The organism is Paraburkholderia sp. FW306-2-2C-D06C (genome assembly GCF_058781505.1).
In genome coordinates this window covers 1-56396 of the sequence record NZ_JBYSWU010000007.1, presented here as the reverse complement: position 1 = coordinate 56396, position 56396 = coordinate 1, and the positions used below count along the sequence as shown (strand labels likewise).

Here is a 56396-nt window from a genome sequence, read left to right as displayed (position 1 = left end):
CGCCGTTCCTCAAGCAGATGCGTACGCTGGCGATCAAGAGCACGCTGATCGGCCCGGACATGATCCACTCCGACGAACTGCTGAAGATCGCCGGGCCGGCGGCTGAAGGTGCGCTGGCGTCGTCGGGCGGCAGTCCGCTGGACAAGATGCCGGGCGGCAAGTCGTATGTGGAGCGCTACAAGAAGCGCTTCGGCAACGAAGTCGAACTGTATTCGCCGTACGCGTACGACGGCACGATGGCCGTGCTCAACGCAATGAAGAAGGCCGACTCGGTCGATCCGCACAAGTATCTGCCGGTGCTGAAGGTAACGCAGATGAAGGGCGTGACGACCAACGAACTCGCGTACGACGATCGTGGCGATCTGAAGTACGGCGGTGTGACGGTTTACAAGGTGAGCAACGGCAAATGGACGGCGCTGCAAACCGTCGGCACGAAATAACGTGTAGCTGACCCGGTACAGGTGGGCCTGGTCCCAGGCCGCGGCGCGGGCGAAGATCGCCACTCCTCTTTCTTCTGTTGCGCGCCGATTTCGCGAGTCTCATGGTTGCACATGAGACTCGTTTTTTTAAGAATTGTCGTCATGGATGCGGTAGCGTCCATGTATGTGTCGTCCCTTACGATCCACGAATAGACAGCTCTGGCCGCTGCCTCGAGGTCTTCCTCCAAGTGACCGCCTTCGTGACGAAACGACACTCTGTACCGCGGGGTTTGGGGCCAACTTAGGAATACCACGCTCTTCCGACTGGCGAGGCCGGTCGGGGCATGCGGCTATTCTTCCACAAAGACCCTATAAGATTTATGTCCGACTAGTCCCTCGGCTTTTGTGAACTGCCGCAACGACACCCCTGCGAGTAACAAACGCACTATTCCCCCAGCGGCAACAGTGCCAAAAGCAGGCGCCGCAACTCCAGACATTCGGTCGGCGTCAGCCTCGCAGTGAGAATGCGCTCGACCTCCTCGACACGTGGACGCAACGTCGCAAGCTGCTTCTTGCCGGCGGGAGTAAGGAACAGCACATAGCTACGTTTGTCGACGGGATCGTCCGAGCGTTCGATCAAATCATTGCGAACCATGCGCGCGACGAGATCGGCGATTGTCGAACGGTCCACGTCGAGTTCATCGCCGAGTTGTCGTTGATTGACGCCGGGCGTTTTCTGCAAGATTTCGAGCGCCGCGTACTGGACGCTCGTGATCTCGGCGGAGACTTCGCTGAGCCATACCGCTATGTGGCGCTGCTGGGCGCGGCGTACCAGGCTACCCGTGAATTTGGAAAGCGTTTCGGGGTTGTCGTGTTTGGTCGGCAATTTCTAAGCGTGTAGCGAAGATGTGTTCGTTCGGAAAATGGGCCGCAAAAACGCATTCAATTCGGCGTAGGCATCCAGCGGAAGTACATGCGCGACGTACTGGTCCGGACGGACCACGACGAGCGCGCCCCGTTCCCGCTCGATGCCACGCTCGTCGAAGATATCAGTCGCTGCGTCGCTCGTAAACGCTTTCTCGTAGTCAATTAGGCCGTAGCGTCCCTTGCGCGGCAGCAACAACGCATGCAGATCTTCGAGTCGTACTTCGCGATGAGGCTGCTGCAACACTGCGCGAAGATCGAAGACGCTATCCGCATCGGCATTTTCTGGCGTGATGAGACGCAAGACCGAATCGGGCGACTTGGCGAGATGTTCGCACAGTGCATTTAGCGCACTTCCGCTTGCGTCCGAAAAAGCGTACAGGCGCCAGCGACCATCGGCGCGTGCCGCGTGGCCGAGTTGCATCGGCTTCGCATCGGCGAGACGAACGACGGGCGACGAATGAAAGCGCGTGCCGATGGTGAAGCCGCTCGCGAGCGATTGAGATGTCGATTCGCCCGTCAACGCGCCCGGCCGATATCGCGTCGCGACGCCCGCCGTATATCGGCCCGCACGAACGAAATAGTCCTGCAGTTCCGTTGGATCGACACCGCCTGCTTCGGGGCAATTGGGATCTTTCGGCGGCGCGGCCATCATCGCGGACCATTCCTTGTCGAAGTCGATCAGCTCTTGCGCGATGGGCTGGCGTTCATCGGAATACGTGCGCAAGAGGTCGACGTCGCTAAGCCCTTGCAGCACTGCGCCGAGCTTCCAGCCGAGATTGAAGCCGTCCTGCATCGAAACGTTCATGCCCTGACCCGCTTTCGCGCTATGCGTATGACAGGCATCGCCGGCGATGAACACGCGTGGCTCGCGAGATGTTCCGTCGGCGGCGATTGCGTCGTCGAAGCGATCGGTCAAACGCTGTCCCACTTCATAAACCGAGAACCACGCGACCTCTTTCGCGTCGAGCGAATAGGGATGCAGAATTCGTTGCGCGGTCTGAATGATGCGCTCGACCGTGATCTGCTTGATGGTGTCGCGGTTCTCAGGCGTGACTTCGCCAAGATCGACGTAAAAGCGCACGAGATAGCCGCCTTCGCGCGGAATGATGAGCAGATTGCCCTTGCTCGCAGACTGAATCGCAGCCTTCAGCCGGATGTCCGGAAAGTTGGTGACGGCGAGCGCATCCATCACGCCCCACGCATGATTGGCGGCATCGCCGCGCAGCGTTTGTCCGATGGCCGTGCGCACGCGACTGCGCGCGCCATCGCAGCCCACGACATAGCGCGCACGCACGACGACCTTTTCATCGAGTCGCGCTGCGTCCGTGCGGCGTAGCGTGACTCGCACCGGATACTCGCCCTCGCTATCGCGTTGCACGTTCACGACTTCGAGATCGTAATCCGGCTCAAGCCGTTGCGCGGAACGACGCATCACATCGAGCAGATAGTCCTGCACGCGCGCCTGATTAACGATGACGTGCGGGAACTCCGACATGCCTGTTTCGGTATCTTGAACACGTCCGGTACGCTTGATCGCGCCACGATCGTTTGCATCGGGTCGCCAGAAGACCGTCTCGTTGACCCAATAGGCTTCGCGCAACAAGCGGTGGCTCAGGCCGAATGCATTGAACATCTCGACCGTGCGGCACGCGACGCCATCCGCTTGCCCCATCAGCAACGGTCCCGAGCGACGCTCGACGATACGCGTCGTGATCGACGGAAATTGCGACAACTGAGCCGCAAGCACGAGCCCGGCCGGACCGCTTCCGACGATGAGCACATCGACCGTATCGGGCATTTCGACGCGAGGCGCGCCATCGGCAGCTGGCTCGATCATCGGATCCCCGACCCGGAAACCGTTGAGATGAAATTGCATGATGTCTTCCTCCAATCAGTCTTGACCACCTTGGTGACGAATATACTCCGTACACCAACTATTTAAAAGCACTTCATGTCGTCACGGATGTTTACCCTGATCTCAGGATGCGCTTTGCGAATCGCCGTCTATCGGGATCATTTGCCCCGAAATGGAACGCCCGGCATCGGATGCCAGAAAAACAGCGAGCGCCGCGATGTCCGCCGGATCGACAAAATGCTTGATGGACTGATTGGCGAGCGCAGCCGCCTCTTCCTGCGCGACGGTGCGGCCGCTGGCTGATGCGCGTCCCGCCAGCACCTGCTGAATACGCGGACCTTCCACGGCACCCGGCAGGATCGCATTGACTCGTATGCCGAATTCGCCCAGCTCACGTGACAAGGTCTTTGCGAATCCGATGAGCCCCCATTTGGTCGTTGCGTAGGGACTGCGGTTCGGGTAACCGAAGCGGCCGGCGAGCGACGACATGATGAGAATCACGCCCGCGCCCGATTGCTTCAGGAAAGGGATGGCCTGTTGCGTGACCATGAATGTGCCTGTGAGGTTCAGACGAAGTACAGCTTCCCACGCGTCCGGATCCATCTCCGCGACACTCGCGGTCGGTCCAGCAATGCCCGCGTTGTTGATCAGGACGTCCAATCCGCCTAGAGCGGACGCGGCGTCCGCGACCATGCGCGAAGCCGCCGCGCGATCGGCGATGTCGCACACTGATGTCCTGACGCCCGGCAATTGCGCCTGCATCTGTTGAAGCGCCGCTTCGTCGATGTCGCAGACAAAGACGCTCGCGCCCGCCGATACGAATGCTTCCGCGATGGCGCGCCCTATCCCGCCTGCACCCGCCGTCACCAGCACGCGCCAGCCTTTTGATGTGGTCATGAAACCCTCTTTTCTGACTTGGGTCATGCTCGCCGCTCAGTCGCAGGCGGCACGTATAAACTCGGGCAAGGGGACGGCCTTCAGCCGTCCATCGTCCTGTTTGATACACAACGCGCGTGTCGCGCGCCCCTCGCAAATCAGCGTATCGTTGCGGATGACTCGATGGCTTTGGATAAAGACTTTGCCTCGCCATTCCTCAATGCGGGTATGCACCTCCAGACTTTCGCCGTAGGTCGCCGAGGTGTGAAAGCGAGTGTGGACCTCTAGCAGCGGCGCACCGATGCAATGGGGTAGCGTTTGCATATCTCGCCATGGTGGCAGGCCGCACTGTATAAAATAATCGTGCGAAGCGGCGTCCATCCAGCGCGAGAAGTTCGGAAAAAAGACGATTCCGGCCGGGTCGCAATCGCCGAATTGCACGTCGACACGATAGACAGTTTCTTTACTCACGGGCCTATGCTCCAGTTTCCAGTCCGACCATTGTGCGTGTATTGCACCCGCAACACTGTCACTGCGGCGACAGTTTGCATTGACCGCCGGGCGAGCGGCTCTGGGAGCAGGGAATGACCAGACAAAAGCGGATGGTCACTGTTTCGCTTACGCTCGATGAACTACTCGCACGGTCGCCGTGGTTCGAAAGGCTGGACGAACCCGTGAAGTCTCGCGTGCGCGCTGACGCGTCGGAGCGCGCCGTCGCCGCAGGTCAGACCCTCGGGCACCACGGCGAACGACAACATATGTGGTTCGGCATGCTCGAGGGCCTCATCAAGTGGTCGATCACCGCGCGCGACGGACAGACGGTGACTTTAGGCGGGCAGTCGGTAGGCAGTTGGTTCGGAGAAGGCACGCTGATTCGCAACGCGCCGCGCGAGTCCGATCTCATCGCGTTGCGCGACAGCCGCGTCGCGCAGATTCCACGCACAACGTTCAATTGGCTTCGCGAGCATCAGCCGTCGTTCAACGAATTTCTGCTGTTTCAGGTCAACGAGCGTCTGCACTGGTTCATGGGCGCCGTCGCCGCGCACGGATTGCTCGATACCGACAGTCTTGTCGCACGGGCGCTGGTGGGCATGGTGCAACCATTGTCCAATCCGAGCGGCGTGGAGCATCTGCCGATGTCTCAGGAAGAACTCGCCAACCTGGCCGTCGTGTCGCGTCAAACGTGCAATAAGGCGATGACCCGCTTCAAGAATGCCGGCCTCGTGCGCACCGAGTACGGCGGCATCGTCGTGCTGGATTTACCTGGGCTTCACGCCTTGGCACGCTAGCGCCGCGTATCTTTCTTCGCGAATCGTTGCCGACGGCGTTCGCGCATTGCTTGGTGTTTACGCTGACTCCAACTGTCGCGCGATCGACAGTCGTGGAAGCGGTCGCTCGAAATAATGCGTGTCATACAAGACCAGGAGACACGCATGATTCCCGCTCGTCCGCTGCCCGCCGCAGCTGCGCTCGTCGAGAGCCCGACCAACCACATAGTCGAAGACGCCGTCTTTCGTAAGATCAGTTGGCGCGTCATGCCGCTCGTTTTGATCGCGTATGTCTTCGCATTCCTCGATCGAATCAATATCGGATACGCGCAGTTGCAGATGAAGCAAGACCTTGCTTTCTCTGACGCTGTGTATGGACTCGGTGCGGGCATCTTCTTCGTCACCTATCTGTTGTTCGAGGTGCCTAGCAATCTGCTGCTCGAAAAGATAGGCGCGCGACTAACCTTCCTGAGGATCATGGTGCTGTGGGGCTTAACGTCCGCGGCGACCGCCTTCGTCACGGCACCGTGGCAGTTCTATGCCATCCGGTTGCTGCTGGGCATATTCGAAGCAGGCTTCTTCCCTGGCATCATTCTGTATCTGACGTACTGGTACCCGAGCCAGCGGCGCGGCCGTGTGACGGGCCTGTTCCTGTTCGGCATGCCGATCACGGGCGTTCTGGGCGGCCCACTGTCGGGAACGATCATGAGCGGCATGGAGGGCCTTGGCGGCATGCATGGATGGCAGTGGCTCTTCCTCGTAGAAGGCTTGCCGACCGTTCTGCTGGGGTTCCTGCTGTATCGCATGCTTCCGAACGGGCCGGCCCGCGCGTCCTGGCTGAACGACGCCGAGAAAGTGCTGGTGCAGTCGGTCCTGAATGCCGACCACCGAGGCGAGGCGAAGGCTGGGCGTCATGGCAGGCTCGTCACGGCGCTGGCGGACCCGAAGACCTACGTGCTTGCCTTCGTCTACTTCTGCTGCGCTTGCGCCGTCTACACGCTCACGTTCTGGCTGCCGACCATGATCAAAGGCCTCGGCATCGCCCCGATCGCGACGATCGGCTGGTACACGGCAGTGCCCTATTTCTTCGGTGCACTTGGCGTTCTCGTCATCAGCCGCAGTTCGGACCGTTTCAAGGAGCGTCGCTGGCATGTCGGGGGAACCCTGGTCCTCGGCGCGGTGGCTCTGGCCTCGACTTCCTTTCTTGGCACCGCGGTCGTCCCGGTGATGGCCCTGCTGTGTGTTGCCTCGTTCTTCATCTTTGGCGGCGGCTCGCTGTTCTGGTCGATTCCCCCGACCTACCTTGGCCGCGACGCAGCCGCAGCCGGTATCGCGGTGATCAGCTCACTGGGCATCCTTGGCGGCTTCGTCAGCCCGACGCTGATCGGCTGGATCAAGGGCGCGACAGGCAGCATCCAGATGGGTCTGCTGGGCTTGATCGCACTTGTCATTGGCGGCGGCCTGACGATCCTGCTGGGCCTCCCAAAGAGCGCGATCCGCGTGGGCCCGGGCGATGGCGCGAGCACGCACTGATCGAGCAGCCATAGTCAATCCTGTCCTTTAGACCCATTTCTTCTCTGGAGAAGACCAGCATGAGCAAGCCCAAAGTCATCGTGACGGTTGCCCCGACGGGCGGCATGGCCAACAAGAAAATGAACCCGAACCTGCCGACACAGCCGCAGGAGATCGCCGACGACACCTACCGCTGCTACAACGCCGGTGCCAGTGTCGTGGCAGTGCATGCACGGCGTCCCGACGACGAGGCCACCTGTGATCCTGCAATCTATAGCCACATCAACCGGCTGATTCGCGACAAGTGCGACATCATTCTGAACAACTCCACCGGCGGCGGCATTAACGGCGACATGGTTCGCGAACTCGACAACGGCCTGTGGGAAATCCAGTGGGAAGAACGCCTGAAAGGCATGCAGGGTGACGGCGTCGAGATGTGCACGCTCGATGCACAGACCGTGATCGCAAGTTTCAACGGCAAGGAGATTCTGGTGGCGACGCCGCCCTCGCGAATCCGGCAGATTGCCGAGATGATGAGCGAGCGCGGGATCAAGCCGGAATGGGAGGTGTTTGGTCTTGCCGACATCGTTCAGGATGTTCAGCGGGCCATCAACGAGGGCCTCGACGATGCCCCGCACTTTATCAATATCGTCATCGGTGCCAATGCCTTCCAGGGCGCCTTGCCTTACACGCCTCGCCTGTTGCAGACAATGGTCGACCACCTGCCCCGCAACACCGTCTTCAACGTCAGCGCCATCGGCGCGGCGCAGCTGCCCGCCGCGATGAACTCGCTGTTACTGGGGGGCCACGTGCGCGTCGGGCTCGAAGACAACCTGTACTACAAGCAGGGCGAGTTGGCCACCAACGTGCAACTGGTCGAGCGGCTCGTTCGCCTGGTACGGGAGATGGGTTACGAGCCGGCCACGCCGGCTGAGGCACGGGAGATCATCGGACTGCGGCCGTTGCGCGAATCAATCAACGCTGCCTGCCTGGAGAGTTAGACCATGACAAAGCGAGCCGTCAACATCGCCATCGTCGGCACCGGCGTCATCGGCGCAGGCTGGGCGACACACTTCCTGGCTCATGGTTTCGCGGTCACGGCGACGGACCCCGCCGACGGGGCCGAGTCGCGCCTGCGCAACTGGATCGACAACTGTTGGCCTGTAGTTGAGAGACTCGGGCTGGCGAATGGCGCCTCGCGAGAAAACCTGACTTTCACGACTGATGTGGGCGTGGCGGTACGCAATGCGGACTTCATTCAGGAAAGCGGCCCCGAGCGGCTGGATGTCAAACACTCGTTAATCGCGAGCATCGAATCTGCGGCAAGGGCAGACGCGATCATCGCGTCGTCGTCGTCGGGGCTGGCAATCAGCGAGATTCAGGCAGGCGCGAAGCATCCGGAACGAATTGTCCTTGGTCATCCATTCAATCCGTCCCACATCATCCCGTTGGTAGAGGTCGGTGGCGGCAGCCTCACATGGCCCGAAAACATAGTGAGAACGATGGCGTTCTATTCGTCAACGGGCAAGAAGGTCATCAGGATCAACAAAGAAGTCAAAGGTCATATCGCCAACCGTCTGCAGGTGGCGATATGGCAAGAAGCCATTAGTCTGGTACAGCGCGGGGTCGCCTCTGTGGAGGACATCGACGCGGCGATCTCCTACGGCCCGGGCCTGCGCTGGGCGCTGCTCGGTCCGTTTCTCAACCTTCACGCTTCTGGAGGCTCCGGTGGCATCACGCATGTGCTGCAGCATCTGGGCTCGGCCCAGCGCGAGTGGGCCAGAGACCTGGGCACGTATCCCGAGACAGACGACTACATCGAGTCAATTGCGAAAGGCGTCGATACGGAACTGCAGTCGTACGATTTTCCAGAAATGCTTCGCCAGCGCGATCAATTGCTGATTCAACTACTGGAGGCGAAGCGAAATCTTTCTCAGATTCCGTAGGTGAACGATACCTGAAGCCGAGTGGAGTTTCGACTTAGGTCTCGGGCCGAAGTGGCACACGTTGAAACTGCCATTCTTGCGACAGAAAAGATGCCACTCGGCTCCGGTTTGCGATGCGAGGGACGATGAAAGCCTCGTCCCTTGCGTCAAGGCGTTGCTCGGTGCGATATAACTCATTCACCGAAACCTGAACTTGTCCGATTCCGCATTCCCGAGAGACGCAAGCCGATCCACTATCGTCAATCAGGCATCCCCTGGCCGAACGACAGCTTGCTGAGCACAGCGGCCGTTCTCTTAGCTAGTTCGGCGACGGGTGCTCGGCCGTTGCCGACGTTCATGTATCGGCGTGCGTGGGGCGGCTACAAGGTGCTTTCCGGACTTTCGCTCCTCAGTAGCCGCGAACAATCCTCACCTTCGCCACATCGACGATCCATTCTGACGACCATCACCCAACAACTGTTGTTGATGCTTTTACTTAACCTTGCGCCGGCGTTTAGTGGCGCTTTTACACCGCCGCTAACAGCAGGGTTATGTGCGATAGCCTGGATCGGCCCGATCGAGTTTGCGCAGCAGCGCGGGCCAGGCGAGGCCCCCACCGGCGCCCCTGCGTCGCGGATAGACTCGGATTCCGGCGATACGCCTCTGAAAGCAACGGGACGTTTGACCTCTGGTTTCACGCGTGGCGTGATTGCGTAGGGGGCGACGTGAGACGGGGCGATTTCCCCCCGCGCGGTCTGTCCTGGCGTACATCGTCGAATCTGCGTCCCGTCATTCTTCGACATTGTGACAAGCCGAGTTGCACAAAGGGGTTCGCCGGCGCGTATGGCGCGAAGTATCGATCCATCACGCCGATGAACGCATTCAGGCTATGTCCGGCGAATGAATGGGAACGTAGGCGTTTCATGTCCCACTAGCCCGCCTCGCGCCCTCATCCAAACCGAACACAATAAACAGGCGGCAAATGCGCTGAAATCAAATGCCAGCTTTCGCCGCCGTCGTCGGACGTCCATAGCGCGCCAGTGGTCGACCCCATCGCCAGGCGCGTGCCGGAGTCATCTACAGCGAGCCCGTGCCGATACACGAGGTCATACGCCCTTGCAGGCGGCAACCCGTTCGAGAAACGCTCGAACGTGCGGCCGCCGTCGCGTGTGCGCGTGACGACGAACTGGCCGTCCACCGGGATCCGGCACTGGTCTTTCACGGCCGGCACGAACCACGCGGTGTCCGGCTCGCGCGGATGCACGGCAACCGCGAAGCCGAAGCTCGATGGCTGCGCTTCGATCCGCTGCCAGTGCGCCGCGCCATCGGTCGAGCGGAAGATCGCGCAGTGATGCTGCGTCCACAGCACATCCGGGTTTGCCGCGCATTGCACGACGCGGTGCGGGTCTTGCACGTTGGCATCGCCGCGCCGCTCCGGCGGCATGTAGTCGGCCTCCATGCCCTCGGCATTCACGCGCCAGGTCGCGCCGCCGTCGGCGGTTTGCCAGACGCCGCCGCACGACACGCCGATCGTCACGTGCCGGCTGTCGCGCGGATCGACCATCACGGAATGGATGCCCGGCGCGTCGTAGCCGCCTCCGAACCATTCGCGGCGCTCCGGGCGATCCCACAGCGCACGGTTGAGCACCCATGTGTCGCCGCCATCGTCGGAACGGAAGAGCCCGCCGGGAATCGTGCCGGCCCACAAGACGCCCGGCTCGTCCGGGCCGCCGGTTTCGAGCGACCAGACTTGCTGAAGCGTCCAGGGAGGAGGCGGCGGGCTGGGCGCGGCGGCGCTCGCATTGTCCGCGCTGGTGTTTGCACTCGCGTTCGTGCTCGTGCTCGCGTTCATGCCGTCACCGGCACGCGTCTCGTCGGCAGGCTGCGGCGGGTAGACGGGGACCGCGCACTCTTCCCAATCCGCGATGCCCGCGCGCCGGCGATGCAGCTTCACGCCGAAGTGGCCGAGATTGAGCGCGGCATACAGCGATCCGTCACGCGGATCAGGCAGCACCATGCTCACCGGCTCGCCGACGAAATACGGCTCACCGAGCGTCCAGCCGCTCTCGTCATCGGCTTGCAGAACGAACAGTCCCTTGCGAGTTGCGACAAGCAATCGATCGCTCATGTCGAGTGTCTCCTGTCGACCAAAGTTGGCGCTTCAGCTGTCGGCTGGAGTTAGTGCTTCAGCACTTACTCCGGCCCCATGCAGAGCACTTACTCCGATCCAATGCAAAGCTCAAATACCGATGGAACCCCCTTATCCGCCCGACAGTGCCTGTACGACGTAAACCCGGCTTTCCTCGCCGAGCGCATCGGACAGATGTTGTCGGTCGCGCACCGGCCGGCCGTCGACAAACACGGCGAGATGCCGCCGCAGCGAGCCCTGATCGTCAAGGATGTAGCCGCGCAGTCGAGGTTGCGCGGCGAAGACGGCCTCTAGCGCTTCGCCGAACGTGCGCGCGTCGATCTCGCGCTCGGGCGTTGCGATATGCCGCTGAATCGAAGCAGCGAAGAAGATGTGCGCCATGGCGGGGTAGCGACGCGGGAATGGCCGTGTTCGTTGATTCTATAGTTTAGGCGATCCGCCGTGTGCTTCGGGGCATCGCCATACACCAGACGATAGGTTGCGATACATTGCGAAGCGGCATGCTTCGCCGCCCTTTACATATCGACAAGACGAGGCCGACCCGATGACCGTCACAATCCGCAAGATCAAAGCGCGCGACGAAAAGCGCTGGCGCCGCTGGTCAGCCGAACGTCCGCAACGTAGCGTCCAGCCGACCTACCGCGGCCGACACATGAACGTCGGCAATGGCCGATGACGCGACTGCCGTAATCCGTGCACGAATGTCCGTTGATTGGGGCGGAGCCGACGTTCGAAGGTCCATGTGAAAGCGTGGGCCAACGCCCGTAGATGGCCGATCGGTGTCCTTTTCGACGCTGGCTAAGCATTACCGACTGCGCGGCAGCGGAATTTGCAAAGGCGCGTATGCTGCGCGGCGTCGCGTCTCCGGGCGCTGCGATCATTTGATCGCTGACGCAGTAGGCAGCATCGTCAAGGCTTCGTGGCCAGCGACATCGATTGACTGGCCGAACCGCCGCGTCTGCGTGTTAATCAGCTGCTGCCGCTGCGTGCTCTATCGCGGTTATATCGATCTTCTTCATTTTCATCATCGCGTCCATCGCACGCCTTGCGGCATCACGATCGGGCTCGTTGACGAGTTCGAGCAGCCGCTTGGGCGTGATCTGCCACGAAAAGCCCCAGCGGTCCTTGCACCAGCCGCAAGGCGCTTCCTCTCCGCCATTGCCGATAATGGCGTTCCAATATCGGTCGGTCTCTTCCTGGCTATCCGTCTGGACCATGAAACTTACCGCCTCATTCGCCTTGAAATTGGGCCCGCCGTTCAATCCTACGAAGCGCCGGCCGAGCACGGTGAACTCGACCGTCAGCTCCGGACCCTGCCCAATGCCCGGTATAGGGGATACATGGCCTGCATCGACACGGCTGTCGGGAAAGGTGGCGGCGTAAAACTCCGCCGCCTCGCGCGCTCTACCTTGATCGAACCACAAGCATGTTACGAACTCAGCCATCGCAATCTCCTTTCAGAAACACGCGCCGTCAACTGGCTTTGAGGGCAGCATCCTAACGCTCACGCCATCGAGACAGTTGGCATTGACTGTCGATAATAGCCTGGCTGTAGAGTTCGAAATGCGCGAAAGCTCGAATCCCAAAACATCGGCGAAACAGGTGGTGGATCGCGACTAGCCGCAATCGGCCCTTAGCGGCCGTTCGCGTAAACCTCAGTCCGGCATCCCGTTATGGTCCCCGAGCGGTCTAGCCGGCCAGCCCACCCAGCGGTCCACGCGGGTAAGTTCGTACGCCTCGTTGAGGGGGTAACGAATACGATTATCGTCGCGCGGACGTTCACCGATCACCATCAGCCTGACTTCGTTCTTCGTATTGTTGATGAAGGTATGGCATATTCCAGTGCCTGCCGGAAACGCGACGGAATCGCCTTCAGCAATGGGATGAAGCACGCCGTCGATCCATACGTCGGGCTTGCCTTCGAGCACGTACACAAACTCCTGCTCGGTACTTTCGGCATGCGGATATGACGTCCTCCGGCCGGGCAGAAGCCTCACATGATGAATGCCAATACGCGTAATGCCGAGTGCGGCGGAAAGCGGCGCGTCTAGCGCCATTGGCTCGGTATCGCCGCGATAGGAACGTGCATCCGGTTCTTCCAGTTCAGTCCAGTGTTTGATGAAATCTGGTCGGCTCATTGGTTGTTCTCCTTTCGGACGAACTTCGATGATAGCGGTTTACAGAAAGGACAAAACGTCTTCGAATCCTGGCGAATGTCCGCAACGGCCGAACACCCGCTTGCTTTTGCGAATCGACGAACGGCTGTTGTACCTTGGAAGCCGCCGCCGAGGTCTCGCCGGGTTGACGGGCCGAAGTGGGTCGATACCGGTAGTTCGCGAATCCCGACCCCAACCGGCCTTCTCAATGGCACTCGTGACATCACCTCCGAATCGTCGATGTCGTCGGTCGCCTCAGTCGGCTCGCGCGTTTGCCGACAAATGGTTCCAACCTATAATTATTCGTGTCGGACATCAATCCGATGGGCCTTGACTGAGGGAGTCGCTGCCAGCACGAAACCGGCGGAGGTGGGTATGCGCTTCGAAGCATTTTCGTTTGGTTCCATCCGCATTGACGGGGTCACCTATCAGCATGACGTGGTGATCGACCACGGGCAGATTCGCAAACGCACGAAGAAACCCTCCAAGCCGTTCCGCGAGGCCTTCGGGCACACACCGCTGTCCGCGCAGGAGGACATACCCTGGAAGTGCCGCCGGCTCGTGATTGGCACCGGCACCGGGGCGTTACCGGTGATGGAAGAGGTGAAGCACGAGGCGCAGCGTCGGCAAGTCGAATTGGTTATCCTGCCGACAGCGGAAGCTATCGCCAAACTCAAGGAGCACCCTGACCAGACCAATGCGATCCTGCATGTCACGTGCTAGACCGCGCATTGGCGCGGGTTTCCGGGTTCGAGTGCGTATTGAATCCTGGTCGGGTGGTGGCGACTGTAGGCGAAATATGCGCTGCCAAAACGGGTTGTCGTTTGTCGCGACAGCGTCAGTTTCGGCTTTCCCGGCTGCGACGGCGGCTATCGGGTCCTAATGACGGACCGCTCCCGAGCAACACCAACGTAGGGCCGGACCCGGCTAGCAACGTTGCTGACCTACGGGCGTTCAAATTTCGGGTTGGCCGGAGCGAAACGGCGCTGAGTGGCAATACGGCTCAATTCCTGAGAAACCTGCTGGCGACCGGCACATTCCTTATCAAACCGTGGACAGACGTGCGTATCGGGCGCTCGACAGCTACACCGCTACGCGGTTGCGTCGGTGGTTACGCAACAAGTACAAGCTTAGGCGTCGCAGAGGCGGGAGCTATCCATCCCAGCATCTCTACGGGCACTTCGGTCTCGTTCGCTTAACGGGTCCCTGGCTGTAACTTGCCGTGTACGAAGGCGTGATGTCCTGTCCGACAGCCGGATGCGGGCGATCTGCATGTCCGGTTCGATGAGCGGGATGTGGAAACGGGGTTAGGGTGACGTTACTCGGGCACCGCCAGACGAAAGAGGCGGCAACAGACAAACCGAACCTACAGATACCGAGCCACATCGCTCGTCACCGGCTCCCATCTTCCTCTATCGGCCGACTGTCCGACGGATTACCGCATGACATGCAGCATTGCAATGCTTCAGCGGTGGATTGTGTCAGACAGGGGCAGAGCGGAATGCCGTCCCTGCTACGAGCGCGGCTCACTACGGCGGCAGGTTTTTGTGAACCCACATCGTAGTCCGTCAGCAATTTCGCCCGAGGGATTGAAAACGCGGGTCGACTAAGCCGTCTTAGAGAACGGACCCAATGCGCCGCGCCCTTTCCGACAGGCACTGCCGGACTATACATAAACACTAGCTACGCAAACGTTCGGCGCTGAAAAGAGGTCGCTCTGAAAGAGCGTCTGTTCGGCGGGACCGACGGAAGTCGGCGAGTCGCGTTTCCACCCACAATCTTCTACCGGTTCGACTAACCCTGGACCGGTAGCCCTGAATTGGAGGAACCTATTCATGGACCATCCCTCATCCGAAGATGTACTGAGCCGGTTTCAGACCTATGAATCGCCGCCAGCCGAATTTGATCCGCAACTTTCGGATGCCAGGCAACTTCGACGGCATGGATTCCCGCGCCGGCCGGACGCGAAGACGGAACCGCAGTTGATGCGGCTCTGGCAGCGGGCTTTTACCCGTGCACCACAGCTGCACATGGTCAAGGCTGAACTTGCGATAGACCCGATCATGAGCCGACGCGATCGTCGACGCGACCCGAAGTCGGACTTCAGCCCGTCCGGCTGGGGTGGCATTGTAGTGTCAACGGCGTCGCAAGGCTTTTCCCCCTACGAGCCAGCTAATACGGTGTTCGCAGAATGGGTCGTGCCGGAGATCTTTCCCGTTCCCGGCGACCCTTCTACTCCTTTGACGGTTGGCTTCTGGGTCGGTCTGGACGGCTCCGACCCGACGTCATACGAGCTATTGCAGGCGGGCACGGCAGCCACGATCACCGGCAACAGCGTGAACTACTGGGCATGGACAGAGTGGTACACAAGCCAGTACAAAGACCCGGCGGTGCAGGTCACCAATTTCGCGATTCAGCCGGGCGACCTGGTGTCCTTCCTCGTTTGTGCACCCGAGCCGGGTCAAGGCTTCGTCTCGATGATGAACTACAGGACCCAGCAAGCCACCAGTGTCGGCATTACTGCGCGGCCCGGCATCACCTCAGTCGGCACCCGAGCGGAGTGGATCGTAGAAGGGATCTCAGCCGATCTTCCAGACTTCTCTCCGGCGGTGTTTACTAACATTAGCGCTGGCACCCAGCACCATAGTTTCAATTTGTCGACCGGCGGTTCGCTTACTAATATCGCGGGCAGCGGCGGCAACTCGCTGACGCAGGCGTATATCGCCTCGCCGACCACCGCGTTGGTGCTCTGGGAAGGTAGCGCCTGAATCACGGGTGCCTTGGCCGGGCGCTTACGATCGTTGATGTAGCCGGATGAATTGAACTGCGTGATATACGGCCGGACTTTCTTCAACACTTCGTAAGCGGCCTGATAGTCACCAGGATTGGCGCTGTTCGGGTCCTTGTGCATGTACTGAAGGACTGCCGGGAAAACATCGGCGGCCGAGTCGAGGAACGACACGCCACAGCATTTGACCTTCGACAGATTAGCCGTGTCGAACAGCAGCGACCAGCTATCGACAGGCGCATCGCCGCCGAGCGCTTTCTTGACCGCCTGCACGTTATAGCCAATGCCGTCGGTGCCCCACGCCCAACCGCCCCGCGCTAGCAAGAGAACTTGCGATGTGCGGACAGGCAGACGCATTGCAGGCATTTGACCGCTTACCGAACGGTCCATCGCATGCAACACTGGCTCGCGAAAAGAGAACGGGGACTAAGGCAGAAGCGATGCGATTTCGTCAGTTCGCACCGCAATGGCTGCGGGTGCTGCAATGACGTCGTGCCGCCGGACGGAGCGACGCGACAACACGGTATCGATGGACAGGGGACGGGATGGCGAAGCGCATGCGAGCGCATGCCATGAAGCATGGCTCGCATCGAACTGCGCGACGGGAGAGTCTTACTGACCGCCCATAACAGGCTCTTGCGGCGACGCATTCTCCACATTGGCGTTACGGCCGGTTTGCGACGAGCCGCTCGCGGAAGGTCCATAGCCGGTGGTGCCGGCTTGAGCCGTGGCATTTTGCGCGGCAACGCGTGCTTCGGCGGCCTGAATGTCCGCAGGGTAGGTGGCGTCGGTTGACGCGGCAGGGTTGTAGCCTGCTTGCTCGAGTTGGCGCAATTGAGCCTTGACTTCCGCACGCGTGACCGGTTGATCCGATTGCGCGAACGAAGCGACTGGGGCTGCGATAACGACCGCCAGCGCCACTGCTTTGATCAGCGATTTCATGATGCGTCCCTCCGAGAACTGTTTTGTCCAGCGCCGCACAACACGTGTTCGGCGACCGATGAACAAATTCTAGGAAGCGGCAAATCCAGGAGAAACCCCCGCTCACGTAATTCAGTCTTGCAGGAAATAGCAAGTCGGAATTGTAAGGACGCGCGCTCTAAAGCATGAGGAACGAGCTCAAACGCCGCTGCGTACGCTGATCCGATACTGGGTCACCTGCCGATACGCATTGCCGGCCCGCACGACGACCTGTTCCTGTTCCGCCATGTTGACCTGATTCGGAAACCCGCCTGCTTCAAGGCAAAGGCCGGCGTGAGGTTGATAGGCAATACCGCCGCGCCCTGGATCGTCACGCAGCCAATTGCCCGTATAGAACTGTAAGCCGCGCTGATCGGTCGAGACGGTGAGTTCGCGCCCGCTGCCGGGGTCGTATGCGCAGGCGACCGGGCGCACCAGCGAAGCGCCGGACAATGCAACGCCGGTTGCATCCGCCGTGTCGCGCAGCACGTAACAATGATCGAAGCCGCCCGCCCGCGCGAGCTGCGCGTGCGGCCAGTCCAGCCGCGCGCCGATCGGCGCGCTTTGCCGGAAGTCGAACGCGTTGCCCGCTACGTCGGCGAGCTTGCAAGGAATCAGTGCCGCATCGACTTCAAAAAACGTGTCGGCATCGATCGACAACACGTGGCCGCGAATGTCGGAACCCGGCCGACCTGACAGGTTGAAGTAAGGATGGCTTGTCAAATTGAGCGGCGTCGGTGCATCGGTGACGGCTTCATAGGCGATCGTCAACGCGCCGTCGTCGTCGAGCGTATAGCGCACCTGAACCGTTACGTTGCCCGGAAAACCGGCATCGCCCTCCGGCGATTCGAGCTGCATCACGAGCGAGCCGTTGTCTTCGCTGACGTCCCATAGCGCGCGATGAAAACCCTGCGTGCCGCCATGCAACAGGTTGTTCCCTTCGTTGCGATCCAGCGTGTATTCGATACCGTCGAGCGCGAAGCGCGCATCGGCAATACGGTTCGCCCACCGGCCGATCAGTCCGCCCATGTAGGTGGTCGCGGCGACATATTCGGTTGGCGTGTCGTGCCCGAGCAGGATATCGGCGAGCCGTCCGGCGCGGTCCGGGGCATGCCACGAGACCAGCGTCGCGCCCAGGTCGCTGATGGCGACCTTCATGCCGTGGGTGTTGCGCAGCGTGAAGAGCCGGACAGGATCGCCACCGGGCAATACGCCCCACGGCTCGGAAGAAATTGGTGCGATGCTGATCATATCGTCGGTCGAGATAAAAGAGAAAAGCCGGTTCAGCCGGGTGCCGCCGCCGAATTCGCGCGCTCCTGATACTCGCGCGGCGTACAGCCCAGTTCCCGGCGAAATACCGCGTACATGTATTGCAGCGACGTGAAGCCGCAACGGATTGCGACCTCCGCGCTCGACGCGTCGCGCTTGGCCAGCAGCGCCTTCGCGACATCGAGTTTGTGGCGCAGGATCTCCTGATGCACGGTGCACCGCAGTTCGCGCCGGAAATACTCTTCGAGCGACGAGCGCGATACGCCGACGTAATCGGCCACCTGTTCGGTGCGAATCCCCTGGCATGCGTACTGGCGGATGAAGTGCCGCGCACGCATCACATACGGGCTCGCGAGCGGCTGGTGTTGGGTCGATTCGAGCACGTTGATGCCGACCGGCGGCACGAGAATGCGGCGCCCCGGAAAGCGCGCGCCGCGCAGCATCCGATGCAGCAGGTGAGCGGCGGTGCGGCCCATTTCTTCGGTGCCCTGAATCACTGAAGAAAGCGGAATGCGGGTCAGCGTGCGCGTGAGCGGATCGTTGTCGATGCCGATGATCGCCACTTCCTCGGGCACCGGAATGCCGGCGATCAGGCACGCTTGCAGCAGATGCCGCGCGCGTGCGTCGGTCACTGCGACGATGCCGACCGGCTTCGGCAGTTGGCGCAGCCACGCGGTGAGTTGCTCGGTCGCCTGATTCCATGACGGCGCGCTGGTCGACAGGCCGCGATAGATTTCGCTGTCGATTTGCTGTGCGCTGTGGCCGTCCGCACGGCGCAGATGAGCGAATGCCAATTCGCGTTGCTGGGCCCAGCGGTTCTCCTGTGCCTGCGGCAGGCTATACAAAGCGAAGTGTTCGAGGCCCACGCCGATCAGATGCGTATAAGCGAGCGAGACGAGCTTCGCATTGTCGGTCGCGATATAGGGTAAGTCCGGAGGATAGTGAGCCGGATCTTCGAACGATGAACCGACCGCGACGACCGGCAGCGGACAGTCGCGCAGCGCTTCGCCCACGGCGGGATCGTCGAAATCCGCGATGATGCCGTCGCCGTCGAAACGTTCGATGCCCGCCAGCCGGCAACGAAAATCTTCCTCGAGGAACAGGTCCCAGGCCACGCGCGTCGACAGCAGGTAATTGCCGATGCCCGTGATGATCTCGCGGTCATACACCTTGTTCGCGTTGAACAGCAGCGCGATCCGATGGGTCGTCTGTGGCGTTTGAGGGCGGGTCATGGCAGTGGCGGCGTGCGGGTCGTCAGGAACCGCTGCGCCATCGTCTCCTGTTGGGTGGGCGTGAACGCCGCACGGTTTTTAAGCGTCTGGCTATTCTAGGCCCTGAAGATCGCGTCGGTGTGGACCAAACGCATGGGCGGTAAGAAACATCAAGCCCGCTGCGCAATTTCGCAATTGCCGGTACATGTCTCTAGCGTCAGCATGGCGTCACCTTGTCGACCCGCGCATGGAGTTGCACGGGTTGCAATGCAGCATAAACAGGAGACGCTGATGCCCTACTTCGAACACATCCCCCCAGTTCGCTACGAAGGTCCGCAATCGGATAACCCGTTTGCGTATCGCCATTACGACAAGAACAAGCGTGTACTCGGCAAGACGCTCGAAGAACATCTGCGTATCGCCGTCTGCTATTGGCACACGTTCGTCTGGCCCGGTGTCGACATCTTCGGACAGGGAACGTTTCAGCGTCCATGGCAGCAAGCCGGCGACGCGATGGAGCGGGCCCAGCAAAAAGCCGATTCGGCCTTCGAATTCTTCACGAAGCTCGGCACGCCTTACTACACCTTTCACGATACCGATGTAGCGCCAGAAGGAGCGAGCCTGCAGGAATACAGCGAGAACTTCGCGCGTATGACCGACTATCTGGCGCGCAAGCAGCAGGACACCGGTATCAAACTGCTGTGGGGCACGGCCAATCTGTTTTCGCATCCGCGTTATGCGGCGGGCGCGGCCACCAGCCCAAATCCTGAGATTTTTGCGTTTGCGGCGACCCAGGTTCGCCACGCGCTCGATGCGACGCAACGGCTCGGCGGCGAAAACTATGTGCTGTGGGGGGGCCGCGAAGGTTACGATACGCTGCTCAATACCGACCTCGTGCGCGAACGCGACCAGCTCGCCCGTTTTCTGCATATGGTGGTCGAGCATACGCACAAGATCGGCTTCAAAGGCGCCTTGCTGATCGAACCGAAACCGCAGGAGCCGACCAAGCATCAATACGACTACGACGTGGCGACCGTGCACGGTTTTCTGCTGCAATACGGCTTGCAGAACGACATCCGCGTGAATATCGAAGCCAATCACGCGACGCTCGCCGGCCACTCGTTTCATCACGAGATCGCCACTGCGTATGCGCTCGGCATTTTCGGCAGTGTCGACGCGAATCGCGGCGATCCGCAGAACGGCTGGGATACCGATCAGTTTCCGAACAGCGTCGAGGAACTGACGCTGGCTTTTCACGAGATCCTCAAGCATGGCGGCTTTACGACTGGCGGCATGAACTTCGATGCCAAAGTGCGGCGGCAGAGCACCGATGCCGAGGATCTGTTTTACGGCCATATCGGCGCGATCGACAATCTGGCGCTCGCGGTGGAGCGTGCCGCAGCGCTGATCGAAAGCGATCGTCTCGAACAGTTCAAGCGTCAGCGCTATGCGGGCTGGGACACGGAGTTCGGCCGCAAGATCCTGTCGGGCGACCATTCGCTGTCGACGCTGGCCGCGGATGCGCTGTCCCGCGGCCTGAATCCGCAGCATGCAAGCGGCCAGCAGGAGCGGCTGGAAAACGTGGTGAATCAGGCGATTTATGGCGTGCGCTGAAGCACCACGCATGCAGTGAAGGCCGCGCAAAGACGGCGGGTAAGACATTAAAAAAATCGCGCGGCCACGCTGACCGCGCGAACAAAAGGAAGCTTTGGGTTGTCGCTTGTCCGGCCATGTGGCTCGCAGCACAGGCCGTCCAATCCGGTATTCCGGCTATATCAGAAGAGGAGTGAGACATGAAATTCGCAACGCGCCGTACCGTTCTGAGTTCGTTCATATGTGGAGCGATGCTCGCCAGCCTGTCGCTTGTGGCGCCGCTCGCGCATGCAAGCAAGGAGCATCCGGAAATTGGCTTCTGTATCGACGATCTGCGCGTCGAGCGCTGGTCGCGCGATCGTGACTACTTCGTCTCGGCCGCGGAAAAGCTCGGCGCGAAAGTGTCGGTGCAATCGGCCGACGCCAGCGAGGCGCGGCAGATCTCGCAGATCGAAAACCTGATTTCGCGCGGCGTCGATGTGATCGTCATCGTGCCGTTCAATTCGAAGACGCTCGGCAACGTCGTCGCCGAAGCGAAGAAAGCGGGCATCAAGATCGTCTCGTATGACCGGCTGATTCTGGATGCCGATGTCGATGCCTATATCTCGTTCGATAACGAAAAAGTGGGAGAACTGCAGGCGCAGGGTGTTTACAACGCGCAACCGAAGGGCAACTACTTCCTGCTCGGCGGCGCGCCGACCGACAACAACGCAAAGATGCTGCGCGAAGGGCAGTTGAAAGTGTTGAAGCCCGCTATCGATAAGGGCGACATTAAGGTGGTCGGCCAGCAGTGGGTGCCTGAGTGGAGCGCGTCGACGGCGTTGCGTATCGTCGAGGATGCGCTGACGGCGAACAACAACAAGATCGATGCGATCGTCGCGTCGAACGACGGCACCGCGGGCGGCGCGATCCAGGCGCTGGCGGCGCAGCATATGGCGGGCAAAGTGCCGGTGTCGGGCCAGGACGCGGACCTCGCGGCAGTGAAGCGCGTCATCGCCGGCACGCAGACGATGACCGTGTACAAGCCGCTGAAGCTGATCGCGGGCGAAGCCGCGAAGCTCTCGGTCGCGCTTGCGAAGGGCGAAAAGCCGGCCTATAACGCGCAATACGACAACGGCAAGAAGAAGGTCGACACGGTATTGCTGCAACCGACCTTGCTGACCAAGGGCAATGTCGATCTCGTCGTCAAGGATGGTTTCTACACCCAGGCTCAGCTCGCGAGCCAATGAGCGTAACGCGTGCGTGGCGGATCTCGATGCGCGTGACGCGCATCGGTGCCGCCGTGCGCCTTTGCAGCGAGGCATAGCGAATGACGCAACCTTTACTGACGATGCGCAGCATCGTCAAAGCGTTCTCCGGCGTAAAGGCGCTCGACGGCATCGACCTGACGGTCGCGCCCGGCGAGTGCATCGGCTTGTGCGGCGAGAACGGCGCGGGCAAATCGACGCTGATGAAAGTGTTGTCCGGCGTGTACCCGTACGGCACCTGGGACGGCGAAATCATCTGGGAGGGCGAGCCGCTGAAGGCCGCCAGCGTGCGCGATACCGAGCGGGCCGGCATCATCATCATTCACCAGGAGCTGATGCTGGTGCCGGAATTGTCGGTAGCGGAGAACATTTTCCTCGGCAACGAAATCACGCTGCCTGGCGGCCGGATGAATTATGCGGCGATGTATCAGCGCGCCGATGAGTTGCTGCGTGAACTCGCTATCGGCGGCATCAATGTCGCGCAGCCGGTGATGAACTACGGCGGCGGGCATCAGCAACTGATCGAAATCGCCAAGGCACTGAACAAGCGCGCGAAGCTGCTGATTCTCGATGAACCGTCGTCGTCGCTGACGGCATCGGAGACACGCATCCTGCTCGACATCGTGCGCGATCTGAAACGGCGCGGCGTGGCCTGCGTGTATATCTCGCACAAGCTCGACGAAGTGGAAGCCGTGTGCGACACGATCAGCGTGATTCGCGACGGCCGGCATGTCGCGACTGAGCCGATGCGCGCGCTGACGACCGAGCGCATCATCGCGATGATGGTGGGCCGCGAAATCAAGAATCTGTTTCCGCGCGAGCCGCATCCGATCGGTGAGGTCATATTCGAAGCGCGCCACGTCACCTGTTTCGATGTCACCAATCCGCGTCGCAAGCGCGTGAACGACGTGTCGTTTGCGCTGCGGCGCGGCGAGATTCTGGGCGTCGCCGGTCTGGTCGGCGCTGGGCGCACGGAGTTGATGCAGGCGATTTTCGGCGCGTATCCGGGGGCGAGCGAAGCGACAGTGGTGATGGAGGGTAAGCCGTTGAAAATTCGTGCACCCATCGATGCGATTAGCGCGGGCATCGGCATGGTGCCCGAGGACCGCAAGCGGCATGGCATCGTGCCGAATCTGAGCGTCGGCCACAACATCACGCTCGCGGTGTTGCAACGCTTTGCGAGCGGTGGCCGTATCGATTCCGCCGCCGAACTCGATACGATTCATACGGAGATGAAGCGGCTCTCGGTGCGCGCCGCGCATCCGATGCTGTCGATCGCGAGCCTGTCGGGCGGCAATCAGCAGAAAGCCGTGTTGACGCGCATGCTGCTCACCGACCCCAAGGTGCTGATCCTCGACGAACCGACTCGCGGCGTCGACGTCGGCGCGAAATATGAAATTTATAAACTGATCTTCCAGCTTGCACAGCGCGGCGTGTCGATCGTGATGGTGTCGTCCGAATTGCCTGAAGTGCTCGGTATCAGCGATCGCGTGCTGGTGATCGGCGAAGGTGAATTGCGCGGCGATTTCATCAACGAGGGCCTCACGCAGGAGGACATTCTCAGCGCCGCAATCCGTCCCGTGCAGCGATCCCCAAACCCAACCGCACCAACCGAAGCGAGTGCCGCATGACTCCCGATGTCACTTCACAACGCGCCGACAGTGCCGCGCCGCGAGGCGCATTCGGCGGTCCGCAGCGCATTCAGCAATTGTTCGCGCGCTACAAGATTCTCGCGTTGCTGATCGCGGTGGCCGCGATCTGGATGTTCTTTTCGATTCTCACGCACGGTGCGTTCGTCACGCCCCGCAATCTGTCGAATCTGCTGCGGCAGATGTCGATTACCGGCATGCTCGCGTGCGGCATGGTGTTCGTGATCATCGCCGGCGAGATCGATTTGTCGGTCGGGTCGTTGCTGGGTCTGCTCGGCGGCGTGGCGGCGATTCTCGACGTCAACCGTCACTGGCCGATCGGCGTCACGCTGCCCGTGGTGATGCTGCTCGGCGTAGTCATGGGCATGTTCAACGGATGGTGGTCGACCTACCGGCGCGTGCCGTCGTTCATCGTCGGCCTGGGCGGCATGCTGGCTTATCGCGGCATTCTGCTCGGCGTGACCGGCGGTTCGACCATCGCACCGGTCTCCGATAATTTCGTCTTCGTCGGCCAGGGGTATTTGCCGCGGCTTGCGGGCGATACGCTCGCCGTCGTGCTGTTTCTGCTGCTGACCTTTATCACCGTGCGGCAACGGCGCAACCGCGAGCGCTATCAGTTGACGGTCGTGCCTGTCTGGCAGGACGTCGTGAAGGTTGTCGGCGCAGGCGTGATTCTGGCGGCGTTCGTCGCCACGCTGGATCGCTATGGCGGCATACCGGTGCCGGTATTGTTACTGCTCGCATTGCTCGGCGTCTTCACGTGGATCGCGACGCAGACCGTATTCGGCCGCCGCATCTATGCCGTGGGTTCGAATCTCGAAGCGACGCGGTTATCCGGCGTGAACACCAACCGCGTGAAGCTGGCGATCTTCGCGCTGATGGGGTTGATGTGCGCGTTCGGCGGCATCGTCAACACGGCGCGGCTCGCGGCCGGCTCGCCGTCGGCGGGTTCGATGGGCGAGCTGGATGCGATCGCGGCGTGCTTTATCGGCGGAACGTCGATGCGCGGCGGCTCCGGCACGGTCTACGGGGCGTTGATCGGCGCGCTGGTGATGGCGAGCCTCGACAACGGCATGTCGATGCTCGACGTCGACGCGTACTGGCAGATGATCGTGAAGGGCAGCATTCTGGTGCTCGCCGTGTGGATCGATGTCGTGTCGGGCTCGAACCGGCGTTGAACTTGCTGATAGAAGGCAAAAACAGAATCTGCTTCGAATTTACCGGGCTCGACCGTCCGTAGGGGCGCCAGAAACAAGCGAACTTCTGGAAAGTCGTGCCCGTATCACTTCAGGGTGCCTGCCTGATACGCGTAGGCAACCCATGTCATGAGCAAAATGAGCACTAGCGATGCAACTAGCGCCAAGGCTACGTTTTTCAAACGGCCTTTCTCTGTTGATTGACGAAAGATAAAGACCGATAGCGTTCCCCACGCAAGCGGCATTCCCAGATATACAAGTGTCGAGCCTATCCGAAACATCGCAGGACATGACTCTCGGCATATATCGACGCGCATGGCGATCTCTACCGCATGAGGAATCAGGTCTAGCGAAAGACCTACTAGACATCCAATTAGGAATGCGGCGAGCGACCCTATCACTTAATTTCCCAGAATAGAATTGACTTTGATTTTCTGAGGTCGGAATAGACGGGAATCCACGGATCGTTGACGTGAAGGGTAAAGCGCGAAAAGTTTTCCAAGGTTCCCAGCACCCCATTGTTCGTTAACCGCGAACCGTTCCATAGATCAATGTGTCCGCCGCTTGCATTGGCGTCACTCTCGCCTGCGCGGGACCAGTATCGGGAAAACTGGATGATACCCGTTCGGCCTCTAACCTTGCTCTCCCAATCTGCACCGGTAATATGCTCTGCTTTGGGCAGACCGGCGAATGGGCGCAGGTTTAGCCATTCGCCTAGTTCGTCGGCCCGCGTTGCGGTGGCCTTGCCATCAAGCAGGATTCGTCCAATCGTTGGCGCACCGGAAAGTGGCTTCACCAGCTTTTGCGAAAACGATTTCATTTCGATCCCTACCTGGTGGAACGTTACGCTCATGCGAATGGCGCACTGGTTTGTGTATGCCGGGTTATCGTATGGGTTACCAGTCGGATAGTTGTCCCACAGTTCCTGGAAGGTAAGCACCTTCAATTGCACTTCCTTGATGGAACCGGGCGTTGAGTTTGTTCGAACAACGGTTTTTTTATTGGGCATGCTTCAAACTCCTGCTTGTCGTGCGAGGGCTTCATCGCCCCAATGAACGGTGTACTCGCCGGCTGAATCAGAGACGACACGGGGCAATCTGCCGTTCGCTTCAGTACGTCCGTTGAACGTGCGACCGTCCGCCGTTTCGATGAAGTACGGATAGCCGTCAAAGGTCGTACCGGTCGCAACAGCCCAGACCTGTTCGTCGAAACTTCCCGGCTGCTGGAACGATTCACGGGACGAATCCGCAACAGTCGTGTTGCCGACGCCACCCGTATCGTCAATGACCATCCAGCTACGGCCATAGACCGGAGTGATGCGCGGGGGCGACGAGCACTTGCAGAGCACCTTATCGCCGCCTAATGCCTGGTATCGACCCAAGGTGGCATCGAATATGCGGCGGTTGTCGCGACATCCGGCAGCCGCAACGATCTCAGCGGCACTCTTGCACCGGTCGCACCACGCCATATGTCCAAGAAACGTCATTCGTCTGTGGCGTGCGTCAGGACCTTCAATCGTGCAGTTAGCGAGTCCATCTATGACGTGGCTATTTTCTCCACTGTCGAGCGGGTCCCCTTCAACAACGCTATAGAAAATCGCCATTGGGTCAGGCTCCCGCAAGTCGCGCTAAAGCGTCGTCAGATCCGTGAACCGGAACGAAGCTCACGGCATGGTTCTCGCGATCGGGGCTATCGGTAATCACGTCGTCGTTATCGAGCAGACTCCCAACGACAGCAAGTGGCCGGAAAGCTGGCCTGTTGGGCAGTTCAATGCCCGTGACGATTTGTGCCCGCGTACCGTTTTCGTACTCGATGAAATCACCGACGCCGGCGGCGTTACGATGAATCTCTCCTCGCTCAGTCAGTGAACCGATCGTGACGAACAGATAGGTTGTTTCGCTCGGTGCGTTATCTTTCATGCGCCAGTCTCCTTCAGGGTTGAACAAACGTGTAAAAGGAGCTTGGTTTTGGCTGTTGCCGCTGTGAATCAGATGTGTCTGAAAAATGTGTGGGGCGTTGATGTCAGGTCAACCCAAGGCAATCGCCCCGCGTTGGCAGTCCGGTTTATTTTGCCGAGCACCCGAAGCCGCACACACCGGATGATTTGCGTGCGCACTGCTGTATTCGGCTGCGCATGCCGAGTGGACGCATTTATCACTGGGAGTTCGAGCGACGCGGCGAGGCGATTGGCGTGGATGTGCAAGGCATGCTGACACTGGATGAATCGACGCTAGTGATGGAGGCGGCGCGCGAGGGATTCGGGCTGGCTTATATGAGCGAGTGGAACGTGGCTGGCGACCTGGAAGCGGGACGTTGCAGCGCGTGCTGGAGGACTGGACGCCGGCGTTCGCTGGGCTTTGTCTTTACTTTCCGGTGCGACGTCATGTGCCCGCGGGGCTGCGGGTGTTGATTGCAATGATTCGGGGGCGGGGGTGATCTGGTGTGGTGCTGATCAAAACGCCCACTAGGCCAGTTGCACTGCAGCGTGCCGCCACGCGGCGAATGACATTTAATGAAACGACACACGGCTTGCGCACGGCGCTTTGATCACGCCGCTCCACCAGCCCGCCCCCGCCTGGCTTAAACGCGCGAGTTTCAGTCGGACGCACACTCGCGCGTCTTATTATTGTTCCGAAGAAGTGGAAGTGGAAGTGGAAGTGGAAGTGGAAGTGGAAGTGGAAGTGGAAGTGGAAGTGGAAGTGGAAGTGGCGCGGCGCCCGCCTGCGCCCTTGCAGCCTCCCGCCCTCATGCACGCTCAACGAGTCATGTCATGTTAAAGCGCAGAACCTTCCTGCTCGGTGGCGCCGGCGCTGTCGGCGCGCTGCTGGTCGGCTGGTCGGTGCTGCCGCCGCGCCAGCGCCTGACCACGTCCACGCCGTTACCGGCCGAAGGCGCGCAGGCGGCGCTGAACGGCTGGGTCAAGATCGCCGCCGACAACAGCGTGACGATCATGATGAGCAAAGCGGAAATGGGGCAGGGTATCCACACCGGCCTCGCCATGCTGCTCGCCGAAGAACTGGACGCCGACTGGCCGCAGGTGCGGGTGGAGAGTTCGCCGATCGACAAGATCTATAACAGCGTGCAGAACATCGTCGACGATCTGCCGTTTCGTCCGGACGACGACAGCACCGTCAAACACGTCGCGGTCTGGCTGACGAGCAAACTCGTGCGTGAAGGCGGCACGATGATGACGGGCGGCTCGTCGAGTATCAACGACCTGTGGACGCCGATGCGCGAAGCGGGCGCGTCGGCTCGCGTGATGCTGATCGGCGCGGCAGCCGCGCAATGGCAGGTGCCGGCCAGCGAATGCCGTGCGGAAGCGGGCCACGTGCTGCACGGCTCGGGCCGCAAGGCGAGCTTCGGCGAACTGTCGGCGTCGGCGGCGCAGCAACCGTTGCCACGCAAGGTCGCACTGAAAAATCCCTCCGACTTCAAGCTGATCGGCAAACCAGTGCGGCGCATCGAGGCCGCATCGAAAATCGACGGCACGGCGCGCTTCGGCATTGACGCGCTGCCCGACGGCCTTCTGTACGCCAGCGTCGTCATGTGCCCCACGTTAGGCGGCACCGTATCGCATTTCGATGCGTCGGCTGCGATAAAAATGCCGGGCGTCGTCAAGGCGTTCTCGCTGAAGCCATACAACGGCGGTAGTGGCGGCGTCGCGGTGATCGCAGACAATCCGTTCCGCGCGATGAACGCAGTCGATGCTGTCGCGGTGGAGTGGTATCACGGCGACGCGGCCACCTTTTCCACCGCCGACCTGAACCGCCGTCTTGCGCAAGCGTTGGAAGACGGCGACGGCTACGCCTACTACCACCGCGGCGACGTGGATGCCGCTTTGCACGGCGCCGCGCGAACCGTCACCGCCGAGTACTACGCGCCATATCTAGCGCATGGCGCGGTCGAACCGATCAATTGCACTGTTCAACTCGCGGACGGTGCGGCCACCGTCTGGGTCTCGACGCAAATGCCGGCCCTCGCGCGTCACCACGTCGCGAAAGTGCTGGACCTCGACGCCGACAAAGTCGATATGCACACGCAACTGCTCGGCGGCGGCTTCGGGCGCCGTCTGGAGCTCGATTTCATTTCGCAGGCTGCGGCGATTGCGCGTGAGGGCGGCGGTGGCCATCCGGTGCAAACCATCTGGTCGCGCGCGCAGGACTTCACGCACGATTTCTATCGCCCGGCTTGCCTCGCGCGCTTCAAGGCGGGTCTCGACGGCGCGGGCAAGCTGGTCGCGTGGCATAGCACGTCGGCGAGTCAGGCGATCGTGCCGGAATCGCTCGCGCGTTACTACGGCGTGCCGCGTATTCCACTCGACAAGACCACGTGCGAAGGCGCCTTCGATCAACCGTATGAATGGCCCACGGCACGCGTGGCCCACGAGATCGTGGAGTTGCCGGTGCCGGTCGGATTCTGGCGGTCGGTTGGCCATTCGCACCAGGCGTTTTTCACCGAGAGTTTCACCGACGAACTGGCCGCGGCCACAGGCCACGATCCGATTGCGTTCCGCGCGGCGCTGCTCACGCAGCATCCGCGGCATCTGGCCGTGCTGCGGCGCGTGGCGGCCTTGTCCGATTGGGGACGTCCGCTGAAGCACACCGCCGACGGCGCCCCGCGAGCGCGCGGCGTCGCGCTGCACGAGGCGTTCGGCAGCGTCGTCGCGCAAGTGGCGGAGGTGTCGCTCGGGCCGGACAAACGGATTCGCGTGCATCGCGTGATCTGCGTGATCGATTGCGGAATGCCGGTGAATCCGAACCTGATCCGTCAGCAGATGGAGAGCGCGATCGTGTTCGGTCTCTCGGCCGCGTTGCAGGATGAAATCACGATCGTCAACGGCCAGGTGCAGCAGAAGAACTTTCTCGACTTCCCGGTGGTGCGGATGAACGATTGTCCGGTGATCGAAACCGACATCATGCCGAGCCAGCTGCATCCGCAAGGCGTCGGCGAACCGGGCGTGCCGCCGATCGCGCCGGCAGTCGCCAACGCGGTGTTCGCGCTCACCGGCCAGCGGCTGCGAGCGTTGCCTTTGAAGCCCGCTTGAAGCGCACTTGAAGCGCACGAGCATGTACTCGGAAAAACACGGAGAACAGCATGGGATCGCTGAACATCAACGGCCGGGCGGTGGCCGTGCAAGCCGAACCGGATATGCCGCTTCTGTGGGTGCTGCGCTGCGAACTCGGCATGACCGGTACGAAGTTCGGCTGCGGCGTGGGCATTTGCGGCGCGTGCACGATCCATCTGGACGGCAAGGCGTCCCTCGCCTGCCAGACGCCGATGTCGAGCTTGCACACGCAGAAGGTGACAACGATTGAAGGCGTGCAAGGCGCCGAGGCGCAGGCACTGAAGGCGGCGTGGCTCGATCTTGACGTGGTGCAGTGCGGCTATTGCCAAAGCGCGCAACTGATGGCGGCCTGTGCGCTCCTCAAGCAGAAGCCCGATCCCACCGACGCCGACATCGACGCGGCGATGTCGAACATCGTTTGCCGTTGCGGCACGTATCCGCGTGTGCGGGCCGCGATTCACCAGGCAGCGGCGAAACGGCGACCAGCCTAGGGCCGCCGCGCTAGCGCGGGCCGTCGTCAGAAGCGATCGAGGCGCCGATCAAGGCGTTTTGGTTTTGACGACTGCGGTTGGCACTGCCTTGGCGGGCGTTGCAGCAGCCGGCGCTGTCTGCGGATTGGTGTCCCAGCCGCCGCCGAGCGCGAGGAACAGATTGACCTGATCGATCGCCACCTGGCCTTCCGCCGCCGCCACCTGAGACTTCGTCGACGTCAGCGTGCGCGTTGCGTCGAGATCCGAGATGAACGACTCGCGTCCGGCGAGATACAGCCGGTGCGTTTCATCTGCCGACTGCGTGGCCGACTTCAGTGCGGCACGCAATGCATCGGCGCGGTTGTAGTCGGCGGCGTAGGTGGCGAGGCTGGTTTCGGTCTCGCGCAAAGCGGTCAGCACCACGCCGTCGAATTTCGCCAACGCCACATTGCTCGACGCTTGCGCTTCGCGCACGCGACCGCGCGCACCGTTCGTCGGGAAGGTCCAGCCGATCAGCGGACCGAAGCCCCAGCGCGCGGTCGGCGACGTGCCGAGGTCTTCGAGAACCCCCGTCAAACCGGCCGAGGCACCGATGCTCACCGTCGGATACAACGCGCCGGTCGCGACACCGATCCGCGCCGTCGAAGCCGCCAGTTGACGCTCGGCCTCGCGCACGTCCGGACGGCGCTTGAGCAGCGCGGCGCCGTCGCCGATCGGAATCGGTTGACGGATTGCCGGCAGCTTGTTGCAGGCCAGCACCGCCGGCGGCAAATCGGACGGTGCGCGTGCGAGCAGCGCGGCCAGCCGGTATTGCGCGATCTTACGGCGCGCCGTATAGCGCGGAATATCCGCGGCGAGGGTATCGACCTGCGTCTGGCCGCGCGTCACATCGGTCTGATTGCCGCGGCCCGCGTCACGCAGACGGCGCGATACAGCCACGCGCTGCTTTTGCAGCGCCAGCGACTGCTGCGCGATCCTGAGTTCCTCGGCCGCCGAACATTGTTCGACATAGGAGCGCACCACGTCCGCGACCACCGTGATTCGCGCGAGATCGCCGGCCGCCTGCACGGACTCGGTGTCCGCTTGCGCCGCCTCGACACCGCGCCGCAGCTTGCCGAACAGATCGATTTCGTACGAGATGCTGATGCCGATGTCGCCTTCATTGACGACCGGCAGTTTCTTCGTGAGCAGAAACTGCTCGGCCGATTCCTGCGCGCGCTCGATCGCCGCCGAAGACTTGCCGGAGAAACCGCCCTGCGCTTGCGCGACGCCCAACGCTTCGCGCGAGCGCGCCAGATTCGCCGCGGCCACCCGCAAGTCGGTGTTCGATTGCAGCGCTTCGTCGACGAGGCTGTTCAGCACCGGATCGTCATAAAGCTTCCACCACACGGCGGGCACATTCTGCCGCGACGTCAACGCGGAATCGGCGCCTTCGAGCGGCGCATTGGCGAGCGGCGCGTTGACCAGCGCCTGCTTCGGCAGCGAGTAATCGGGGCCGACATTAATGCAGCCGTTGAGCGCAACGGTCAAAGGCAACAGCGGCAATAAGGGCAGGGCGCGCGGCAGCTTCATTGCGAGGCGCCCGAGATGACAGCGGTGGACGCCGGCAGTGCGGCAGAGGCAGCCGGAACAGCGGGCGCAGACGAAGCCGCCGGGGCATCCACGGCGCCGGATGTGCGCGCCGTGTCGGAAATCCGGCGTGGCTTGCCGCCCGGCGACAGATCGCGCACCGACACCGTCGCGGTACGTCCGGCGATCATGCGGAAGTCGGCGGGAATTTCGTCGAGCGCGACGCGCACCGGAATCCGTTGTGCGAGCCGCACCCAGCTGAACGCCGGGTTCACGTTCGGCAGCAGGTTCGAGCCTTGCGTGCGGTCGCGGTCCTCGATCGCGGCGACGATGCTCTGCACATGACCGCGCAGCACGTTCGGCTCGCCCATCACCTTGATATCGACCTGCTGGCCGATGTCGATGCCGCGCAGCTTGGTTTCCTCGAAGTAGCCATCGACGCGGAACGAATGCATATCGACCACCGCCAGCACCGGCCGGCCCGCCGCGACGAACTCGCCGGTGCGCGGCGCGCGGTCGTTCAGATAACCGTCGACCGGACTCACGATGGTGGTGCGTTGCAGATTGAGCCGGGCCGTATCGATCGCGACGTTCGCATCGGCGAGCGCGGCTTCGGCCTGCTCGACGCGTGAACGGCTTTCTTCGGCGGCTTCCGCCGCGACCAGGTTGCCCAGCTTACGGTTGCGCGCATCTTCGCGGCGCGCCTGATCGAGTGTCGCGCGGCGTTGCTGCGCGGTGGCTTGGGCCTGACGCAACGCGAGCGTGTAACGCGCCTGGTCGATGACGAACAACACCTGGCCCTGCTTGACCTGCTGGTTGTCCGCTACGTCGACGGATGAAATCAGCCCCGAGATGTCCGGCGCGACCTGGATCACGTCGGCGCGCACGTGACCGTCGCGGGTCCACGGCGCGAACATGTAATAGCCGACCAGTTTCCACAGCACGAGGGCCGCGATCACGACGACGATCAGGGTCAGCAGAACTTGACCGACGGAGAACCAGGTTTTTTTCACGTTATTAGTCTGTGCGAAACGACGACGACAAGGCCCAGCACCAGCACGTAGATGCCGAGATCGAAGATGGAACGGTGCCAGACGAAGCGGTAAAAGCCGACGCGTGCGAGCGCCGTGCGGATGACCTGGTTGATCAGATAGGCGATCAACATCAGCACGAGCACGGCCGGCACGAACACGCCGAAGATGTCGATTTCACCGATCATCGCGAGGAGTGGGCAAAGGGTGAATGACGGAGCGGAACAGGTTGCTGGACGGGCGCATCAGGTGGCGGCCTCCGGTTCGGGCGGCGTGAGCGTGGTTAGCGTGGCCGGAAACAGCGATAGACGCAAGCCGACCAGCGCGTGCAGCGCGTCGCGCAACAGGCGTGCCGAAGTCTGCGAGGTCGCGCTCGGCGCGCCGGCATTGGCGAGCCCCTGGGCCGTGACGCGCGCCACGGCTGCGTCGATCGACGACATCAGGCTGGCGGGCACCGGTTGGCGCACGCGCTGATCGACGCAGGTTTCGAAGTGTTCGCGCACGCCGTCGAGCACGTGATCGATTGCGGCCGGCGCTTCGCCGCCGAGCTTGCGGGTCAGGCGGCGCAGGTCGAGCGCGTTGAAGGCGATGCGCAGATCGCGGAAGCTTTCGATCGACGGATGGCGATGGTCGTCGGTGGCGGCGAGGCGCGGGATCAATTGCATCAGACGGTCGAGCATGCGCGCGGCGAGATTGCGCGGATCGTCGATCGGCCGCGTGGAGGCGGTCAGCGCCACGTCGGCCCAGCTCGAACGCAACAGCCGCGCCGCCGCGAGTTCGGCGCCGAACGGACGCGTCACGCGGGTCCACAGGAATGCGTACAGCAGACCGGCCAGGCCCGCGAGGTTGCTGTTCATGAACACCAGGAAGTCGGCGTCGTAAGCATCCTGAATGCTGATGAAGGTGGCCGTGTTGACGGCGACCAGCATCGTGGCGAGATTGAATTGCGGGCGCGGAATCAGCGTGCCGACGAAGATGAACGGCGCGGCGAAGATGACCACCAGCATCGGAAAGTCATGCACGTGCGGCAGCACGGCGAACAGATAGAGGCCCGCGAACACCACGCTGGCCGCCGTCGACGTAAAGAACTTGAACACCATCGGTGCGGGTTCGTCGAGCGCGGCGAAGAAGCAGCATGCGATCGCTGCGAGCGTCACCGCGCCGGCGCCGTCCGCCCAGCCTGAACTAATCCACAAGCTGCACGCGAGGATGATCGCGCCGACGGCCGAGCCGGTCGAAAACAGCATGATGCCGCGGTCGAAGTAGCGCTCGGTGCCGCCCAGGCGCCAATGGCGAAAACGCGGCCGCCATGAACCTTCTTCGCGCGTGATGATGATGCGCAGCGTGCGGCAGTCCTGCCAGACATTGACCACCTGCTTCAGGCGCCACAACGCGCTCGACAGCAGCGCGCCGTCCCAGCTCGCCATTGCTGCCGGCGGCGGCTGCATCGCCGCGATCCGCGCTCGCAGCGCGTCGGCCACAGGGTCGGGGTGGTTACCCTTGCTGGCTGCGGGAAGCGGCGCATTGAACCACTTGATGACATCGGCGAGCAAGGCTTCAAGACCCTCGGGCCATGAATGCCGGCCGCTGTTGTAGAGCGCGATCAGCGGATCGGCCAGCGCCGACATGAGCGGCAGCAGCAATTGCATGCGTCCGCGCAGTTCGTGAGCGCGCGCCAGAATGTCCGGCCGCGTATGGTCGTAAGCGAGCTGGCTCAGCAGCAGTTCCAGCCCGTTGATGGTGGCCGCGAGACGCTGACGGGCCGCCGAAATCGCCGAGCCGGCAATGCGTCCCGACAGCGTTTCGGTCGCGTAGAACGCGGCGTCGCGAAACCACGCGTCGGTCCGCTCGATGATGGTGGGCGCGAGCCGGCTCGGAAACACCGCCCCGCCGACAATGCTCGCGCACACGATGCCAAGCGTGATCTCTTCAGTGCGGGTGATCGCCAGGTCGAACACGCCGCCCGGATTGGTCACCGAAGGCAAGGCGATCATCGGCAGGGTATAGCCCGCCAGCAGGAACACGTAGCTGCGCGCGGTGCGGTCGGAGATCGCCAGATACAGCAGCGTGCCCGTCCACAACGCGACCACGACGCTGAACAGATACGGCGATTCGACGAACGGCGGCACCACCAGAATCGCGCCCGCCGCGCCGATCGCGGTGCCGAGCGCGCGATAGAGCGCCTTCGATCGGGTCGCGCCGACAAACGGATTCGACACGATGTAGACCGTGGCCATCGCCCAGTACGGCCGCGGCAGTTCGAGCGCGAGACCGATGTAGAGCGCGAGCATGGCCGCGGCAAAGGTTTTGACCGAGAACAGCCAGTCGCGAATGGAGGGGTAGACCATAAAGCGTTACGCCGTATCCCTGGTATGGTGTGGCGCTGCGGAGTTTGCTCGGCCTTTGTTTAATGTGTGCTGACCGTGCGGCGTAAGGTGTCCAGGTTCGTCATGGGCGCCATTGTATTTCCAAAATATTCGTTAGCAAACTATTGAAATTACAGCCGCGCCGGCCACCACGCCCAGCCACGCTGCGAGCGGCGCAACTCGACCGCCGAAAGCGGTGCGACCTCGATGCGTGGAAACACTGCGGGCGACGCACCGAGCGCATGAACGACCGCGGCGCGGATCACCGTCGCATGCGTGACGCCGACGACATGACGCGCATCGTTTTGCGTTTTGTTTTGCGCGCTTTTTAGTGTGTTGCTCAGCGCGTCGAGCCATGCTCCGATCCGTTTCACGAGCTGACTGAACGACTCGCCGCCATGCGTGGCCGCGTCAGGATCGCGTGTCCATGCGGCGAGCTCTTGCGGCGCCGCGACGGCGAGATCCGCGAGGCGCCGGCCATGCCATTGTGCGTAGCCGATATCGTCCAGATCGCGCGCGACCGTTGCCGCGAGCCCTAACGCCGATGCTGTTTCGCGTGCGCAAAGGGCCGGGCTGACGAAGGCCGTTGTGTCGCGCGCGATCGACAGACGCTCACGCGCGGCGGTGGCTTCGGCGAGGCCGCGTTCGTCGAGTGGATCGTCGGCGGGGAAGCGGGCTGCGCGCATGGCCGCGGTCGACGCGTGGCTGATCAGTAACAGCCGGATGTCCATTCGGTTCCTTTCGATAGAGGCCGCGCCAAAGCCGGCCGCTGCGTGCAGGCTTTGCTTGGCCGAAGGGCAAAGTTTAGCGCGTAGAATACGGGACTGCGAAGCGCGGAAGCCGGTGAGAGCCCGACGCGGTCGCGCCACTGTAATCGGTGATTCACGAGCCGAAAGCCAGACCTGAGCTTCGCATCATTCCTCTTCAATCGACTATCGGGGCGCGTTACCCCCAGGAGATGTCCATCATGACCGATGCTGTTTTCGATCCGGCCACTCAGCCCGCCATTCAACCCACGCCGATACCGCTGCGTGAATTGCTGCCTTGGGCCGTGTTTGGCGGCTTGCTGCTGTTGCTCGCGCTTTATTTCGTCGGTGCGGAACAGGGCGCCACGTCGCTGATTCCTGGCATGTATGTGCATGAGTTCGTGCACGACGGCCGCCATCTGCTTGGCTTTCCCTGCCACTAACGGAGTCGAACATGGTTGGTAAGTTGCTGGTACGCGGGATGCTTGCAGGCATCGCCGCGGGACTGCTCACGTTCGGCTTCGCCAGATTCGTCGGCGAGCCGCAGGTCGAGCAGGCGATTTCGCTGGAGGACAAGGCGGAAGCGGCGAGCGGCGACGCACACGAACACGAACACGGCGAGTTGGTGAGTCGCGACACGCAAGCGGGCTTGGGCTTGCTGACCGGCGTGGTGACGTATGGCGCTGCATTCGGCGGATTGTTCTCGCTCGTGTTTGCTTATGCGTATGGCCGCGCTGGCGCGTTGAGTGCGCGCGCGTTGTCTGCATGGCTTGCGCTTGGCGCGTTCATTGCATTGGTGATCGTGCCGAACATCAAGTACCCGGCGAATCCGCCTTCGGTGGGCGACCCGGAAACGATCGGGACTCGAACGGGCTTGTTCTTCCTGATGATTGCCATTTCGCTGACCGCGATGGTGTTTTCGCTGAAGGTGCGGCGGCGCGCAGTGATGAAACTGGGCGCGTGGAATGGGTCGATTGTGGCGGGCGTGGTGTTTATCGTGATTATCGGCGCGGTGCAATTGTCGATGCCGACGGTCAACGAAGTACCGGTTGGTTTTCCGGCCATGCTGTTGTGGAAGTTTCGCGTCGCGGCGATTGGCATGCAGGTGATCATGTGGACGACGATCGGCTTGCTGTTCGGCGCGATGGTGGAGCGGAGCCGCTTGCTGGACGCGGCGGGCCGCGTGGCGAAGAAGTCGGCGTACCTTTGATGCGGGAGGCGCGGCCCCAGAGGCGGCCGCGCCGGCGCGCAGCGCGCAAGAGTTTATCTACATCAAGCACTTGGCGCGGTTGTGTGGATGTTATCCACAGGCTTGCGAACATTTTCTGTGGACAAGTCCACGGGTGATGGGGCAACGCCGCAGGGCACGCAGACAAAGGCGCCACGAAGGCGCCCTTACGCACGGGGCCTGGTTTCAGATCACGCCGAACTGATTGGACTCAATGGCCAGGCGTGGGGGCAGCTGTGTTGGCAGCTCCCACGTGCAGCGCGAAAGAACGCAACGGTATCAAGCACTTGTCGCGATTGTCAGGATGTTATCCACAGGCTTGCGAACAATTTCTGTGGACAAATGGGGGGATGTAATTCGACGCGCCGAGCACGGCGACGAACAGCTCGGCGTCGCGGATTTCGCCGGTCCTCCCGTCGATGACGGCTATCCTGTCGCCGGAGTAGTCGACGAACAGCTTCTCGCCAGGCGCGTGACGGTCCCCGCCGACACATCGCTGCATTCGTCGCCAAATGTCATCCACACGACAACTTCTGCCCGCACTTGCTCCTACACTGCCGCTACGACAACAACCAGGGAGACGATCGTGCGATACGCCAACAAGGTGGTATCGATCGACGAGGCACTTTCACACGTGCGATCCGGCACGCGACTGATGCTCGGTGAGTTCGTCGGCGCGGGCGAGGCCGCACGGTGCATCGAGGCCTTGCTCTGCAGCGGTGTGAACGAACTGACGTTGATCGCCAACACGCCCGGCCTGCGCGGCGGCTTCCTCAAGGCGAAGCTGTTCGCGTCGGGTCAACTGACCGAGTTCATCGGCACGCACGTCGGCACGACGGAGGAGTCGACGCATGCATACCTGACCGATGCGGTGCGGGTGACGGAGTTCTTCCCCATGGGCACGTGGGCCGAGAAGGTACGTGCCGGCGCGCTGGGGCTCGGCGGGGCGCTGGTGCCGGTAGGTATCGGCATCCTCGACCAGCCGGGGATGTTTCCCGCGCGCGATGCGCTCAAGCAGAAAATCACGATCGACGGCCGCGAGTTTTTCGTCGAGCCGCCACTGCGCGCGGATGTGTCGATCATCAAGGGCTGGCGGGCCGACACGTTCGGCAACGTGGAGTTTCGCGGCACTTCATTGCAGAACCAGCGCGACATCGCGATGGCGGGCCGTTACACGATCGTCGAAGTGAATGAGATCGTCGAGGTCGGGACGATCCCGCCAGAGCGGGTGGGTTGTCCCGGTGTCTTCGTCGACGCGGTGGTACAAGGGCTAACGCTCGAAGCGCAGCATGCGCTTTACAGACAGCATTGGACCAGGCTCGGACGGTTGCCCGACGCTATCGCCGTCGAAGCTCGTGCATAAAGCGCGCCCAGTCCCTGTCAAAGCCATAGAGGAGACCGTCATGCCGTCACAAGCCTTTCCCCAAAACCCTAAACAGCGCATTGCCGCACGCTGCGCGCAGGAATTGCGCGCGGGGGAAGTCGTCAACCTGGGTCTCGGCATTCCCACGCTGACGGCCAACTATCTGGATGCCGACGCCGGCGTGATCTTCCATACCGAAAACGGCGCGTTCGGCTTCGGCGGCCGACCACCTCTCGACGCCATCGACAGCGACGTCACCAACGCCGGCTGCGAGCCCATCACACTGCCGCCCGGCGCGGCCATCATGGACCTCGCCACGTCGCTTGGCGCAATGCGCAACGGCTATATCGACGTGACCATTCTCGGCGCGCTGGAGGTCGATGCACTCGGCAACCTCGCCAACTGGGCCTGTCAGCGCGGCGGAAAGTGGTGGCCGGGAATCGGCGGGGCAATGGACCTGTGCTACGGCACACCCAAAGTGATCGCAGCGCTTATGCATACCGACAAGCACGGCCGCTCGAAGATATTGCCGCGTTGCACGCTGCCACTCACCGGGCGTGGCTGTGTGAAGGTGATCGTTACCGAGCACGCCGTCTTCGATGTGACCAGCGAAGGTCTCGTTTTGCGCGAAATTCTTTCGCATGTGACACTCGCCGACATACGCGCCGTGACCGAGGCGCCGTTCACGGTGGCGCCCTCCTTACAGGGGCAGGTGACCCGAACGAAGACAGGAGGAAACGCGCAATGAGTGCCGCCAGAACCGCAGCGTGGTTCTTCGATTTCGTTTCGCCCTTCGCGTATCTGCAACTGGAGCAGTTTGAGCGGCTGCCGTCCACGCTGACCGTCGAGCTGCGCCCGGTTGTGCTGGGCGCGCTCTTGAAGCACTGGGGGCAAAAGGGGCCGGCTGAGATCCCGGCCAAGCGAATCTTCACCTATCGCTACGCACAATTTCGCGCAGAGCAGCTCGACATCCCGTACCGCATGCCGTCCGCGCATCCGTTCAACCCGATCAAGCCCCTCCGGCTCGCGATTGCGATGGGCGGCTCGCAGGACGCGGTGCGGCGCATCTTCCGCCATATCTGGCGCGACGGGCACGAGGTCGCGTCTCCCGAGGGGTTCGCCGCGCTGTGCGAGGCAGTGGGCTTTCCACAAGGCTTGACCGCCGTCGAGGAGCCTTCTGTGAAGGAGGCGCTGCGCGCGCACACCGACCAGGCGATTGCGCTCGGCGTGTTCGGCGTGCCGACTTTCGCGTTGGATGGGGAGCTGTTCTGGGGCGAGGACGCCACGGCTCTGTTCGCTCGGTGCCTCGAATCCGGCGCCTGGCTGACTTCGGCTGAGGTGCGACGCATCAGCGCGCTGCCGGTGGGAATCCAGCGTGGCTGAGAATCGCGGCGCCTACGTCGAGCCGGCACGACCCGGGATCAGCCGCGCACGACTGGCGCACATCGCTTCGTGGTCGATCGACCTGCCCGACGACGAAGCGGACTACGCGTGTGCCGGCATTGTTGAGAAGACCTTTGCGCGCGGCGTCTGCATCTGCCCCAAGAACACCGTGCTTGAAAGCTGGACCGGCGTGGTGACTGGGCTGATCAAGATCGGCACGGTGTCGCCCGAAGGACGCAGCGTCACCTTCACCGGCGTGCCGGCGGGCGGCTGGTTCGGCGAGGGAACCGTACTGAAGAACGAGCCGCGCCGATACGACATCGTGGCCTTGCGCGACACGCGCATGGCCTTCATGGAGCGGGCCACGTTCATGTGGCTCGTCGAGAACAGCGTGGCCTTCAACCGTTTTCTGGTGCGCCAGCTTAACGAGCGGCTCTCGCATTTCATGGCGCTGCTGGAGTATGACCGCCTCCTCGACGCCACGCCCCGGCTCGCGCGTTGCATCGCGTCGCTGTTCAACCCAGTGCTCTATCCCGGCGGCGGCGACCACCTGGACATCACGCAGGAAGAACTGGGCCTGCTGTCCGGCATCACGCGACAGGTTGCCAACCAGGCACTCAAGACGCTACAGAAGGACGGCATCGTGCGGCTGGAATATGGCGGCATAACCGTGGTGGACTTGGAGCGGCTGCGCAACTACGGCACATGAGGGCGTTGATAATCATGTAGATGTTGCTCAACGCCAGTGCGGTGAAGGCGCACTATCTGAATGCCCCCCAGAAACTGCTGCGAGCAGGCTGCTGGCGTTCGCCGAACTCTCTTATGGCTCATCCGTGCTCAAACACGGAAATCAGGGCATCGACGACCACACGCACCCGGGCGGTACGCGCGAGGTCCTCGTGCAATACAAGCCATGCTTCATACGCTGCCGCACGTTTGCGCTGCGGCCAGATCCGCACAAGTCCGGGATCGCGCTGCGCCAGGTAGGACGGCAATTCGCCGACGGCCAGCCCTGCGCGAATGAAGGTCGCCAGCATCAGACTTGAATCCAGCTCTGCAACGATACGACCTTGCGTCGTCGGCTCGCCCGCGAGCGTACTCTCCTGATTCTCCGTCACCCCGGTCTGATAGACCGCCAGGTCGTGGCCCGCAAAGGCCATCCCCGGTTGCGGCTCACCGCGGACCTCGAGATAGCGCCGGGTCGCATAGAGACCCACGTCCCACTCCCCCAGTTTCCGCACGATCAACTCTGCGTGCGTCGGACGTACGGTGCGGATAGCGATGTCCGCTTCGCGTCGCGCAAGGTCCAGGACGCGAGTCGTCGTGGTGAGAATGACGCTGACATCCGGATGACTGCCGCGCAGTCTCTCGATCGCGGGAATCACGAAATCCACAGCCAGCGCGTCGGTTGTCGTCACGCGGACTTCGCCGGAAACACGCTCGTCGGCCCGCTCGGTGCGACGCTCGAAGGACACGGCGAGGCGCTCCATCGGCTCAGCCACTTGCCGGGCCTCCTCACCGCTTTCAGTGAGCACATAGCCGGCGTTGGAGCGCAGGAACAGCCTGGCGGAAAGACGAGATTCGAGCGCGGCGAGTCGCCGCCCCACCGTGGTCTGGTCGACGCCTAGCGCGTGTGCGGCCCCTCGCAGCGTGCCAGCGCGGTAGATCGCCAGAAATACCCGGATGTCGTCCCAGTTCATTGCGCTCCCTGAAATGCAAATTTGCAGCCATGAGCTGCATTGTTATGCATTTTCACATCCATGTCGCCTCGCTAACATGCGTTCGCCGTGCCCGTTCGTCTCAGTCGAAGTAATTTCCAGCGCCATTGGATGGCGTTGGCGCCCTGGAGTCCTTTCTCATGCCACGAGTTACCCTCATTCTGATCGTCGCGATGCTGAGCGCCTTCGGCCTGATCGCATCCGACGTTTACCTGCCCGCGATGCCGGCAATGGCAGGCGAGTTCGGGATCGCTGACTGGCAGATGCCGCAGACTGTCTCCGCCTATCTGATCGTGCTGGCGGTCGCGCAACTCTTCTACGGCCCGCTCTCCGATCGCCGGGGCCGCAAGCCGGTACTGATCGGCGGCATTCTTCTCTACATCGCCGGCTCGATCGGTTGCGCCGTTACCAATGGCTTCATATCCTTTCTCGCCTGGCGCATGCTGGAAGCCCTCGGCGCTGCCGCCGGGCTGGTCATTGGACGTGCGATCATCGCCGACACCTGTGACAAACGAGCCTCGGCGAAGGTGTACAGCGTGGTCTATCCGCTTGTTTCACTGTCGCCTGCGCTTGCGCCGGCCATCGGCGGCTACCTCGCGGCAGGGTTCGGCTGGCGCGCGGATTTCCTCTTCGTGGCGGTCTTTGGAGCCACCGCGCTGCTGCTGGTACTGTCGCTGCTGAAGGAAACCCGCCCCGAAACGCAGAGCGCCGGCCATTCCTTTGCTGGATTCAGTCACGTGCTGCGGGACTGCGTCTTTCTTCGCTACACGCTGGTGGTCTGCGCGACCTACTGTGCCTGGTTTGTCTACCTGACCCAGTCGCCCTTTCTGTTCGAGCGTCTCGGCTTGCCGGAAACGGTCAGCGGTTGGCTCTATCTCCCGCTGACCTGCGGCATCATCATGGCGAACCTGGTCTCGAAACGGCTGCTCGATCGCTGGTCGTACGACAGCATTGTCGTTGGCGGGGTAAGCTTTTTCATGCTCGGCGGCGTCGCCTTTGTGCTGGTGACGAGCTTGCACGTTCCCGGCGCTGCGGCCATTGTGTTGCCCATGCTCCTTGTCAGTCTGTCCAACGGTTCATCGTTGTCGCTGGCTGTTTCGGGCGCAATTTCGAGTGAGCACGGACACGCAGCCACCGCCTCCGGTCTCGTCGGCTTCTTTCAGATCGGTAGCGCATCGCTCGCCTCAATGGGAATCAGCGCCGTGTTTGGCACCGGGAATGCCGTGCTGTCAGCATCCATTCTCGTTTTCTCCCTGGTTGCCGCCGCCGCGATTGTGCCGCAGTGGCTGACCGCACGGAGAGGGCTGCCCCATCGACAAACGATTTCATAGCGGCCATGGCAAGCGATGAGGCAGTGACTGGTCGTGAGCAGCCGCTCCGTGGAGAGCGGTAAGACGGAGACGCGTCGTGAAAGACGACTCCGTGCAGCACGGTGTGGCTCGCTGTTGCCTGCGGCTTTGCGGTTGCAAACCTCTACTACAACCAGTCAATGTTGCCTCTGATCGGCGCCAGTTTCGGGCGTGATGCCAGCGACCACAGAAAGGGCTATTGCTGGTGGAGTCGCCGAAGCAACTCGCGTCCGATGGATTTCGGCGTTTCGCTTCGCAACACCAGAGACGTCGTGACGGAGCCGAAGCGCGCGATTGAATCGACGATCGTCTCGAGTTCCGCGGGAGACGGTACGAGCACCTTCAGCAGAAAACAATCCTCGCCGGTCAGGCGCAATACCTCCAGAACATGCGGCATCTCCGAAAAGCATTTCAGGCATGGGCCAATGTGCTCGTGCGTGGTGCGCAGGCGAATCACCGCCATCAGATTGAGACCCAGCACGGACGGATCGATTCGCGCCGAGTAGCCGACGAGAACTCCCCGTTCCTCGAGCCGCTTGACGCGCTCCGAAGTCGCCGGTTGCGACAGGCCAATCATGCGGCCAAGCTCGGACATCGAAATTCGCCCGTCTTTCTGCATGACTTCGATGATCAACACGTCTGTCTGATCCAAAGGAAATCGCACTCTATCGTTCATCGTCCACCGCACTTTTAAAGTATCGACAAATACCCGGTTATACCGATAGTTTGCCATGTCAATTCATGAGCGGATCGGCGATGATCGTCTGCGTGTTTTCTAACTATCATCGGATGATTCATGACCTCAGAGATCATTGTCCTGCCCGGGATCGGCGGGTCGGGCAAAAGCCATTGGCAAACTCATTGGCAAACGCAAGACCCGGCGATGCGCCGCTTCCAGCCCTCCAGTTGGGACCAGCCGGACCTGGAAGACTGGATTGCCTCGCTCGACAGCGCCATCTCGGAAACGGACGAACCGCCCCTGTTAATCGCTCACAGCCTTGCTTGCCTGCTGGTTGCGCACTGGGCGGCGAGGACTGCGATACCGGTGCGCGGAGCATTCCTGGTGAGCGTCCCCGACCCTCGATCCGCCGTCTTCCCGGCCGAGGCCGCGGCGTTTGCCGACCCGCCGGAGGCAGCCTTGCCTTTCCCATCGCTCATCGTCGCCAGCGAAAACGATCCGTATGGAAGTCTCGAATACGCCAGGCGGCGCACCCAGCAATGGAATAGCACGCTGGTGGTTGCAGGCGCACTTGGCCATATCAACGGGGGTAGCGGAGCAGGTAACTGGCCTCAGGGCGCGGCGCTTTTCGAAGCCTTCCGGGCGGGGACCAGAAACCAGGTACCTAATGTGGTTCTGGCGCAGTAACGCGTTGAGGTAAAAATTTGGCAGACGGAAATTGATGAAGGCCCGATGCCCGACGCGACAAGACTGCTGTGCGCCGCTACTTCGAGAAAGCCTTCGACGCAGCAAACTCGTCGCGAGGCCGGCAAGCCGACAATGCGTATGCGAAGGCAGCATCGCCCGGTTATTGGCGCACGGCCGCGCGGCTCATCAGCCGCGCGCTCGACGACGAAGACCGGGAATCGGCGCGACCGATCGCGGCCTGGCTGCTGAACCGCCACGTTCCGGCCGGCTATAACAAGCTCGCCGACGTGCTGGAGGCCGTGTCCGGCTACGATGGCGAAACGCCCGGCGAACAGACTAGCGCGATAGTCGTTTCGCTGCGCTGGCGTGCTGCGCACGTGGGCGATCTGGTCGCACAGGTGCAGATGGACGCGGTCATTGACGAGCTGCGCAAGCCGGAGGTCATCGCGTCGTTGCGAGCCTGCGCGAAACAGCAGAATCCGGAGTTTGAGCCATGAACAGTTGCAGTTACGGTCGCGTCGCGCTGCACCGGATCGGCGGGCTTGGGTTGACGGCATGCCTGCTAATGGCCGCACCGGGATTCGCCGCTAGTGACCGGACGCTTGTGACGCAATGCGATCAGCCGCTCGCGCAACGACTCGCTGAAGCGGCCGTCACTGCGCCGTCGTCGGTGCAAAACGACGGCTCGCTGTATGGCATGCCGCGATGGAATGCAGCGACAGAAAAGCGCTATTTCGGCGTGCGCTTTCCCGGCTTGCTATCGTGTGCATACACCGTGAGTGCTATTTTTCAGGCTGCGTGCCATCCGATCGGCAGACTCGCGTCCGTGTCGGCGGTCGATGCCGCGCTGTCGAACTGGCGGAAGATCACGCTCGAGCGCGACCTGAAACCCGGTGATGTCGTGTTGGCACACCGATTCCGAAAGGATCAGCGCTGCTCCCTGGCAAGACAGTCTACGATGATGGTTTCGTCGACAATGACGATTGGAATATTGATGTGTCTGGCGATATGATCATTGGCCCGCTTCAACTGCCACTAACCAGTCCAAGGTTACTGCTGAACAAACAGCACAAACTGCTCGGCGTTGGCGATGCAACGCTGGCCCGTGAAACCCGCGTCGGACCGATAACCTACTCCGCTGGAGCAGCAGTCAAGTCTGCCGGACATGGCCTGCGCGAAAAATGGCCAAACACATGGATCTTCAGTCCGCATGGCAGCGCTGCGCACTATGCTGGGCATGCGGATATACCCGAAGGCACGTCAGTACTCCAGGCAGCGAGTGGCAATGTTGCCGCCATTCTGCCAAATCAGGCGGTGGGAGTCGTGTTATTCGAGTCGATCGTCAGCGAGGTTAAGACTCGCTAATATAGGCGAGCAGCTCACGGAAGTCGCACCTGCAGGCCTTCTCAGGTAGGGTTGAAAGCTCGCGCGCACTGGTCGCGGCATTGTGAGGTTCCGGGGTCGGTCGCGTAGATGGCATGATGAAGAAGTCGAAATCGCTTTATCACAGCCACCGTTTCCCCGCAGGCGTGGTCAGTTGCGCGGTGCGGACTGCCTCTGGGCTATTCTATTCGCTGCCGATGTAAGCAATCCTTCTCATTCTGTGCTTTGTTCGTCCTTCCATCTGCGCCTCATGACGTATTTGCCAAATCCCACTGAGCGGCAATTCACCTCTGTGAGACCGGCTCCAGATAGCAGCTAGACGCCGCGTTTTGTTGATTCGTTCGCAGTGCATTCACCATACAGGGAAATTTCGGTTGCCACTGCTTCGCGCAGCGCCGTCCAGCCTACCGGTATCGGTATGAACACGCTGTTATTGTTGTCCGATGAGACGCATAGCCTGATATGACTAACATTGCCGTCCATGTCGTATTGGACCCGAAGTATTCTCGTTGCCGATGCTGGACGCCAATTCACCTTCCGCAGAAAGTACGAGCGACCGTCTCCTCGCTCAAGCGGATCGATGACCAGATCGAAATTGGAGGTTAAGAACGAGTGGAGGTCGTCGCTTGTCATCTCGTTACCGCAGGATTCATATTCTCGGATAGTTCGAAACCGTTCATTATGGCAGAAGGTTGAACGAGCGAAGGCGGCCGAACTCCGTCCAATGCCGAACTTGCGTAGTCGACTCTCAACAGACCTTTAGATTTACCGAAGGCAGTCGTTCATAGCGCAGTTAAGAGCATGTTGCCGCATAGCGTCTAACCGTGTCCCACTTGAATTATCTAAACGAGCGCATTGCCCGGGCGAGGATGCTCGCGCTTGAAAGCCCTCAGCACTCTTCAGGTATCAGGTTCGATCACGGTAGCATTTAAACCAGCATGAGCAGTCGTCTTGTCACAGTTTAAAAGTGGGTAAACAATGCCTTCTTGACCCGCCAGAGGCGAGTTCATTTTAGATACCAACAGATCCAACGCAGTCTGTCATTTCCCCGGTGCGGAAGAAGGCTTCGACACCATGCGCTACTCGCGTCCCGAGGTCGAGCGCATCGCCCATGTCGCCTTCCAGGCCGCGCGCAAGCGCAACAAGCGTCTCACCAGTGTCGACAAGGCCAATGTGCTTGAAACCTCTCAGTTCTGGAGGGACATCGTGACCGAAGTCGGCAAGGAATACCCAGACGTGGAGCTTGACCACATGTACGTCGACAATGCGGCGATGCAATTCCGCTGCCATGATGTTGCGTTTCTCTCGCGCAGCCATATCCGTTCGATTCTTCTTCGACATCGAACCAGTCGATCGCGTCCACGCGCTGCGTCAGCGAACCGATGCCGGCATCATGCTCAGCCGGACGTTCCAGTTCCAAAGGTTCCAATTCCAGCTCGAGCGAACGCGCGCACTTCGCAACAATATTCATCAGCATTCTCCGTCAGGCGATCATCGAGCGATGATGGAGTGTAAGCACGCGTCCGATCCGGCGCACTCCGACTCTTGCTCTCCCATTCGCCGCGCTCCGCGAGCATCGCCGCCACGTCCGCCCGCCGCGCGGGCGTTTTAAGCACAGACAAACGCCCGGTTCGCAAATGCAAACTTCGCGAAACGCATCGTCAGGTTCATAGTAAGGTCCTATCAAACCCAATCAGCGTATTCGGAGACTTCGCATATGTCTGCCTCCCCCGAGAAACTCGAAGACTGGCTCAGCAAGGAGGCGGTGACCGAGGACGACATCACGGCCTTTCCGCTGGCGGCAATGGCCGCCACGCTCGATCGGACAGACAACGGCGATACGGTGCCGCCGTTGTGGCACTGGCTGTATTTTCTGCCGACGGCGCCCTTGTCCGAGGTCGGGCCGGACGGCCATCCCAGGCGCGGCGGCTTCCTGCCGCCTGTGCCGCTGCCGCGGCGCATGTGGGCCGGCGGCCGGCTGACCTTCCACGCGCCGCTCAAAGTCGGCGAGCGCGCCAAACGCACCTCCACCATCGCCGATATCGAAGACAAGACCGGTCGTTCGGGCCGTCTCGTGTTCGTTACCGTGCAGCACGCGATCGAGGCAAACGGCGAACTGAAGCTGGAAGAGGAGCACGACATCGTCTATCGCGACGCGCCGCAAGAGGGCGCTCGCCCGCCGCATCCGGCGCTCGCGCCGGAAGGCGAAACTTGGCGGCGCACCATCGACGCCGACGCGGTGATGCTGTTCCGCTACTCCGCGCTGACCTTCAACGGCCACCGAATTCACTATGACTACCCGTACGTCACGCAGGTGGAAGGCTATCCGGGGCTGATCGTTCACGGCCCGCTGATTGCAACCTTGCTGGTCGATCTGGTGCGCCGCGAGCGGCCCGATGCGACGCTGCAGAGTTTTGCGTTCAAGGCAGTGCGGCCGACCTTCGCCGGGCAGCCTTTTACGGTGTGCGGCAAACCCTCCGCCGACGGCAAGACCATCGACCTGTGGGCCAAGGATCACGAAGGCTATCTGACGATGAGCGCTACGGCCATGCTGGCGTGAGCGGTAAGAGATTCGACTCTGCGAACCGTGGTCAATCCTCTTTCCATAGCCCTAACTTTCCCAGGCTGGCCGCAAGACTGAGCCGGGCAGTCCGCCATTTCGACACGGCCAACACGCGCTGCTTCTGCGCGTCGGCGAGTGCCGTCTGCGCATTCAGCAGCTCGATGAACGTCCCCACGCCCTCCTTGTAGCGTCCGCGCGCGATGTCGAGCGAGCGCTGTGCGTCGTCAAGCAGGTCTTTTGAGATTGTTAAATTGATCGCATCAGCCTTCAGCTCCTGATAACTCCTCCAGACGTCGAGCGACACCTGCAGCTCGGTGTTACGCAGCTCCGCCTCCTGCGCGTCGGCCTGCGACTGCGCCTGGGCGATGCGATAGCCGGATGCGAAGCCCTCGAACAGTGGGATCGTCACCTGAATGCCGATCCTGCTGCTACGGCTTCTGGAAATCGGGAACGACTCGGCCTGCTGCTGGTAGGACGGGTTGTTCTGCGTGAAGCTGCCAACCGCTGAGATCGTCGGCCGGCCCTGCGCGCGGGTCGCGTCGACGTTCACGCGGGCTGCCGCGAGTTTTGGCTGGCGCACTTTTGCCTCGTCGATCAGTGCGTCGACGCCAGCAGAGATGGCTTGGTCGTCCGACACCGGTTCCGCTGTGAGGATCCGCACTGGCGCGTTCGCGTCGCGCCCCATCGAGACCGCGAGCACACCGGCCGCCGTGTGCGCATCGCCCTCGGCGCTGACGCGGTCGAGCACTGCACGGCGGTATGTCGTCTGCGCCTGCAACTGGTCGCTTAGCGTGCCGGCCCCGGCATCATGCTTCGCGCGCGCAGCGGCGAGGCTCTCGTGGGCGACGCTTTCCGTCTGGCGTGCCGCGTCGACGGACGCCAGTGCGTCGCGCACGGCGTAATAGGCCTGCGCCGTGTTGAAGAACACCGCCTGCAGCGCGTCGTCCTGCGCGACATTGGCGGCGGCGAGCAGCTCGCGCGCCTGCCGCAGACCGGCGCTGCGCTTGCCGAAGTCGAACAGCACCCAGCTGAGGTTCAACACCCCGTACTGGGTGGACGAACTTTGAGATCGGCTCTGTGACCCGAGGCCGATCGCGCTGTAGTCGTAGGATGTCGACCGCGTGTCGCGATTGATGCCCGCCGTAGCGTTCAGCGCCGGTAGATACGCGGCCTTGGCGACGCCGACGGCAGCCGCCTGCGCGCGCGCGTTCGCCCACGCTTGCCGTACCTGTGGATGTGAGCAGATCGCCTGGAGAATCGCGTCTTCCAACTCAAGTGGACGTTCGACGGGCTGGGGTACACACGATGCATTGCTGAGCAACGGCGAGGCAGGCGTGGCCGACGCGCCATCGTGCGTTCGAAACACGTCGAATGACTGGGCTTTGATGGGTGGCACAAACGCGAACGTTGCGACGGACACGGTGAGTAGTAAGCGACGTTTCATTGAGAAAGCCGCTCCTCGGATGAGTGCGTACGGGCGTTCGTGGACTGTTCGGGTATCAACGCTGGACGATCGAGGACTACCTTGCCGCCGTCCAGCATCACGACACGCGACGCGGACGCGATCGTCTCGGGGCGGTGCGCGATGATGACGCGCGTTATCCGTAGCGCGCCGACGGCTGCATTGACCTGCTGCTCGCGCTGCAGATCGAGGTGGCTCGTCGCTTCGTCGAGCACCAGGATCTTCGGCCGCTTGTAGAGTGCGCGCGCGAGCAGAACGCGTTGCTTCTGGCCACCCGACAGCACGGTTCCCATGTCACCGACGAACGTGTTGTAGCCCATCGGCATTGCCGCGATGTCGTCATGCACCGCGGCAAGTCGCGCGCATTCGGCAATCCATTGCGGATTGGAGTCGGGATCGAAGAAGCTGATGTTGTTGGCGATCGAACCTGCGAACAGCACGTCGTCCTGCATCACGGTGCCGATGAGCGCACGCAGCCGGTCGAGTCCGAGTCGGCCGAACTCGATGCCACCGATCCGGATTACGCCGCTCGTCGGTTCGAGTGCGCCGAGCAGCACGTTGACGAGCGTGGTCTTACCGCAGCCGGACGGCCCGACGATCGCGACCGATTCGCCCGCTTCGATCTTTAATGACACGCCATCGAGCACAGCCGGCTCGCCGTCGGCGTAGCGAAAACCGAGCACCTCCATTTCGATGCTGGCAGAAAGCTCGTTCATCTCACTGGGGACGTGCCGCAGGCTCGTGTCGGGTTCGGGCTGAGCAAACACGATGTCGGCGAGACGTTCGCCTTGCAACTGCAGCATCTTGACCTCGAAATACTTGTCGATCAGACTGCCGACGCGGCTGTCGAACTGGCCCTTGTACGCGTTGAACGCTATTAGCACACCCACCGTGAACTGGCCGTCCATCACCATCCGCGCGCCGAGCCAAACGATCAGCAGCCCTTCGACGCCGAACAGCAGGCCGTTCAACTGCTGGTACAGAAGCTGAAGCTTCTGCACGTGCAAACTGGCGTTGACCTGCTCGACAAGCAACGTGAGCCAGCTCGCGCGGCGCTCGGCCTGCCGATTGAACAGCTTGATCGTCTTCACGCCGCGCACCGTCTCGAGAAAATGGCTCTGCTGCTTCGCCGCGTGGACGATCTGCTCCTCGGTGGCGCGACGCAGCGGCTGGTACCAGAGCCAGCGCAGCAGCCCGTACAGCACCATCGCGCCGAGTGCGACGCAGCCGAGGATGCGGCTGTAGATGAACATCATCACGAGCGTGACGATCGTCATCAGGCCGTCGATTACGGCGCTCAGGAACGACGTCGTGAGCGTCTGCTGGATAGCGTCGATCGAGCCGAAACGGGACACGACATCGCCCAGATGCCTACGCTCGAAATACCGGACGGGCAGGCCGAGCAGGTGTGTGAACACGTTCGCGCGCCATTGCACGTTGAGCGTCGTGCCAAAGTACATCAGCGCCCACGTGCGAATTGCGTTCGTCGCCTGCTGCATGATCAGCAGCAGGCCGAAGCCGAGTGCAAGCACGGTGAGTAGATCGCGGTCGGCACTGACGATTACCTCGTCGATCACCCATTGCAGGAAAAACGGGGCAACGAGCGAGAACACTTCGAGCGCGAGTGCAAGGAGCAGAATCTGGCCGAGCGAGCGCGACAACCCGGAAACGGGACCCAGCAGCTCGCGCAGTTTGACGGCAGGCGCCGCTGTGCGCGGCTGGAAGCCACTCGTCGGCCAGAGTTCGAGCGCGACACCGGTAAATGAGCGCGAGATATCTTCGAGTGACAGCTTGCGCACGCCCTGCGCAGGATCGTGGATCAGCGCGCTCTTGCCGCTGACCTCCTTCAACACGACGAAGTGATTGAAGTTCCAATGCAGAATGCACGGTAGGCGCAACTGATCGAGCTGGTCGAGATCGAGTCTCAATGCACGGGTGCCGAGATCGAGCCGTTGCGCAATCTCGATCACCTGATTGAGTCCTGTGCCTTTGAGTGAGACGGGGAACCTGCCACGCAGCGTCGACAGATCGACGTGATGACCGTAATGGCCGGCGATCATCGCGAGGCACGCGAGGCCACATTCGGTCGCTTCGGTTTGCAGAATCAGCGGCAGCTTGCAGCCGACGCCGAATGAAAGTCGGTCGAGGAATGACATGTGCGAGTGCCGCGTCAGAGTTTGCCGGTGAGGCTGTACAGTGGTTCGAGCACCCATTCGTACAGGCGGCGGTGTTCCTGCAGAATGTCGGCCTGCAACGCCATGCTTGCCTGCAGTGGCTCCTGCTTGCCGTAGGCGGTGACGTGCTGCGACTGCAGCGCGACGGTGATACGGTAGAACGCGCCTTCGCCGCCTTGCAAACCGGTGGGCGCGCCGCTTGTCGCGAGCTCGGCCGCAGAAAGCGCGGTGCGAGCGATCGACACCACGGTCGCAGGGTACTGACCGAACTTCTGATAGGGAAACGCCTGGTAGCGGATCCGAACGGGATCGCCGACATGCACGAAACCGACGGCCGCGCTCGGCACGAACAGATGCGCCTGCCAGCGGGCATTGTCCGGCACGATGCTCGCGAGCGGGCGCGACGCGTCAGCGGTTTGACCGACTTCCGCAATCACTGCCGTCGCAACACCTGATCCGGGCGCGACAACTACGATCTGCCGCCTCGCCTCCCTCTCGATCAGGTTCTGGTTGACTTCGATCACGTGACGATCAATCTGCGCGAGTTGATTATGATGTTTGAGTTCAAGGCCGGAAAATTCGCTGTTCGCCTCCGCGAGGAGTTGCACGGTACTCGAGCGCTCGCGCTCAAGTCCGTTCAGCTTCGATTGCTGATCAAGCAAATCGGCCTCGCGCTGCTGTGCCTGATCCATCGAGATGTAGTCTTGTGCCAGCAGTCTCCGGTAACGTTTCGCGCCGTCAGCGGCGATGGACGTGCGCAGGCGCTGAGCAGCAAGCTGTTCGTCGATGCGACCGAGCGTGGCGCGTAGGCTGGCGATCCTGGTCCGTAGCGTATCGCGCTCGTCGCGCTGCAAAAGCCTCGTTTTGCCCATCTCCTGCTGCAGCGACGCCTTGCTTTGGCGCGCCTGCGCGATAAGCGCAGCTTGGGTCAGGCCTTCGGCTGAGCTCTGCAAATCGGTCGAAACCGTGTAGAGCGCCTGACCGCGCGTCACGCGCTGGCCTTCGACGACGTCCCGCTCGATCACGATGCCGGGTTGTTGAGCATAGACCTTGACGATCCCGGAATCGGGCATGACCACGCCGTCGACCGTAGTGCGACGAGTGTAGGTGCCGAAGACGAAGAACAGGATAACGGACACAGCAATACACAAAACGGCAACCGTTAGGAGTGTAAAAGACACGGGGCGTACAAGCACGATCTCACCGAGCGTGCATATACGGTGCGCCTGCTGTGCCTCAGGGCGAAATAGAGGGGCCATCAAATATGTGTAAGCGGGAGGTCGGATCCCAGGGCGCCGAGCTGGCCGTTCGCGTGGACGTACTCAACCGCATGGCGGTGCTCGCCCGCCCGCAGTCCGTCCACATTGCTTGAATTCATGATCACTGCGAGACCTCGACCTTCACATGTGATTTATGCAATAACGCCGTTACGGGCGGAAGAAATGTCTGAGTCGAGGCCTCGCTCGGCGTTGGCTGCGTCGACGAGGGTAGTCGCATGCGCTGTGCCTGTGAGCCCAAGGGACAGGAGGGCGAGTAGGAATGGTCGGGGCCATTGCCGGATTGCTTAGGCAGATGCCTGTGGGGGCCGTGGTTTTTTATTCAACTGATCGTAGATTGCCGGCTTGAGAATAAGGGAGTTAAATATTGATGTCAAAAGGGAGCCAGAAAGCGTTGAAAGCATTGGAATCAATCCCATCATTCCAATAAAAACTAAATGGTTCTCGCTCGGGACGAGACCTAACTTGATGAATAGGGAAACAAAAAAAATAAAGGGTGCGAAGAGTGAAGCAACAAAGCAATATCCGGAATACTTTCTGATTCGCGGAATGGAAAATTGCCTTGCGATTTCCACCATGGACTCGATTTCGCTCCGTGAAAGACCTTTTAGCTCGGGAATGAGCCATGTGAGCACAAACATAAATTGGATTTTCATGGCTATTGGAATATGGATTCAGGTATGCAAAGCGCCGTCAGTGACGGACCAATTCCAGGATGTCTTGCCCGCAGAGATCGCTGACGAGTTGGCGCAGCTTTTGCGTATCCAGCTCGGGAAGGCGGGCCGTCACGTTAGCCAAGGTGATCCCAGGGGACTCCACAATGCAGTGAATGAGCCGTTGGCTTTGCTCGCTCAGGTTGAGTTTTGTACCGTTGGCGAGGACGTAACCGTCGGGTAAGCCATTGTGACACGCATCTGTCGCCAAGCGCAGGCCGGTATGCTCATCAACGCTGCCGGCAGCCGCATTTCCGAACATCTCGATGGCCAATGGAGATTCGACACGCGTGGCACAAACGAACGTATCCATGAAGCGGATGTAGTTTTCCCGGTCGTTTAGAAGGGCACCAACATGCATGGCGATGTCGGCGATGGTGTCCTCATCGTGTTCCCAGTCGCGCAGCGATTTTCTTGCGGGTAGAAAGTCAGGCATCTGGTTCAGCGCCCAACTGAGATAGTCGATCATATAGGCAGGAAACGTGCCGAGCGCCAGGTGAAAGCTTCCCTCGCCCAGCGGCAGCGGATTGTGCCACCAGCCGCGGGGGACGTAGAGAACGTCCCCCTCCTCGAGAACAACGTCCAGATAGGGCTCGGTCGGGCAAGGGTACAGGTGTTCGTAATCCCGGCTCTGCTGCGAGTACAGTGGTAGCTCCAACGTCGGCTCGTACAAGATCCAGCGTTTGCGGCCGATCAATTGGATCGCGAAGACATCGCGGGTATCCCAATGGCAGCGGAACGAATCCTTGGTGCCGAATGCCGCATATGCGCTGCTGACCACCCGTCTGCCTGTGTAATCCGCGATACGTTTCGAGAAGGCGTGAACCTTGGGCTCGTTGCTGATCTTGTTCGCAATCAACGTCGCGCCTTTTTTCAGGAAATCGTAAATGGCAGGCTTGATCAGCCGGTGCCGCAAGGTTCCGACATCAAGATAGCTTTCGACGTACTCATTTTTGGGCCGGATGCCGTCGCAGGAAAGCTTGAAATCTTTGGACGCAACGTCGCTTCTTTCAAAAATCTCATTGACGTCTCGCCACGAGAAAACTCCGGTGGAGGCGGCAGCCTTCATCAGGAGTGGTTGCTGTTCCTGGTACTGCTCAATGAAGTCAGAGGACGAAACACTGAATCGAATACTCATAGAATTCGCTGTCGAGCTTGGCGTCGCCAGTGGCGGGCCAAGCTCCTTTCGGTTAAGGGCTAGAGGATTAGTGGTAGTCGCAGCCGGAGTAGTCGGTGCCGGCTTGGTCATCTCGTCCGAATGTGCCGCCGCTCGAGGCAAGACCAACGCTCACGGCGGCGCCCATACCGAAACCAACTACGCCACCGGGCAAGCCACCAATTGCCGCTCCCGCAATCAATCCCATCCATCCGGAAGCAACAGCCATAGCAATATCGCCAGACATGGTGGCTCCGGAAACAAGCTCCAATTCATTAATAGTCAGTTCCCTCATGGGATTGTTCTCCGCTGGTAATTTTGGGATTACATCTCGCTCAGTAAACCTAACAAACAGCTTTCATCATATCACGTGATCTTTAGTATTTGAAGCAAGCTTGCTGTGCTGGCGCGTGCAATCGAGTTGCTCCAGCGAAATTGGCAGTCGGAGGTCATTTGTTCGGGTTGCTGATCGTGCCTCGCGGAGGCGGCCAAACAGCCACGCTGTTCGAAAGAGATTGACCTCGTCGAGTTGCTCATGACTGCGAGATTCGGAGAAGCAGGTTTGAGCCCGCTCAGAGAGCCCATGCTGGTTGCCGGGAGTGTTGTCGGTGTGACGTTGCTCAGGGCCGACAGGCGCGGTCGTGCCGATGACCGCCAATGGATCTGATCGAGTGCGCGGCGTCGCCGCACGAAACGGTGCCCTCCGCCACATTGGCGGCTGCCGCGCTAGCCCGCAAAACAGAATCTGCTTCGAATTTACCGGGATTGACCGTTCGTAGGAGACGCCAGGAAAAGCGCACTTCTGGAAGGTCGTGCCCGTATCACTTCAGGGTGCCTGTCTGATACGCGTGGGCAATCCATGTCATGAGCAAAATGAGCACAAGCGATGCAATTAGCGCCAAGGCTACGTTTTTCAAACGGCCTTTCTCCGTTGATGGCCTCTTTTGAATTTTGAGTGGGTAGGTTTGGCGGGTCAAGGACGGGCGTAAGCCCGGCGTAGCGAATCCTTGAGGC

52 protein-coding genes and 5 pseudogenes (1 of these 57 running past the window's edge) are annotated in these 56396 nt (G+C 61.4%); 29 read left to right on the top strand and 28 right to left on the bottom strand.

Annotation, left to right across the window (positions count from 1 at the left end; translation table 11 throughout):
* On the top strand, positions 1–440 hold the 3' end of the coding sequence (locus tag AC3WLT_RS07325; RefSeq protein ID WP_492591351.1) for a branched-chain amino acid ABC transporter substrate-binding protein. 697 nt of this gene lie to the left of the window's left edge; only the last 440 of its 1137 coding nucleotides appear in the window; its start codon lies off the left edge, out of view; it ends in the stop codon at positions 438–440.
* Between the two features lie 424 nt (positions 441–864).
* On the opposite strand, the gene AC3WLT_RS07320 is transcribed toward AC3WLT_RS07325, so the two are convergent.
* The 4 genes from AC3WLT_RS07320 to AC3WLT_RS07305 all read right to left on the bottom strand — a co-directional run bounded on the left by AC3WLT_RS07320 (position 865) and on the right by AC3WLT_RS07305 (position 4548).
* A complete protein-coding gene (locus AC3WLT_RS07320) occupies positions 865–1305 on the bottom strand; it encodes a MarR family winged helix-turn-helix transcriptional regulator (protein ID WP_492591232.1) in 441 nt (146 codons plus the stop codon).
* 3 nt (positions 1306–1308) lie between these two features.
* Positions 1309–3222: an FAD-binding monooxygenase gene (locus tag AC3WLT_RS07315; protein WP_492591231.1), complete on the bottom strand. Its 1914-nt coding sequence runs from the start codon at positions 3220–3222 to the stop codon at positions 1309–1311.
* A gap of 102 nt (positions 3223–3324) precedes the next feature.
* Positions 3325–4098, bottom strand: a complete 774-nt coding sequence (locus tag AC3WLT_RS07310) for an SDR family oxidoreductase (protein ID WP_492591230.1) — start codon at positions 4096–4098, stop codon at positions 3325–3327.
* A 36-nt stretch (positions 4099–4134) separates the two neighbouring features.
* Positions 4135–4548: an acyl-CoA thioesterase gene (locus tag AC3WLT_RS07305; protein ID WP_492591229.1), complete on the bottom strand. Its 414-nt coding sequence runs from the start codon at positions 4546–4548 to the stop codon at positions 4135–4137.
* A gap of 113 nt (positions 4549–4661) precedes the next feature.
* On the opposite strand from AC3WLT_RS07305, the gene AC3WLT_RS07300 reads away from it, so the two are divergent.
* The 4 genes from AC3WLT_RS07300 to AC3WLT_RS07285 all read left to right on the top strand — a co-directional run bounded on the left by AC3WLT_RS07300 (position 4662) and on the right by AC3WLT_RS07285 (position 8803).
* Positions 4662–5366: a Crp/Fnr family transcriptional regulator gene (locus tag AC3WLT_RS07300; protein WP_492591228.1), complete on the top strand. Its 705-nt coding sequence runs from the start codon at positions 4662–4664 to the stop codon at positions 5364–5366.
* A gap of 246 nt (positions 5367–5612) precedes the next feature.
* A complete protein-coding gene (locus AC3WLT_RS07295) occupies positions 5613–6878 on the top strand; it encodes an MFS transporter (RefSeq protein WP_492591227.1) in 1266 nt (421 codons plus the stop codon).
* Between the two features lie 59 nt (positions 6879–6937).
* Positions 6938–7858 (top strand): beta-keto acid cleavage family enzyme, encoded by a 921-nt coding sequence (locus AC3WLT_RS07290; RefSeq protein WP_492591226.1) that lies wholly within the window; start codon positions 6938–6940, stop codon positions 7856–7858.
* 3 nt (positions 7859–7861) lie between these two features.
* A complete protein-coding gene (locus AC3WLT_RS07285) occupies positions 7862–8803 on the top strand; it encodes a 3-hydroxyacyl-CoA dehydrogenase NAD-binding domain-containing protein (protein WP_492591225.1) in 942 nt (313 codons plus the stop codon).
* Positions 8804–9731: 928 nt separating this feature from the next.
* Here AC3WLT_RS07285 and AC3WLT_RS07280 read toward each other — a convergent pair.
* The 4 genes from AC3WLT_RS07280 to AC3WLT_RS07265 all read right to left on the bottom strand — a co-directional run bounded on the left by AC3WLT_RS07280 (position 9732) and on the right by AC3WLT_RS07265 (position 13069).
* Positions 9732–10910, bottom strand: a complete 1179-nt coding sequence (locus tag AC3WLT_RS07280) for a WD40/YVTN/BNR-like repeat-containing protein (RefSeq protein ID WP_492591224.1) — start codon at positions 10908–10910, stop codon at positions 9732–9734.
* A gap of 132 nt (positions 10911–11042) precedes the next feature.
* Complete coding sequence (locus AC3WLT_RS07275; RefSeq protein ID WP_492591223.1) at positions 11043–11312, bottom strand: MoaD/ThiS family protein; 270 nt, start codon at positions 11310–11312, stop codon at positions 11043–11045.
* A 584-nt stretch (positions 11313–11896) separates the two neighbouring features.
* Entirely contained in the window at positions 11897–12376 is a 480-nt protein-coding gene (locus tag AC3WLT_RS07270) for a VOC family protein (protein ID WP_492591222.1), read from the bottom strand.
* 210 nt (positions 12377–12586) lie between these two features.
* Positions 12587–13069 (bottom strand): cupin domain-containing protein, encoded by a 483-nt coding sequence (locus AC3WLT_RS07265; RefSeq protein ID WP_492591221.1) that lies wholly within the window; start codon positions 13067–13069, stop codon positions 12587–12589.
* Positions 13070–13462: 393 nt separating this feature from the next.
* On the opposite strand from AC3WLT_RS07265, the gene AC3WLT_RS07260 reads away from it, so the two are divergent.
* Positions 13463–13810: an MTH938/NDUFAF3 family protein gene (locus AC3WLT_RS07260; protein WP_492591220.1), complete on the top strand. Its 348-nt coding sequence runs from the start codon at positions 13463–13465 to the stop codon at positions 13808–13810.
* A gap of 1112 nt (positions 13811–14922) precedes the next feature.
* On the top strand, positions 14923–15855 hold the full coding sequence (locus AC3WLT_RS07255; RefSeq protein ID WP_492591219.1) for an A4/G1 family peptidase: 933 nt from the start codon (positions 14923–14925) through the stop codon (positions 15853–15855).
* 29 nt (positions 15856–15884) lie between these two features.
* Here AC3WLT_RS07255 and AC3WLT_RS07250 read toward each other — a convergent pair.
* The 4 genes and pseudogenes from AC3WLT_RS07250 to AC3WLT_RS07235 form a co-directional block, all read right to left on the bottom strand.
* Positions 15885–16181 (bottom strand): annotated as a pseudogene (locus AC3WLT_RS07250) (polyamine ABC transporter substrate-binding protein); the annotation flags it as partial.
* A gap of 306 nt (positions 16182–16487) precedes the next feature.
* Positions 16488–16817 (bottom strand): DUF4148 domain-containing protein, encoded by a 330-nt coding sequence (locus tag AC3WLT_RS07245; protein WP_492591218.1) that lies wholly within the window; start codon positions 16815–16817, stop codon positions 16488–16490.
* Positions 16818–16994: 177 nt separating this feature from the next.
* Complete coding sequence (locus AC3WLT_RS07240) at positions 16995–18086, bottom strand: aldose epimerase family protein (protein ID WP_492591217.1); 1092 nt, start codon at positions 18084–18086, stop codon at positions 16995–16997.
* 32 nt (positions 18087–18118) lie between these two features.
* The gene (locus AC3WLT_RS07235) at positions 18119–19336 is read right to left on the bottom strand and encodes a XylR family transcriptional regulator (protein WP_492591216.1); all 1218 of its coding nucleotides are present in this window, start codon (positions 19334–19336) and stop codon (positions 18119–18121) included.
* Between the two features lie 270 nt (positions 19337–19606).
* Here AC3WLT_RS07235 and xylA point away from each other — a divergent pair, with 270 nt between their 5' ends.
* The 4 genes from xylA (at position 19607) to AC3WLT_RS07215 (ending at position 24982) form a co-directional block, all read left to right on the top strand.
* Positions 19607–20929: a xylose isomerase gene (gene xylA / locus AC3WLT_RS07230; protein WP_492591215.1), complete on the top strand. Its 1323-nt coding sequence runs from the start codon at positions 19607–19609 to the stop codon at positions 20927–20929.
* 179 nt (positions 20930–21108) lie between these two features.
* Entirely contained in the window at positions 21109–22137 is a 1029-nt protein-coding gene (xylF, locus tag AC3WLT_RS07225; RefSeq protein WP_492591214.1) for a D-xylose ABC transporter substrate-binding protein, read from the top strand.
* 80 nt (positions 22138–22217) lie between these two features.
* A complete protein-coding gene (xylG, locus tag AC3WLT_RS07220; RefSeq protein WP_492591213.1) occupies positions 22218–23786 on the top strand; it encodes a D-xylose ABC transporter ATP-binding protein in 1569 nt (522 codons plus the stop codon).
* On the top strand, positions 23783–24982 hold the full coding sequence (locus AC3WLT_RS07215) for a sugar ABC transporter permease (protein WP_492591212.1): 1200 nt from the start codon (positions 23783–23785) through the stop codon (positions 24980–24982). The genes xylG and AC3WLT_RS07215 overlap by 4 nt, the downstream gene beginning before the upstream one ends.
* 415 nt (positions 24983–25397) lie before the next feature.
* Here AC3WLT_RS07215 and AC3WLT_RS07210 read toward each other — a convergent pair whose 3' ends face one another.
* From AC3WLT_RS07210 to AC3WLT_RS07200, 3 genes are read right to left on the bottom strand one after another with little or no spacing between them, the layout of a single operon-like run.
* Entirely contained in the window at positions 25398–26009 is a 612-nt protein-coding gene (locus AC3WLT_RS07210; protein ID WP_492591211.1) for a type VI secretion system amidase effector protein Tae4, read from the bottom strand.
* Positions 26010–26012: 3 nt separating this feature from the next.
* A complete protein-coding gene (locus tag AC3WLT_RS07205) occupies positions 26013–26603 on the bottom strand; it encodes a PAAR domain-containing protein (protein ID WP_492591210.1) in 591 nt (196 codons plus the stop codon).
* Positions 26604–26607: 4 nt separating this feature from the next.
* The gene (locus AC3WLT_RS07200; protein ID WP_492591209.1) at positions 26608–26919 is read right to left on the bottom strand and encodes a hypothetical protein; all 312 of its coding nucleotides are present in this window, start codon (positions 26917–26919) and stop codon (positions 26608–26610) included.
* 131 nt (positions 26920–27050) lie between these two features.
* Between AC3WLT_RS07200 and AC3WLT_RS07195 the strand changes: the two are divergent.
* The 3 genes and pseudogenes from AC3WLT_RS07195 to AC3WLT_RS07185 form a co-directional block, all read left to right on the top strand.
* Positions 27051–27436: pseudogene (locus AC3WLT_RS07195) on the top strand (LysR substrate-binding domain-containing protein); the annotation flags it as partial.
* A gap of 334 nt (positions 27437–27770) precedes the next feature.
* Complete coding sequence (locus AC3WLT_RS07190) at positions 27771–30044, top strand: xanthine dehydrogenase family protein molybdopterin-binding subunit (protein ID WP_492591208.1); 2274 nt, start codon at positions 27771–27773, stop codon at positions 30042–30044.
* Between the two features lie 50 nt (positions 30045–30094).
* Complete coding sequence (locus tag AC3WLT_RS07185; RefSeq protein WP_492591207.1) at positions 30095–30556, top strand: (2Fe-2S)-binding protein; 462 nt, start codon at positions 30095–30097, stop codon at positions 30554–30556.
* A 48-nt stretch (positions 30557–30604) separates the two neighbouring features.
* Here the strand turns inward: AC3WLT_RS07185 and AC3WLT_RS07180 are convergent, their stop codons facing one another.
* From AC3WLT_RS07180 to AC3WLT_RS07160, 5 genes are all read right to left on the bottom strand, one after another.
* On the bottom strand, positions 30605–32107 hold the full coding sequence (locus tag AC3WLT_RS07180) for an efflux transporter outer membrane subunit (protein ID WP_492591206.1): 1503 nt from the start codon (positions 32105–32107) through the stop codon (positions 30605–30607).
* Positions 32104–33117 carry an efflux RND transporter periplasmic adaptor subunit gene (locus tag AC3WLT_RS07175; protein WP_492591205.1) on the bottom strand — a complete coding sequence of 338 codons (1014 nt, stop codon included), beginning with the start codon at positions 33115–33117 and terminating at the stop codon, positions 32104–32106. The genes AC3WLT_RS07180 and AC3WLT_RS07175 overlap by 4 nt, the downstream gene beginning before the upstream one ends.
* Positions 33114–33323 carry a DUF1656 domain-containing protein gene (locus AC3WLT_RS07170; protein WP_492591204.1) on the bottom strand — a complete coding sequence of 70 codons (210 nt, stop codon included), beginning with the start codon at positions 33321–33323 and terminating at the stop codon, positions 33114–33116. The genes AC3WLT_RS07175 and AC3WLT_RS07170 overlap by 4 nt, the downstream gene beginning before the upstream one ends.
* A gap of 57 nt (positions 33324–33380) precedes the next feature.
* On the bottom strand, positions 33381–35483 hold the full coding sequence (locus AC3WLT_RS07165) for an FUSC family protein (protein WP_492591203.1): 2103 nt from the start codon (positions 35481–35483) through the stop codon (positions 33381–33383).
* Between the two features lie 149 nt (positions 35484–35632).
* The gene (locus AC3WLT_RS07160; protein WP_492591202.1) at positions 35633–36232 is read right to left on the bottom strand and encodes a histidine phosphatase family protein; all 600 of its coding nucleotides are present in this window, start codon (positions 36230–36232) and stop codon (positions 35633–35635) included.
* A gap of 236 nt (positions 36233–36468) precedes the next feature.
* Between AC3WLT_RS07160 and AC3WLT_RS07155 the strand changes: the two genes are divergently transcribed.
* The 6 genes from AC3WLT_RS07155 to AC3WLT_RS07130 all read left to right on the top strand — a co-directional run bounded on the left by AC3WLT_RS07155 (position 36469) and on the right by AC3WLT_RS07130 (position 40930).
* Entirely contained in the window at positions 36469–36690 is a 222-nt protein-coding gene (locus AC3WLT_RS07155) for a CbtB domain-containing protein (protein ID WP_492591201.1), read from the top strand.
* 11 nt (positions 36691–36701) lie between these two features.
* Entirely contained in the window at positions 36702–37457 is a 756-nt protein-coding gene (locus AC3WLT_RS07150; protein ID WP_492591200.1) for a CbtA family protein, read from the top strand.
* Between the two features lie 604 nt (positions 37458–38061).
* A complete protein-coding gene (locus tag AC3WLT_RS07145) occupies positions 38062–38838 on the top strand; it encodes a CoA transferase subunit A (protein ID WP_492591199.1) in 777 nt (258 codons plus the stop codon).
* Positions 38839–38878: 40 nt separating this feature from the next.
* Positions 38879–39586: a 3-oxoacid CoA-transferase subunit B gene (locus AC3WLT_RS07140; RefSeq protein WP_492591198.1), complete on the top strand. Its 708-nt coding sequence runs from the start codon at positions 38879–38881 to the stop codon at positions 39584–39586.
* The gene (locus AC3WLT_RS07135) at positions 39583–40221 is read left to right on the top strand and encodes a 2-hydroxychromene-2-carboxylate isomerase (protein WP_492591197.1); all 639 of its coding nucleotides are present in this window, start codon (positions 39583–39585) and stop codon (positions 40219–40221) included. Before AC3WLT_RS07140 ends, AC3WLT_RS07135 begins: the two co-directional genes overlap by 4 nt.
* A 37-nt stretch (positions 40222–40258) precedes the next feature.
* A complete protein-coding gene (locus tag AC3WLT_RS07130) occupies positions 40259–40930 on the top strand; it encodes a Crp/Fnr family transcriptional regulator (RefSeq protein WP_492591350.1) in 672 nt (223 codons plus the stop codon).
* 118 nt (positions 40931–41048) lie between these two features.
* Here the strand turns inward: AC3WLT_RS07130 and AC3WLT_RS07125 are convergent, their stop codons facing one another.
* Positions 41049–41921, bottom strand: a complete 873-nt coding sequence (locus AC3WLT_RS07125) for a LysR family transcriptional regulator (RefSeq protein WP_492591196.1) — start codon at positions 41919–41921, stop codon at positions 41049–41051.
* 158 nt (positions 41922–42079) lie between these two features.
* Here AC3WLT_RS07125 and AC3WLT_RS07120 point away from each other — a divergent pair, with 158 nt between their 5' ends.
* Complete coding sequence (locus tag AC3WLT_RS07120; RefSeq protein WP_492591349.1) at positions 42080–43270, top strand: multidrug effflux MFS transporter; 1191 nt, start codon at positions 42080–42082, stop codon at positions 43268–43270.
* Between the two features lie 214 nt (positions 43271–43484).
* Here the strand turns inward: AC3WLT_RS07120 and AC3WLT_RS07115 are convergent, their stop codons facing one another.
* On the bottom strand, positions 43485–43964 hold the full coding sequence (locus tag AC3WLT_RS07115; protein ID WP_492591195.1) for an Lrp/AsnC family transcriptional regulator: 480 nt from the start codon (positions 43962–43964) through the stop codon (positions 43485–43487).
* A gap of 120 nt (positions 43965–44084) precedes the next feature.
* Here AC3WLT_RS07115 and AC3WLT_RS07110 point away from each other — a divergent pair, with 120 nt between their 5' ends.
* The 7 genes and pseudogenes from AC3WLT_RS07110 (at position 44085) to AC3WLT_RS07080 (ending at position 48597) form a co-directional block, all read left to right on the top strand.
* The gene (locus AC3WLT_RS07110; protein WP_492591194.1) at positions 44085–44654 is read left to right on the top strand and encodes an RBBP9/YdeN family alpha/beta hydrolase; all 570 of its coding nucleotides are present in this window, start codon (positions 44085–44087) and stop codon (positions 44652–44654) included.
* A 68-nt stretch (positions 44655–44722) separates the two neighbouring features.
* On the top strand, positions 44723–45151 hold the full coding sequence (locus tag AC3WLT_RS07105) for a hypothetical protein (protein ID WP_492591193.1): 429 nt from the start codon (positions 44723–44725) through the stop codon (positions 45149–45151).
* A gap of 173 nt (positions 45152–45324) precedes the next feature.
* A complete protein-coding gene (locus tag AC3WLT_RS07100) occupies positions 45325–45666 on the top strand; it encodes a hypothetical protein (protein WP_492591192.1) in 342 nt (113 codons plus the stop codon).
* A complete protein-coding gene (locus tag AC3WLT_RS07095; RefSeq protein ID WP_492591191.1) occupies positions 45651–46019 on the top strand; it encodes a hypothetical protein in 369 nt (122 codons plus the stop codon). Before AC3WLT_RS07100 ends, AC3WLT_RS07095 begins: the two co-directional genes overlap by 16 nt.
* Positions 46020–46135: 116 nt before the next feature.
* Positions 46136–46204, top strand: a pseudogene (locus AC3WLT_RS07090) (IS6 family transposase); the annotation flags it as partial.
* An 874-nt stretch (positions 46205–47078) separates the two neighbouring features.
* Positions 47079–47315 (top strand): annotated as a pseudogene (locus AC3WLT_RS07085) (isocitrate/isopropylmalate family dehydrogenase); the annotation flags it as partial.
* Positions 47316–47754: 439 nt separating this feature from the next.
* Positions 47755–48597, top strand: coding sequence for an HTD2 family dehydratase (locus tag AC3WLT_RS07080; RefSeq protein WP_492591190.1), 843 nt, complete (start codon positions 47755–47757; stop codon positions 48595–48597).
* A 31-nt stretch (positions 48598–48628) separates the two neighbouring features.
* On the opposite strand, the gene AC3WLT_RS07075 is transcribed toward AC3WLT_RS07080, so the two are convergent.
* The 3 genes from AC3WLT_RS07075 to AC3WLT_RS07065 are packed head-to-tail and all read right to left on the bottom strand — an operon-like array spanning position 48629 to position 53495.
* Positions 48629–50044 (bottom strand): TolC family protein, encoded by a 1416-nt coding sequence (locus AC3WLT_RS07075; protein WP_492591189.1) that lies wholly within the window; start codon positions 50042–50044, stop codon positions 48629–48631.
* Positions 50041–52218 (bottom strand): peptidase domain-containing ABC transporter, encoded by a 2178-nt coding sequence (locus tag AC3WLT_RS07070; protein WP_492591188.1) that lies wholly within the window; start codon positions 52216–52218, stop codon positions 50041–50043. Before AC3WLT_RS07070 ends, AC3WLT_RS07075 begins: the two co-directional genes overlap by 4 nt.
* Before the next feature lie 14 nt (positions 52219–52232).
* Positions 52233–53495, bottom strand: a complete 1263-nt coding sequence (locus tag AC3WLT_RS07065) for an HlyD family secretion protein (RefSeq protein WP_492591187.1) — start codon at positions 53493–53495, stop codon at positions 52233–52235.
* 14 nt (positions 53496–53509) lie between these two features.
* Here AC3WLT_RS07065 and AC3WLT_RS07060 point away from each other — a divergent pair.
* A pseudogene (locus AC3WLT_RS07060) lies at positions 53510–53608 on the top strand (IS5/IS1182 family transposase); the annotation flags it as partial.
* A 598-nt stretch (positions 53609–54206) separates the two neighbouring features.
* Here AC3WLT_RS07060 and AC3WLT_RS07055 read toward each other — a convergent pair.
* The 3 genes from AC3WLT_RS07055 to AC3WLT_RS07045 form a co-directional block, all read right to left on the bottom strand.
* Positions 54207–55364 (bottom strand): JmjC domain-containing protein, encoded by a 1158-nt coding sequence (locus AC3WLT_RS07055; protein ID WP_492591186.1) that lies wholly within the window; start codon positions 55362–55364, stop codon positions 54207–54209.
* A 67-nt stretch (positions 55365–55431) separates the two neighbouring features.
* The gene (locus tag AC3WLT_RS07050; protein ID WP_492591360.1) at positions 55432–55677 is read right to left on the bottom strand and encodes a hypothetical protein; all 246 of its coding nucleotides are present in this window, start codon (positions 55675–55677) and stop codon (positions 55432–55434) included.
* A gap of 526 nt (positions 55678–56203) precedes the next feature.
* On the bottom strand, positions 56204–56396 hold a 193-nt coding region (locus tag AC3WLT_RS07045; protein ID WP_492591185.1), incomplete at its 5' end, for a hypothetical protein.

Coding starts and splice junctions, on each gene's coding strand:
- AC3WLT_RS07315 (WP_492591231.1), bottom strand. CDS start 3,222: ATGCAATTTCATCTCAACGGTTTCCGGGTCGGGGATCCGATGATCGAG.
- AC3WLT_RS07310 (WP_492591230.1), bottom strand. CDS start 4,098: ATGACCACATCAAAAGGCTGGCGCGTGCTGGTGACGGCGGGTGCAGGC.
- AC3WLT_RS07300 (WP_492591228.1), top strand. CDS start 4,662: ATGACCAGACAAAAGCGGATGGTCACTGTTTCGCTTACGCTCGATGAA.
- AC3WLT_RS07295 (WP_492591227.1), top strand. CDS start 5,613: ATGCCGCTCGTTTTGATCGCGTATGTCTTCGCATTCCTCGATCGAATC.
- AC3WLT_RS07290 (WP_492591226.1), top strand. CDS start 6,938: ATGAGCAAGCCCAAAGTCATCGTGACGGTTGCCCCGACGGGCGGCATG.
- AC3WLT_RS07285 (WP_492591225.1), top strand. CDS start 7,862: ATGACAAAGCGAGCCGTCAACATCGCCATCGTCGGCACCGGCGTCATC.
- AC3WLT_RS07280 (WP_492591224.1), bottom strand. CDS start 10,910: ATGAGCGATCGATTGCTTGTCGCAACTCGCAAGGGACTGTTCGTTCTG.
- AC3WLT_RS07275 (WP_492591223.1), bottom strand. CDS start 11,312: ATGGCGCACATCTTCTTCGCTGCTTCGATTCAGCGGCATATCGCAACG.
- AC3WLT_RS07270 (WP_492591222.1), bottom strand. CDS start 12,376: ATGGCTGAGTTCGTAACATGCTTGTGGTTCGATCAAGGTAGAGCGCGC.
- AC3WLT_RS07265 (WP_492591221.1), bottom strand. CDS start 13,069: ATGAGCCGACCAGATTTCATCAAACACTGGACTGAACTGGAAGAACCG.
- AC3WLT_RS07260 (WP_492591220.1), top strand. CDS start 13,463: ATGCGCTTCGAAGCATTTTCGTTTGGTTCCATCCGCATTGACGGGGTC.
- AC3WLT_RS07255 (WP_492591219.1), top strand. CDS start 14,923: ATGGACCATCCCTCATCCGAAGATGTACTGAGCCGGTTTCAGACCTAT.
- AC3WLT_RS07245 (WP_492591218.1), bottom strand. CDS start 16,817: ATGAAATCGCTGATCAAAGCAGTGGCGCTGGCGGTCGTTATCGCAGCC.
- AC3WLT_RS07240 (WP_492591217.1), bottom strand. CDS start 18,086: ATGATCAGCATCGCACCAATTTCTTCCGAGCCGTGGGGCGTATTGCCC.
- AC3WLT_RS07235 (WP_492591216.1), bottom strand. CDS start 19,336: ATGACCCGCCCTCAAACGCCACAGACGACCCATCGGATCGCGCTGCTG.
- xylA (WP_492591215.1), top strand. CDS start 19,607: ATGCCCTACTTCGAACACATCCCCCCAGTTCGCTACGAAGGTCCGCAA.
- xylF (WP_492591214.1), top strand. CDS start 21,109: ATGAAATTCGCAACGCGCCGTACCGTTCTGAGTTCGTTCATATGTGGA.
- xylG (WP_492591213.1), top strand. CDS start 22,218: ATGACGCAACCTTTACTGACGATGCGCAGCATCGTCAAAGCGTTCTCC.
- AC3WLT_RS07215 (WP_492591212.1), top strand. CDS start 23,783: ATGACTCCCGATGTCACTTCACAACGCGCCGACAGTGCCGCGCCGCGA.
- AC3WLT_RS07210 (WP_492591211.1), bottom strand. CDS start 26,009: ATGCCCAATAAAAAAACCGTTGTTCGAACAAACTCAACGCCCGGTTCC.
- AC3WLT_RS07205 (WP_492591210.1), bottom strand. CDS start 26,603: ATGGCGATTTTCTATAGCGTTGTTGAAGGGGACCCGCTCGACAGTGGA.
- AC3WLT_RS07200 (WP_492591209.1), bottom strand. CDS start 26,919: ATGAAAGATAACGCACCGAGCGAAACAACCTATCTGTTCGTCACGATC.
- AC3WLT_RS07190 (WP_492591208.1), top strand. CDS start 27,771: ATGTTAAAGCGCAGAACCTTCCTGCTCGGTGGCGCCGGCGCTGTCGGC.
- AC3WLT_RS07185 (WP_492591207.1), top strand. CDS start 30,095: ATGGGATCGCTGAACATCAACGGCCGGGCGGTGGCCGTGCAAGCCGAA.
- AC3WLT_RS07180 (WP_492591206.1), bottom strand. CDS start 32,107: ATGAAGCTGCCGCGCGCCCTGCCCTTATTGCCGCTGTTGCCTTTGACC.
- AC3WLT_RS07170 (WP_492591204.1), bottom strand. CDS start 33,323: ATGATCGGTGAAATCGACATCTTCGGCGTGTTCGTGCCGGCCGTGCTC.
- AC3WLT_RS07165 (WP_492591203.1), bottom strand. CDS start 35,483: ATGGTCTACCCCTCCATTCGCGACTGGCTGTTCTCGGTCAAAACCTTT.
- AC3WLT_RS07160 (WP_492591202.1), bottom strand. CDS start 36,232: ATGGACATCCGGCTGTTACTGATCAGCCACGCGTCGACCGCGGCCATG.
- AC3WLT_RS07155 (WP_492591201.1), top strand. CDS start 36,469: ATGACCGATGCTGTTTTCGATCCGGCCACTCAGCCCGCCATTCAACCC.
- AC3WLT_RS07150 (WP_492591200.1), top strand. CDS start 36,702: ATGGTTGGTAAGTTGCTGGTACGCGGGATGCTTGCAGGCATCGCCGCG.
- AC3WLT_RS07140 (WP_492591198.1), top strand. CDS start 38,879: ATGCCGTCACAAGCCTTTCCCCAAAACCCTAAACAGCGCATTGCCGCA.
- AC3WLT_RS07135 (WP_492591197.1), top strand. CDS start 39,583: ATGAGTGCCGCCAGAACCGCAGCGTGGTTCTTCGATTTCGTTTCGCCC.
- AC3WLT_RS07125 (WP_492591196.1), bottom strand. CDS start 41,921: ATGAACTGGGACGACATCCGGGTATTTCTGGCGATCTACCGCGCTGGC.
- AC3WLT_RS07120 (WP_492591349.1), top strand. CDS start 42,080: ATGCCACGAGTTACCCTCATTCTGATCGTCGCGATGCTGAGCGCCTTC.
- AC3WLT_RS07115 (WP_492591195.1), bottom strand. CDS start 43,964: ATGAACGATAGAGTGCGATTTCCTTTGGATCAGACAGACGTGTTGATC.
- AC3WLT_RS07110 (WP_492591194.1), top strand. CDS start 44,085: ATGACCTCAGAGATCATTGTCCTGCCCGGGATCGGCGGGTCGGGCAAA.
- AC3WLT_RS07080 (WP_492591190.1), top strand. CDS start 47,755: ATGTCTGCCTCCCCCGAGAAACTCGAAGACTGGCTCAGCAAGGAGGCG.
- AC3WLT_RS07075 (WP_492591189.1), bottom strand. CDS start 50,044: ATGAAACGTCGCTTACTACTCACCGTGTCCGTCGCAACGTTCGCGTTT.
- AC3WLT_RS07070 (WP_492591188.1), bottom strand. CDS start 52,218: ATGTCATTCCTCGACCGACTTTCATTCGGCGTCGGCTGCAAGCTGCCG.
- AC3WLT_RS07065 (WP_492591187.1), bottom strand. CDS start 53,495: ATGGCCCCTCTATTTCGCCCTGAGGCACAGCAGGCGCACCGTATATGC.
- AC3WLT_RS07055 (WP_492591186.1), bottom strand. CDS start 55,364: ATGAGTATTCGATTCAGTGTTTCGTCCTCTGACTTCATTGAGCAGTAC.
- AC3WLT_RS07050 (WP_492591360.1), bottom strand. CDS start 55,677: ATGAGGGAACTGACTATTAATGAATTGGAGCTTGTTTCCGGAGCCACC.